The sequence below is a fragment of the Pseudomonas sp. Wu6 genome (genome assembly GCF_019891515.1).
GTDB lineage: Bacteria > Pseudomonadota > Gammaproteobacteria > Pseudomonadales > Pseudomonadaceae > Aquipseudomonas > Aquipseudomonas orientalis_A.
In genome coordinates this window covers 1-57,421 of the sequence record NZ_JAFLXH010000041.1, presented here as the reverse complement: position 1 = coordinate 57,421, position 57,421 = coordinate 1, and the positions used below count along the sequence as shown (strand labels likewise).

General features: G+C 62.4%; 49 protein-coding genes and 3 pseudogenes (1 of these 52 cut by a window edge). 17 read left to right on the top strand and 35 right to left on the bottom strand.

What is annotated here, in order from left to right:
* From J1G34_RS23260 to J1G34_RS23250, 3 genes are all read right to left on the bottom strand, one after another.
* Positions 1–87 carry the 5' end (the start) of a hypothetical protein gene (locus J1G34_RS23260; RefSeq protein ID WP_122560550.1) on the bottom strand. 195 nt of this gene lie to the left of the window's left edge, so only the first 87 of its 282 coding nucleotides appear in the window; the start codon lies at positions 85–87; the stop codon falls past the left edge of the window.
* Between the two features lie 98 nt (positions 88–185).
* On the bottom strand, positions 186–938 hold the full coding sequence (locus tag J1G34_RS23255) for an OBAP family protein (RefSeq protein ID WP_065936323.1): 753 nt from the start codon (positions 936–938) through the stop codon (positions 186–188).
* A gap of 103 nt (positions 939–1,041) precedes the next feature.
* The gene (locus J1G34_RS23250) at positions 1,042–1,344 is read right to left on the bottom strand and encodes a hypothetical protein (protein ID WP_065936324.1); all 303 of its coding nucleotides are present in this window, start codon (positions 1,342–1,344) and stop codon (positions 1,042–1,044) included.
* 243 nt (positions 1,345–1,587) lie between these two features.
* Between J1G34_RS23250 and J1G34_RS23245 the strand changes: the two genes are divergently transcribed.
* Complete coding sequence (locus J1G34_RS23245) at positions 1,588–1,737, top strand: hypothetical protein (protein ID WP_163001565.1); 150 nt, start codon at positions 1,588–1,590, stop codon at positions 1,735–1,737.
* A gap of 119 nt (positions 1,738–1,856) precedes the next feature.
* Here the strand turns inward: J1G34_RS23245 and J1G34_RS23240 are convergent, their stop codons facing one another.
* From J1G34_RS23240 to J1G34_RS23225, 4 genes are all read right to left on the bottom strand, one after another.
* Positions 1,857–3,197, bottom strand: a complete 1,341-nt coding sequence (locus tag J1G34_RS23240) for a c-type cytochrome (protein ID WP_222994690.1) — start codon at positions 3,195–3,197, stop codon at positions 1,857–1,859.
* 16 nt (positions 3,198–3,213) lie between these two features.
* Positions 3,214–5,451: a xanthine dehydrogenase family protein molybdopterin-binding subunit gene (locus J1G34_RS23235; RefSeq protein ID WP_222994689.1), complete on the bottom strand. Its 2,238-nt coding sequence runs from the start codon at positions 5,449–5,451 to the stop codon at positions 3,214–3,216.
* A complete protein-coding gene (locus J1G34_RS23230; protein WP_222994688.1) occupies positions 5,451–5,909 on the bottom strand; it encodes a (2Fe-2S)-binding protein in 459 nt (152 codons plus the stop codon). Before J1G34_RS23230 ends, J1G34_RS23235 begins: the two co-directional genes overlap by 1 nt.
* Before the next feature lie 160 nt (positions 5,910–6,069).
* Positions 6,070–6,975 (bottom strand): LysR family transcriptional regulator, encoded by a 906-nt coding sequence (locus tag J1G34_RS23225; RefSeq protein WP_065895740.1) that lies wholly within the window; start codon positions 6,973–6,975, stop codon positions 6,070–6,072.
* A gap of 107 nt (positions 6,976–7,082) precedes the next feature.
* Between J1G34_RS23225 and J1G34_RS23220 the strand changes: the two genes are divergently transcribed.
* Together J1G34_RS23220 and J1G34_RS23215 are read left to right on the top strand one after the other, a co-directional pair.
* Positions 7,083–8,444, top strand: coding sequence for an MFS transporter (locus J1G34_RS23220; protein WP_065895612.1), 1,362 nt, complete (start codon positions 7,083–7,085; stop codon positions 8,442–8,444).
* Positions 8,441–9,715 (top strand): glucarate dehydratase family protein, encoded by a 1,275-nt coding sequence (locus tag J1G34_RS23215; protein ID WP_065895608.1) that lies wholly within the window; start codon positions 8,441–8,443, stop codon positions 9,713–9,715. The genes J1G34_RS23220 and J1G34_RS23215 overlap by 4 nt, the downstream gene beginning before the upstream one ends.
* Positions 9,716–9,775: 60 nt before the next feature.
* Here the strand turns inward: J1G34_RS23215 and J1G34_RS23210 are convergent, their stop codons facing one another.
* Positions 9,776–10,714 carry a LysR family transcriptional regulator gene (locus J1G34_RS23210; RefSeq protein WP_222994687.1) on the bottom strand — a complete coding sequence of 313 codons (939 nt, stop codon included), beginning with the start codon at positions 10,712–10,714 and terminating at the stop codon, positions 9,776–9,778.
* Positions 10,715–10,822: 108 nt separating this feature from the next.
* Between J1G34_RS23210 and J1G34_RS23205 the strand changes: the two genes are divergently transcribed.
* The gene (locus J1G34_RS23205; protein WP_222994686.1) at positions 10,823–12,322 is read left to right on the top strand and encodes a CoA-acylating methylmalonate-semialdehyde dehydrogenase; all 1,500 of its coding nucleotides are present in this window, start codon (positions 10,823–10,825) and stop codon (positions 12,320–12,322) included.
* 127 nt (positions 12,323–12,449) lie between these two features.
* Here the strand turns inward: J1G34_RS23205 and J1G34_RS23200 are convergent, their stop codons facing one another.
* From J1G34_RS23200 to xylA, 5 genes are all read right to left on the bottom strand, one after another.
* Positions 12,450–12,758, bottom strand: a complete 309-nt coding sequence (locus tag J1G34_RS23200) for a DUF6124 family protein (protein ID WP_122737416.1) — start codon at positions 12,756–12,758, stop codon at positions 12,450–12,452.
* Between the two features lie 581 nt (positions 12,759–13,339).
* Positions 13,340–14,476, bottom strand: a complete 1,137-nt coding sequence (locus J1G34_RS23195) for a sugar ABC transporter permease (RefSeq protein WP_222994685.1) — start codon at positions 14,474–14,476, stop codon at positions 13,340–13,342.
* Entirely contained in the window at positions 14,477–16,021 is a 1,545-nt protein-coding gene (gene xylG / locus J1G34_RS23190) for a D-xylose ABC transporter ATP-binding protein (RefSeq protein ID WP_222994684.1), read from the bottom strand.
* A gap of 162 nt (positions 16,022–16,183) precedes the next feature.
* Positions 16,184–17,185: a D-xylose ABC transporter substrate-binding protein gene (gene xylF, locus J1G34_RS23185; protein ID WP_057721949.1), complete on the bottom strand. Its 1,002-nt coding sequence runs from the start codon at positions 17,183–17,185 to the stop codon at positions 16,184–16,186.
* Between the two features lie 123 nt (positions 17,186–17,308).
* Positions 17,309–18,625, bottom strand: a complete 1,317-nt coding sequence (gene xylA / locus J1G34_RS23180; protein ID WP_065891991.1) for a xylose isomerase — start codon at positions 18,623–18,625, stop codon at positions 17,309–17,311.
* Between the two features lie 138 nt (positions 18,626–18,763).
* Here xylA and J1G34_RS23175 point away from each other — a divergent pair, with 138 nt between their 5' ends.
* Entirely contained in the window at positions 18,764–19,939 is a 1,176-nt protein-coding gene (locus tag J1G34_RS23175; RefSeq protein WP_065883553.1) for a XylR family transcriptional regulator, read from the top strand.
* Here the strand turns inward: J1G34_RS23175 and J1G34_RS23170 are convergent.
* The 4 genes from J1G34_RS23170 to J1G34_RS23155 form a co-directional block, all read right to left on the bottom strand.
* Positions 19,936–21,201, bottom strand: coding sequence for a carbohydrate porin (locus J1G34_RS23170; protein WP_122462820.1), 1,266 nt, complete (start codon positions 21,199–21,201; stop codon positions 19,936–19,938). The two genes, J1G34_RS23175 and J1G34_RS23170, sit on opposite strands and share 4 nt — an antisense overlap.
* A gap of 57 nt (positions 21,202–21,258) precedes the next feature.
* Positions 21,259–23,667 (bottom strand): glucose/quinate/shikimate family membrane-bound PQQ-dependent dehydrogenase, encoded by a 2,409-nt coding sequence (locus J1G34_RS23165; protein WP_122462819.1) that lies wholly within the window; start codon positions 23,665–23,667, stop codon positions 21,259–21,261.
* Between the two features lie 208 nt (positions 23,668–23,875).
* Positions 23,876–24,919 (bottom strand): LLM class flavin-dependent oxidoreductase, encoded by a 1,044-nt coding sequence (locus J1G34_RS23160; RefSeq protein ID WP_065891994.1) that lies wholly within the window; start codon positions 24,917–24,919, stop codon positions 23,876–23,878.
* 56 nt (positions 24,920–24,975) lie between these two features.
* Positions 24,976–25,461 (bottom strand): flavin reductase family protein, encoded by a 486-nt coding sequence (locus J1G34_RS23155; RefSeq protein WP_065891995.1) that lies wholly within the window; start codon positions 25,459–25,461, stop codon positions 24,976–24,978.
* A 319-nt stretch (positions 25,462–25,780) separates the two neighbouring features.
* On the opposite strand from J1G34_RS23155, the gene J1G34_RS23150 reads away from it, so the two are divergent.
* On the top strand, positions 25,781–27,193 hold the full coding sequence (locus J1G34_RS23150) for a purine-cytosine permease family protein (protein ID WP_222994683.1): 1,413 nt from the start codon (positions 25,781–25,783) through the stop codon (positions 27,191–27,193).
* 176 nt (positions 27,194–27,369) lie between these two features.
* On the opposite strand, the gene J1G34_RS23145 is transcribed toward J1G34_RS23150, so the two are convergent.
* The 5 genes from J1G34_RS23145 to ribBA form a co-directional block, all read right to left on the bottom strand.
* Positions 27,370–28,524 carry an ABC transporter ATP-binding protein gene (locus J1G34_RS23145; RefSeq protein ID WP_122462816.1) on the bottom strand — a complete coding sequence of 385 codons (1,155 nt, stop codon included), beginning with the start codon at positions 28,522–28,524 and terminating at the stop codon, positions 27,370–27,372.
* 17 nt (positions 28,525–28,541) lie between these two features.
* Positions 28,542–29,351, bottom strand: a complete 810-nt coding sequence (locus J1G34_RS23140; protein WP_065935432.1) for an ABC transporter permease — start codon at positions 29,349–29,351, stop codon at positions 28,542–28,544.
* Positions 29,352–29,357: 6 nt separating this feature from the next.
* Positions 29,358–30,269, bottom strand: a complete 912-nt coding sequence (locus J1G34_RS23135; RefSeq protein ID WP_222994682.1) for an ABC transporter permease — start codon at positions 30,267–30,269, stop codon at positions 29,358–29,360.
* Positions 30,266–31,291 carry an ABC transporter substrate-binding protein gene (locus J1G34_RS23130; RefSeq protein ID WP_065935308.1) on the bottom strand — a complete coding sequence of 342 codons (1,026 nt, stop codon included), beginning with the start codon at positions 31,289–31,291 and terminating at the stop codon, positions 30,266–30,268. Before J1G34_RS23130 ends, J1G34_RS23135 begins: the two co-directional genes overlap by 4 nt.
* 177 nt (positions 31,292–31,468) lie before the next feature.
* On the bottom strand, positions 31,469–32,575 hold the full coding sequence (gene ribBA / locus J1G34_RS23125; RefSeq protein WP_065898442.1) for a bifunctional 3,4-dihydroxy-2-butanone-4-phosphate synthase/GTP cyclohydrolase II: 1,107 nt from the start codon (positions 32,573–32,575) through the stop codon (positions 31,469–31,471).
* 69 nt (positions 32,576–32,644) lie between these two features.
* On the opposite strand from ribBA, the gene J1G34_RS23120 reads away from it, so the two are divergent.
* Both J1G34_RS23120 and J1G34_RS23115 read left to right on the top strand, forming a co-directional pair.
* On the top strand, positions 32,645–32,938 hold the full coding sequence (locus J1G34_RS23120; protein WP_065898441.1) for a DUF1330 domain-containing protein: 294 nt from the start codon (positions 32,645–32,647) through the stop codon (positions 32,936–32,938).
* Between the two features lie 271 nt (positions 32,939–33,209).
* On the top strand, positions 33,210–34,730 hold the full coding sequence (locus tag J1G34_RS23115) for an MFS transporter (RefSeq protein WP_065892005.1): 1,521 nt from the start codon (positions 33,210–33,212) through the stop codon (positions 34,728–34,730).
* A 96-nt stretch (positions 34,731–34,826) separates the two neighbouring features.
* On the opposite strand, the gene J1G34_RS23110 is transcribed toward J1G34_RS23115, so the two are convergent.
* The 10 genes and pseudogenes from J1G34_RS23110 to J1G34_RS23070 form a co-directional block, all read right to left on the bottom strand.
* Positions 34,827–35,390 (bottom strand): NUDIX domain-containing protein, encoded by a 564-nt coding sequence (locus J1G34_RS23110; protein ID WP_122461831.1) that lies wholly within the window; start codon positions 35,388–35,390, stop codon positions 34,827–34,829.
* Between the two features lie 2 nt (positions 35,391–35,392).
* Complete coding sequence (locus tag J1G34_RS23105) at positions 35,393–36,145, bottom strand: GntR family transcriptional regulator (protein WP_057721964.1); 753 nt, start codon at positions 36,143–36,145, stop codon at positions 35,393–35,395.
* Positions 36,146–36,168: 23 nt separating this feature from the next.
* Positions 36,169–36,558, bottom strand: coding sequence for a carboxymuconolactone decarboxylase family protein (locus tag J1G34_RS23100; RefSeq protein ID WP_065883580.1), 390 nt, complete (start codon positions 36,556–36,558; stop codon positions 36,169–36,171).
* A gap of 13 nt (positions 36,559–36,571) precedes the next feature.
* On the bottom strand, positions 36,572–37,057 hold the full coding sequence (locus J1G34_RS23095; RefSeq protein WP_222994681.1) for a flavin reductase family protein: 486 nt from the start codon (positions 37,055–37,057) through the stop codon (positions 36,572–36,574).
* A 12-nt stretch (positions 37,058–37,069) separates the two neighbouring features.
* Positions 37,070–38,551 (bottom strand): aldehyde dehydrogenase, encoded by a 1,482-nt coding sequence (locus tag J1G34_RS23090; RefSeq protein ID WP_222994680.1) that lies wholly within the window; start codon positions 38,549–38,551, stop codon positions 37,070–37,072.
* Positions 38,548–39,381: an alpha/beta fold hydrolase gene (locus tag J1G34_RS23085; protein WP_122561548.1), complete on the bottom strand. Its 834-nt coding sequence runs from the start codon at positions 39,379–39,381 to the stop codon at positions 38,548–38,550. Before J1G34_RS23085 ends, J1G34_RS23090 begins: the two co-directional genes overlap by 4 nt.
* 39 nt (positions 39,382–39,420) lie before the next feature.
* The gene (locus tag J1G34_RS23080; RefSeq protein ID WP_065883587.1) at positions 39,421–40,011 is read right to left on the bottom strand and encodes an amino acid synthesis family protein; all 591 of its coding nucleotides are present in this window, start codon (positions 40,009–40,011) and stop codon (positions 39,421–39,423) included.
* Between the two features lie 249 nt (positions 40,012–40,260).
* Positions 40,261–40,776: pseudogene (locus tag J1G34_RS27725) on the bottom strand (methyl-accepting chemotaxis protein); the annotation flags it as partial.
* Positions 40,777–41,121: 345 nt separating this feature from the next.
* A pseudogene (locus J1G34_RS27720) lies at positions 41,122–42,204 on the bottom strand (HAMP domain-containing protein); the annotation flags it as partial.
* 141 nt (positions 42,205–42,345) lie between these two features.
* A complete protein-coding gene (locus J1G34_RS23070) occupies positions 42,346–43,236 on the bottom strand; it encodes a bestrophin family protein (protein WP_057721971.1) in 891 nt (296 codons plus the stop codon).
* A 330-nt stretch (positions 43,237–43,566) separates the two neighbouring features.
* Here J1G34_RS23070 and J1G34_RS23065 point away from each other — a divergent pair, with 330 nt between their 5' ends.
* Together J1G34_RS23065 and J1G34_RS23060 are read left to right on the top strand one after the other, a co-directional pair.
* A complete protein-coding gene (locus J1G34_RS23065; protein ID WP_170875999.1) occupies positions 43,567–44,418 on the top strand; it encodes a hypothetical protein in 852 nt (283 codons plus the stop codon).
* Between the two features lie 2 nt (positions 44,419–44,420).
* Entirely contained in the window at positions 44,421–45,446 is a 1,026-nt protein-coding gene (locus J1G34_RS23060; protein ID WP_065892019.1) for a GGDEF domain-containing protein, read from the top strand.
* Positions 45,447–45,463: 17 nt separating this feature from the next.
* On the opposite strand, the gene J1G34_RS23055 is transcribed toward J1G34_RS23060, so the two are convergent.
* Positions 45,464–45,763, bottom strand: coding sequence for an ArsR/SmtB family transcription factor (locus J1G34_RS23055; protein WP_065883595.1), 300 nt, complete (start codon positions 45,761–45,763; stop codon positions 45,464–45,466).
* A gap of 91 nt (positions 45,764–45,854) precedes the next feature.
* Here J1G34_RS23055 and J1G34_RS23050 point away from each other — a divergent pair, with 91 nt between their 5' ends.
* Both J1G34_RS23050 and J1G34_RS23045 read left to right on the top strand, forming a co-directional pair.
* The gene (locus J1G34_RS23050; protein WP_065936152.1) at positions 45,855–46,946 is read left to right on the top strand and encodes an NADH:flavin oxidoreductase/NADH oxidase; all 1,092 of its coding nucleotides are present in this window, start codon (positions 45,855–45,857) and stop codon (positions 46,944–46,946) included.
* 288 nt (positions 46,947–47,234) lie between these two features.
* The gene (locus J1G34_RS23045; protein WP_222994678.1) at positions 47,235–49,361 is read left to right on the top strand and encodes a TonB-dependent siderophore receptor; all 2,127 of its coding nucleotides are present in this window, start codon (positions 47,235–47,237) and stop codon (positions 49,359–49,361) included.
* 133 nt (positions 49,362–49,494) lie between these two features.
* Here J1G34_RS23045 and J1G34_RS23040 read toward each other — a convergent pair whose 3' ends face one another.
* A complete protein-coding gene (locus tag J1G34_RS23040; RefSeq protein WP_065892027.1) occupies positions 49,495–50,217 on the bottom strand; it encodes a FadR/GntR family transcriptional regulator in 723 nt (240 codons plus the stop codon).
* Between the two features lie 48 nt (positions 50,218–50,265).
* Complete coding sequence (locus J1G34_RS23035; RefSeq protein ID WP_003173349.1) at positions 50,266–52,002, bottom strand: IlvD/Edd family dehydratase; 1,737 nt, start codon at positions 52,000–52,002, stop codon at positions 50,266–50,268.
* Positions 52,003–52,195: 193 nt separating this feature from the next.
* Between J1G34_RS23035 and J1G34_RS23030 the strand changes: the two genes are divergently transcribed.
* The 5 genes and pseudogenes from J1G34_RS23030 to J1G34_RS23010 form a co-directional block, all read left to right on the top strand.
* Positions 52,196–53,518, top strand: a complete 1,323-nt coding sequence (locus J1G34_RS23030; RefSeq protein WP_222994677.1) for an MFS transporter — start codon at positions 52,196–52,198, stop codon at positions 53,516–53,518.
* A 15-nt stretch (positions 53,519–53,533) separates the two neighbouring features.
* Positions 53,534–54,523, top strand: a complete 990-nt coding sequence (araD1, locus tag J1G34_RS23025; protein WP_065892031.1) for an AraD1 family protein — start codon at positions 53,534–53,536, stop codon at positions 54,521–54,523.
* Between the two features lie 11 nt (positions 54,524–54,534).
* Entirely contained in the window at positions 54,535–56,115 is a 1,581-nt protein-coding gene (locus J1G34_RS23020) for an aldehyde dehydrogenase (NADP(+)) (protein ID WP_222994676.1), read from the top strand.
* 16 nt (positions 56,116–56,131) lie between these two features.
* A complete protein-coding gene (locus tag J1G34_RS23015) occupies positions 56,132–56,995 on the top strand; it encodes an SMP-30/gluconolactonase/LRE family protein (RefSeq protein WP_222994675.1) in 864 nt (287 codons plus the stop codon).
* A gap of 138 nt (positions 56,996–57,133) precedes the next feature.
* A pseudogene (locus J1G34_RS23010) lies at positions 57,134–57,421 on the top strand (arabinose ABC transporter substrate-binding protein); the annotation flags it as partial.

Genomic DNA, 57,421 nt, shown 5'->3' with positions numbered 1-57,421 from the left:
GTTCTCATTCAGCAGTTCATCATCTTCGGTGCCCAGGTGGCGCGAAGCAGTAATGACGCTGGCGGTGCCTTGATGGTCATAAGACATGGATGGACTCCTTGTGCGAAGGACAACGAACGCGCCCCGATTCTTGTGAGGCAAGCGCCGGCAAATGATCGTTCAATCCAAATGACCGGCTGCTGCCGTCAGTGCTGGTGGGGAGCCTGGGTGGGGTCGACGATCTGGATGATGTTGCCCTCACGCCAGGCGTCCGCACCGGGCGCGATGGGCGGAGCGACGATGTCGGCGCGATCGGTCTTTTTGCGGGCACTGTCGACCCCCATCCGCTGATCCCGCTCGGCGACCATCTTCGCGTCGGCCTGGCCGTCTGCGGTGAACCCCATCATCAGTTGCGGAACACCCAACGGCAGGCGCTTGTGCAGGTCGGTATGCCAGGTGTGCCAGGTCTTGCCGTAGGTGTGCACGAGTTTTTCCATCAATGCGTGTTCGGCCACCTGCGGAATCCCAGGGGCAACCAGTTGGCCGGATTTCACCTCGTGCACATGGCTGTGCCACAGCGCCTTTTCCGCCGCAGGCAGCGTGCTGAACAATTGCTCGCTGATGATGTACTCCACGCCCATCAACTTGGCATCCTTGCGATTGCCGTCGTAAATCACGCACTGGATCACCTCCTCGTTGAGGATGGCGCAGTAGTGATGGGCTTCCATCTGCACGTCGGGATGGCCGTTGTAGAAGTGGAAGCCATCCAGGTAGGCATTCAGCGCGTCGATGGGCGGGCGCGATTGCAACAGCGCGGCGCCGGCGTCGAGGCTGCGCGTAGTGGGTGACTTGGCCTCGCCGGGCGCGACGACATTCGAGGCCGAATCATTGCCGGCGCAGGCGGTCAGCGCGGCAATCGAAATCGCCAGGCACAGTGAATGCAGGCGGGTAATCGTCATTGGGCAGTCCCTCCATGGGCGTTGGTAGAGCACATCTAGAAAGCCTGCCGAGGTGGGTGTTCAACCGGATTGATGCGCCTGCGCGCATTGGCTGCGGCGTGGGTCAGTGATCGATTGCCCCCGGCCGTTGCGGCTGACGTTCAACAGCCAGCACCAGTTCATCTGCACCGGATGCCTGGGCTTCCAGGAGGACGCCATGATAGGTGCGGCCTTCTGCCTTGATCGTAAGCGTATGGGCCTTCGCCAACGTTTCCGGCCAGGGCGACAGGATACGCAACGTGACGCACTCGCCGTGCTGCGTAATCCGGGCCTGGCACTCACAGGAAAGCGGGTTTGCACCGAACAGCGTGTCTTGAAGGTAATCGATCGTGCAGTGTTGCGCTGGTGTGGCAGGGGTATCCGGCATGGGAAGCCTCGCTCTGTTGGTGTCGCTGCATTCAGCCCACGGATGAGAGACGGGATGTTTTTCGGGACACCAGCAGCAGGCCGTAGCGGATCAAGATTAGCGCGAATATTCTCTGCGTAAATGCTGGCAGGTCAACAGCAAACCACTCGTCGTCTCGCCGCCTCTGGGCGGAACGTTTGTCTCCCGGTACTGGCCACATGCACCAAGGGTTGGCGATCTTTCCTTCACTCATCAGGTGATTTTATGAAAAAGTTTTATATGGGCTTGAGCCTTTGCAGCGTGTTCCTGCTGCACGGCTGTTTCGACAATTCCGATAACACCACCAAGGACAACAGCAGCGGCAGCAAATCGTCGGTGCAGATGCAGGAAGGCAAGGCCGACGAGAGCAAGTAAGTGCCTGGAGCAAAATGTGGGAGGGGGCTTGCCCCCGATGGCGGGGTGTCAGGCAATGAAGAGGTGACTGACCGACCGCTATCGGGGGCAAGCCCCCTCCCACATTGGATCGCTGTGCATCAACGCATGTGCAAGATGATCGGGCTGCTGCTCGCCGGGTCGGTATTCCCGCGCAACTTGCCGACCGCCTGCGCGTCGACCGCGCTGCCGTGGTTGCCCCAGGTGCTGCGTACGTAAGTCAGCACCTGAGCAATCTCCTGGTCGGACAACTGCTCGCGGAACGCCGGCATGCGGTAGGCGTCCGGCAGCCCGGCGGCCACCACCCGTTGTGAGCCGTTGAGGGTGATGTTGATCGCCGAGGCGCTTTCCTTGGCCAACGCGGAAGTGGCGCCGGCCAGCGGCGGCATCCACTCCGGCTGGCCCTTGCCGTCCAGGCCATGGCAGGAGGCGCAGCGGGTCGCGTAGGTGTGGGCGCCGGGAATGTCCTGGCGCGTGTCGGCCGCCTGATACTGCCAGGGCGTGCCGTCACGCTGAGGGTCGCCGGGCAGGGACTTGAGGTAGCGGGCGATGGCGGCCAGGTCGTCATCGGCCATGAACTGCGTGGAGTTGTTGAACGCTTCGGTCATCGAACCGTAGACCACCGCATGCTGGTTGCGCCCGGTCTTGAGGAACTGCACGATCTGCGCCTCGCTCCAGCGGCCCAATCCGGTGTTGGGGTCCTGGCGCAGGCTGGGCGCGTACCAGCCGTCGAGCAGGGCGCCTGCGAGGAAGGGCGCGCCGGATTGGTCCAGGGCCTTCTCGTTGAACGCCAGGCCGCGCGGCGTGTGGCAACTGCCGCAGTGGCCGGGGCCCTGGACGATATACGCGCCACGGTTCCACAGCGCGTCCTGGCCGGGGTTGGCCGCGTAGGGCGCTGTGGGGGCAAAGACGCCATTCCACAGGGCGATGGGCCAGCGCATGTTAAGCGGCCAGGGAATATCACTGGGGATATTCGCCTGGTTGGCCGGTTGCACGCCTTTCATGAAGAACGCATACAGCGCTTTCACGTCGTCGTCGCTGAGCTTTACGTAGGACGGGTAGGGCATGGCCGGGTACAGGCGGCGCCCGCCCGGTGCCACGCCGTGGCGCACGGCACGGTCGAAGTCGGCGAGGCTGTAGCGGCCGATGCCATGGTCGCGGTCGGGGGTGATGTTGGTGGCATGGATGGCCCCCAGCGGCGTGGCCATCTCCAGGCCACCGGCAAACGGCGCTTTGCCCGCCAGGCTGTGGCAGGCCACGCAGTCGCTCACACGGGCGACATACTCGCCGCGACTGACCAGTGCCGGGTCCAGGCCGGTGGCGTGTTCCTGTTCGAACGGCGAGGCGGGCTCGCGGGTGACGTACCAGGCCAGCAGGCCTGCGACGATCAGGCAGGGCAGCGCCAGCCAGCCTGCGGTTCTTGCGAATCGGCGGTTGTTCATGGGCGTTCCCTGTGGGTTAACTGAAGGTGTAGCGGCTCAACGGCAAGCTGCGGATGCGCTGGCCGGTCAACCGGGCTACCGCATTGGCGACCGCCGGTGCCACGGCCGGTAACGGCGGTTCGCCGATGCCCCCCATCTTTTCGCCGCTCTCGACGATCTTCACGTGCACCCGCGCCATCCGCGACGGCGGCAGGATCGGATAAAGGTCGTAGTTGCGCGCCCGTGGCATGCCGTCCACGTACACCGCTTCCTCCAGCAAGGTTTGCGACAGGCCCAGGGCCACGGCGCCGTTGACCTGGGCTTCAATGATCGCCGGGTTGACGATGCTGCCGGGGTCGATGGCCTGCCAGATGTCATGCACCTTGACCTGGCCGTGCTCGATCGACACCTCGGCGACCACCGCCGCGTGGGAACCAAAGGGCGAGGCCATCGCCACGCCACGGGCACGGCGGCTGCCGTCCTCGGCAGTGAACGGCCCGCGCTTCCAGCCGCCGGACAATTCGCCCACCGCTTGCAGCAGCGTGGTCAGCCGCGCATTGTCGCGCAGCAGGTGCAGGCGCAGTTCGTACGGGTCATGGCCGCCTTTGTCCGCCAGTTCATCAAGGAACGCTTCGTAGAAGAAGTCGTTCAACGAATTGCCCACCGAACGCCAGTAGCCGAGCATGGCCGGGCCTTTGACGTAGATCTGCGCGATGCGCGTGTTGGGAATCGCATAGCTCTTGCCCGACAGGCCTTCGAGGGCCGTGGGGTCGAGCTTGTCGCCCTGTTTGCCGGCAATCGCTTCGGTGGGGCCTTCGGTGGCGCTGACCGCTTCGATGGCCAGCGGCAGGCCCTTGTCATCCAGCGCGGCACGGAACTTGACCACCGCGACCGGGCGCAGCACATCGCGCAAGAATTCTTCCTCACGGCTCCAGATCAGCTTGATCGGACGACCGACGGCCTTGGTCAGCGCGATGGCCTGCGGATACGGGTTGGCCGACTCATACAGGAAGTGCCGACCGAAAAACCCGCCCAGCAACGGAGAGTGCAGGGTGATTTGTTCAATGGCCAGGCCGGTGCGCTTGGCGATGTCGGCGCGGAACATATCCGGCGCCTGGTTCGGCAGCCACACCTCCAGCGTGCCGTCGGGGTTGTAGCGCGCCAACGCCGAGGGCGGCTCCAGCTGGGCGTGGTTGAGGTATTGATTGTGATAGGTGGCATCGACGCGGGTCTTGGCGCTGGCCAGCGTGGCGGCTACGTCTCCCGTGTTTTCTTCGTCACGGGCCGGGCCTTCTTGAGTGGCGAGAAAGTCACGGTACTTGTCGCTGGAAAAGTCCGCCGGCATCACGCGCACGCTGGAGTCGGCGGCGGCGTCGAGCCAGTCCACCTGGATCGCTTCAACGGCCCGCTTGGCGTGCCACCAGCGTTCGGCCACCACTGCCACGGCGCCGGGCAAGGTGTGCACCGAATGCACGCCCTTCATGGCCTCGACCTGGGCCTGGTTGCGCAGGCTGCCCACGCTCATGCCCAGGCGCGGCGCGTGCTGCACGGCGGCGTGGAGCATGCCGTCGACTTTCAGGTCGATGCTGTATTGCGCCTTGCCGGTGGATTTGTCATAGGCATCCAGGCGTTTGACCGGCTTGCCGATCCAGCGGAACTGGCTCGGGTCGCGCAGGGTAATGCCGGCAGGGTCCGGCACCGGCATGTCCAGGGCGCGCCCGGCCAACTCGCCGTACCCCAGCGAGCGGCCCGACGCGGCGTGCAGCACGCGGCCGGGCTGGGTGGTCAGTTGGGCGACCGGCACATTCAGCTGCTCGGCGGCGGCCTGCAGCAACATGGCCCGGGCGAGGGCGCCGAGGCGGCGCATGGTCGGATAACTCATGCGCACCGACATGCTGCCGCCGGTGATGCGCATGCCATTTTCCATCACCACATAGGCCTCGCCGGGCGGCGCGGCTTCAACGGTGAACGTCGCCGGGTCGGCATCCAACTCCTCGCCGATAATCTGCGCCATGGCGGTGTGCGTGCCTTGGCCGCCTTCCATGAAGGGGCTGAGCAGGCGCACGCTGCCGTCCGGGCGGATCTCCAGGAACGCCGGCACCTGGGTGCCGCGTTCGGCGCCGGCGCCGGTGGCGGCCTGCACCCGGGATGCGCCCAGCGGCAGGCCAAAGCCGATCACCAGTGCACCGACGGCGGTACTCGCCAGGAAGCGCCGACGCGACAGGTTGATCGGTGCATCGAGGGACACGCCCGGAATCAGGTCAGGTGTGTTCATCAAGCGGTCTCCTTCCCGGCGGCCAGGTCATCCATGGCGACATGGATGGCGTTGTAGGTGCCGCAGCGGCACAGGTTGACCATCGCCGCGTCGATCTGCGCCTTCGAGGGCGCCGGGGTGTGCTTGAGCAGCGCGGTGGCCGCCATCACCTGCCCGGACTGGCAATAACCACATTGCGCCACCTGGCGCTCGACCCAGGCCGCGACCACGCGTTTGCCCACCTCATCGGCCTCGATGGCCTCGATGGTGGTGATCTCGCGACCGACCACACCGGCCACCGGCGTGACGCACGAGCGCACCACGTTGCCGTCCACCAGCACCGAACACGCGCCGCACTGGGCCAGGCCGCAGCCGTACTTGGTGCCGGTCAGGCCCAGGTCGTCGCGGATCACCCACAGCAATGGCGTGTCGGCGTCGGCATCGACCTCATAGGCCTGTTGGTTAATACGTAATTGCATGGCGGCTTACCTGCTGATCATCGGTGGGTGGTGCATAAGTTCTTATAAGAGTGGTGCGACCGTACGTCGCCCATCGTCGAACTCTAGACCACCGCGCAAGGGCTATCTATGCAATAGCTTGCAAGTTCAGAGGATCAGGCAAGTATTCAACAGGATTGGGTCAATGCTCGGGAAGGTTCTCGCCCACCGCCTGGCGGATACCCTCGAGCAGCATGGTGAACGCCGGGTTGTCGTTGTGCTCGCGCCAGATCAGGTGCAGTTCGCTCTGTGCGCCTTCGCCCAGGTCGATATCGCGGAACACCACGTTCTTGAACACCACACTGCTGGCGCAACGCGGCACCAGGGCCAGGCCCATGCCGGCGTTGACCAGCGCGAGGATGGTCAGCGACGAGCCCAGCCATTGCACGTACTGCGGCGCGACGCGGGCCGAGCGCAGCAGGCCGGTAAGCAACTCATTGAACGGCGGATAGGCGGAATGGGCGTACATCAGGAACGGTTGCGCATCCAGGTCGTGCACGCTGACCGTCTCTGCCTGGGCCAGTCGATGACTGCTCGGCACCGCCAGCACAAATGGCTCGCGCACCAGGCATTCGGTGGCGTAGCCGGGCTCCAGCAGCGGCGCGCGGACAATGCCCAGATCGATGCGCCGGGCGCGCAAGGCTTCGTACTGCTGGTAGGTGTTCATTTCGGACAGGTCGATCTTGACGTGGGGCTGCTTGAGCCGCGCCTCGGCGATCACCTTGGGCAAAAACTCGTACACCGCACTGCCGACGAAGCTGATGTTGACCGTACCGATATCGCCCTCGGCAAAGCGCCGCGCAGTGACCGCCGCTTGCTGGGCGCGCTCCAGCAGGTACTGCGCCTCGATGAAAAACGCCCGGCCGGCGGCGGTCAGCGCGACGCTGCGGGTGGTTCGGACAAACAGGTCCACGCCCAGATGATGCTCGAGCAACTGAATCTGCCGGCTCAGCGGCGGCTGAGTCATGTTCAGGCGTTCGGCGGCGCGGCGAAAGTTCAGCTCGGTGGCCACGGTGGTGAAGCAGCGCAGTTGCGTCAGTTCGAACATTGATCTAATTCCGGTATCAATCCAATGCCAGGTTAGATTAGACGGGAACAATACCGGGCGTCCATCATCGAGCTGTCCCCAAAAAAAATAATGAAAGGGAGTTGCCCGTGGATACCCTCCAGAATGCGCCAGACCCGAGCGTGCTTGCGAGCGCCGCTGCCAAGGTCAAGCGCCATGTGCTGCCGTTGTTCGTGGTGATGTTCATCGTCAACTACATCGACCGCGTCAATATCGGCTTCGTGCGCAGCCATCTGGAAACCGACCTGGGCATCGGTGCGGCGGCCTATGGCTTGGGCGCAGGGCTGTTCTTCATCGGTTATGCGATCTTCGAAGTACCGTCCAACCTGTTGTTGCAACGCTACGGCGCGCGGGCCTGGTTGACGCGCATCATGTTCACCTGGGGCGCGGCCGCGATGGGCATGGCGTTCGTGCAGGGCGAAACCAGCTTCTACGTGTTGCGCTTTATCCTGGGCGCCGCCGAAGCCGGGTTCTTTCCCGGCATCATCTATTACTTCACCCAGTGGCTGCCGGCCAGCGAGCGCGGCAAGGCCATGGCGATTTTCCTCAGTGGGTCGGCGATTGCCTCGGTGATTTCCGGGCCGGTGTCGGGCGCGTTGCTCAATGTCAGCGGGTTGAGCCTGCATGGCTGGCAATGGATGTTCCTGATCGAAGGCTTCGCCTCCATCGTGCTCTGCGGCTTCGTGTGGTTCTGGTTGCAGTCCCACCCGCACCAGGCCAAGTGGCTCAGCGCTGCGCAAAAACACGCGCTGGTCAGTGCCATAGCACTCGAGCAACAGGCGCGCGAGGCGAGCCGGGGCGTACGGCCGTCGATGTTCAAACTGCTCGCCGATACGCAGATCGCACTGTTCTGCTTTATCTACTTTTCCATCGCCCTGACCATTTACGGCGCCACGTTCTGGCTGCCGAGCATGATCAAGAAAATGGGCGACCTGGGTGACTTCCAGGTGGGCCTGTTCAATTCCATTCCCTGGTTGATTTCCATCGTCGCCATGTACGGCTTCGCCTCGCTGGCCAGCAAGTGGAAGCACCAGCAGGCGTGGGTGTCACTGATGCTGGTGATCGCCGCGTTCGGCATGTTCATGTCCACCATCGGCGGGCCGGTGTTTGCGTTCGTCGCCATCTGTTTTGCCGCCATCGGCTTCAAGGCCGCTTCGGCGCTGTTCTGGCCGATCCCCCAGGGGTACCTGGACGCGCGGGTCGCGGCGGCGGTGATTGCCTTGATCAATTCGGTCGGCAACCTGGGCGGTTTCGTGGCGCCCACCACGTTCGGTTTGCTGGAGCAGACCACGGGGTCCATCGAGGGCGGCCTCTACGGGCTGGCGGCCACTTCACTGGCGGCGGCGGTGTTGGTGTTTTTTGCCCGCACCGCACCGCGCAGCGGTACGCCACCCACTTCATCCACGGCACATCACACAGTGCGTCCAGGTCCACAGGGAGCCGTCTCTTGAAAATTGTCCGCGTCACCGTCACCCCGATTGCCTTTCGCGACCCGCCGCTGCTCAACGCCAGTGGCATCCATGAGCCTTTTGCGCTGCGCTCGATCATCGAGATTGAAAGCGACACCGGTTACATCGGCCTCGGCGAAAGCTATGGTGATGCGCCAGCGCTGGCGATCCAGCAACAGGTTCAGCCACAGCTGATCGGGCTGGACCCGTTCAACCTCAATGGCCTGCGCACTATCGTCCAGGCCACCGTGGCGGCGTATAGACCGCAGAGCATTGCCGGGGCGGAGCTGGCGCCGGGCTCCCATGCCAGCAAAGCCGTAAGCAATGCCTATTCGGCGTTCGAAGTGGCGTTTCTCGACCTGCAGGCGCACGCGCTGAATGTGCCGCTGGTGGACCTGCTCGGCGGTGCGATTCGCGACCGGATTCCGTTCAGCGCCTACCTGTTTTTCAAATACGCCGAACATATCGATTCGCCCTACAAACCCGACAGTTGGGGGGAGGCCCTGACTGAAGCGCAGATCGTCGCCCAGGCCCGCCGCATGCTTGAAACCTACGGCTTCAAAAGCATCAAGCTCAAGGCCGGTGCGCTGGAGCCGGAGCATGAGGTGCGCTGCATCAAGGCGCTTAAACAGGCGTTTCCGGGCGTGCCGCTGCGCATCGACCCGAACGGCAACTGGTCGTTGCACACCTCGATTCGCATGGCCGAACTGCTGGGCGACGACCTGCAATATTACGAAGACCCGACCCCCGGCCTGGACGGCATGGCCGAGCTGCACGCACGTACCGGCTTGCCCCTGGCGACCAATATGGTGGTGACCGACTTCGACGAGTTTCGCCGCAGCGTTGCGTTGAACAGCGTGCAGATCGTGCTCGCCGACCACCATTACTGGGGCGGCCTGCGTGACACCCAAGTGCTGGCGAAAATGTGCCACACCTTTGGCCTGGGCGTGTCGATGCACTCCAACTCACACCTGGGCATCAGCCTGATGGCCATGGCCCATGTAGCGGCCGCGGTGCCCAACCTCGACTATGCCTGTGACACGCACTACCCGTGGCAGGAGCCGGACGAGGAGGTGATCAAGGGCGGCAAGCTGCCTATCGTCGACGGCTGCGTGAGCATCACCCGCGCGCCGGGGCTGGGCCTGGAACTTGACCACGATCAGTTGGGCAAGCTGCATGACCAATACCTCAGTTGCGGTATCCGTCAGCGTGATGACGTGAAACAGATGCAGCGCTATCAACCGGACTGGAAAACGCTCAAGCCGCGTTTCTGAAGCAGGTCGCTTGCTTTGCCCGGTGACGCATCCGCGTGTGTCGCCGGGCTTTTTTTTGCCTCAGCCCGCGAATCGAAACCCGCCGGCCAACTGCGCCTTTAAAAAGCCCACCAACGCACTCACTGACTTCGGCACATGGGGCGAGTACGGCCGAATCAGGTAGATCTCATCGGCAAACGCGCCCTTGAGCGTCCAACCCTTCAAGACCTGCACCAGCTTGCCTTCCGCCAGCGCCGCATGGGCGCTGAAGTCCGGCAGCAGGGCGATGCCCAGGTGGTTGAGCGCCGCGTCGCGCAGGGCTTCGCTGTTGTTGGTGGCGAAGCTGCCGGCGATGGGGATGGTCAGGCGTTCGATGTGTGTGCCGCCGCGTTCGAAGGTCCAGGCCGGCTGGTCGGTGCCGCGTGGGTAGAACAGACAGTTGTGCGTCGACAGCTCGCTCGGCGCGCCGGGTTCGCCATGGCGCTGCAGGTAGTCGCGGGTGGCGACCAGCACCGAGGCGGTGTCGCAGAGTTTCCAGGCCACATGGGTCTCGGGGATCTGGAAACCATGGCGCACGGCCAGGTCGTAGCCTTCTGCGGCCAGTGAACTCAGGGCGTCGGACACGTCCAGCTGGATGCGCACCTGCGGGTATTGCTGCAAAAATTGCGGCAGGTGCGGCACCAGCTGTTGCCGGGCGAACGCCACGGGCGCGGTCAGCCGCACCAGGCCACGGACTTCCCCGGCCTGGTCGCGCACCGAAGAAAAGCTGCGGGCGATGTGTTCATAGGCGCTGCGCACTTCGCGGGTCAACGACAGCCCCGCGTCGGTCAGCCGTACGCTGCGCGTGGTGCGCGTGACCAGGCGGGTGCCGGTGGCCTTTTCCAGGTCGGAAATACGCTGGCTCACCGCCGACTTGCTCACGCCCAGGCGCGCGGCGGCGGCGGTGTAAGTGCCTTGTTCTTCCAGCACCGACAGCCAGTGGATATTGGTCCACAGCCCTTCGATCTCGGCTTTTTCCATGGAGGTATTGTTCGCCAGTGTGCACAATAAGTTCGGGATTCTGCTCTGGTTCGGAACAAAGCGAAAGCCTAAGGTGGGTGCCAACGCCAACTACCTGGAGCGCCTGCCATGTCCACTACCCTTGAGCATTACATCAACGACCAGCGCGTGAGCCGCGATGATCGCTATCAGGACGTCTACAACCCGGCCACCGGCGAAGTCACCGCGCGCGTGGCCCTGGCCAGCCGCCAGACCGTGGCCGAAGCCGTCGCCGCTGCTCAGGCCGCCTTCGCCGGCTGGGCCGACACCCCGCCGATCCGCCGCGCCCGCGTGCTGTTCGAATACCTGCACCTGCTGCGTGAACGCAAGGACGACCTGGCGCGCATCATCGTCGCCGAACACGGCAAGGTCTTTACCGATGCCCAGGGCGAGGTCGACCGTGGCATCGATATTCTCGAATTCGCCTGTGGCATTCCCAACCTGCTCAAGGGCGAACATTCCGACCAGGTCTCCCGTGGCATGGACAACTGGACCCTGCGCCAGCCCCTGGGCGTGGTGGCCGGCGTAACCCCGTTCAACTTCCCGGTGATGGTACCGATGTGGATGTACCCGATTGCCATTGCGGCGGGCAACACCTTCATCCTCAAGCCAAGCCCCACCGACCCGAGCGCTTCGTTGTTCATGGCCGAGCTTTTGCGTGAAGCGGGCTTGCCCAAGGGCGTGTTCAACGTGGTGCAGGGCGACAAGGAAGCGGTGGACGCGCTGATCGAACACCCGGACGTCAAGGCCGTGAGTTTTGTCGGTTCCACGCCGATTGCCCAGTACATCTACGAGAGCGGCGCCCGCCACGGCAAGCGCGTACAAGGCCTGGGCGGGGCGAAAAACCATATGGTGGTGATGCCCGACGCGGATATCGAGCGCACCGTCGATGCGCTGATGGGCGCCGCCTACGGCAGTGCCGGCGAGCGCTGCATGGCGATCTCGGTGGCGGTGCTGGTGGGGGACGTGGGGGATAAAGTCATCGCCGCTTTGAGCGAGCGCGCCAAGACGCTGCGCATCACCGATGGCCGCGATTTGAAAGCCGAAATGGGGCCGATTGTGTCGAAAGTGGCGCTGGAACGCATCCGTGGCTATATCGAGCAGGGCGTACAGGCCGGCGCGCACTTGCTGCTCGATGGCCGTGACTACGTGCCCACCGAACCCGGCCTGGAAAACGGCTTCTGGCTCGGCGCGACCTTGTTCGACCACGTGACCCGGGACATGAGCATCTACCGCGAAGAAATCTTCGGACCGGTGCTGGCCTGTGTGCGCGTCAACGACTTCGCGGAGGCCGTGAAGCTGGTCAACGACCACGAGTTCGGCAACGGCGTCAGTTGCTTCACCCGCGACGGCCACATCGCCCGCGAATTTGCGCGGCGTATTGAAGTGGGCATGGTCGGCATCAACGTGCCGATCCCGGTGCCGATGGCCTGGCATGGGTTTGGCGGCTGGAAGAAGAGCCTGTTTGGCGACATGCATGCGTATGGCACCGAAGGCGTGCGTTTCTACACCAAACAGAAGTCGATCATGCAGCGCTGGTCGGAGAGCATCGAGCAGGGCGCGGAGTTTGCGATGCCGGTGTCGAAGTAGGTCTCGCAGGCACTGTATGCCCGAATGTGGGAGGGGGCTTGCCCCCGATAGCGGTGGGTCAGTTAATAAATCTGTGACTGACCCACCGCCATCGGGGGCAAGCCCCCTCCCACAGTTTTGAGCGCGTTCAGGCAGTGGGTTTTGTGCAGGTCAGGCATTCGATGGAGCGGTCGACCGTGGTCTTGGCAATTTCCAGCAGGTGCCATACCGCCAGGATCTTCGCCCGCTCGGGGCTTTGCAGAAGTTCGCCGCAGTCCAGGGCGGTGGCGGAGGCGCTGTCGAGCAAGCTGGCGGTGTAGAGCAGGGCGTCTTCGAAGCTCAGGTCTTCGTTGACCGAGTGAAAGCCTTGGGTGGGCAGGTAGTGGTCGATGGCGCGGTTGAAGGCGGCGCGGTCTTTTGCGGGATCGAGGGGTGGCTCGGGTAGGGCTTTGTTCATGGTGCAACTCCTTGTGTGGTCAGGTACCGACCCCCGTCGCGACTAAACGATGGGTGGCGGCTGTACGCAGGTTAGTCGACCGGCCACAAGGAAAATCCGGCGCACCCGAAGGTGCCCTGCGCACAGCCACCATAAAACTTGATGGACCATGCTCCTTGTGACATTCCGGGCGACTAAACCCGATCACTGAATTGGCAGTGACGGAGCGCAGACTAGCCAGCGATTCCAGCAGGCACAAGGCGGCAGGGATTGTCTAGGAAACGTCCTGCAATTTAAAGGGACATGCCTTGCTGGCCCTTTAAAAAACATGACCAAATGCCACCAATCCCAATGTTGAAAAATGCAATCAACTGTGGAGGGGGCAAGCCCAGATGCCAGTCAGTTAAGCGTACGCCGCCGTCTGTAGGAGCGAAGGGGCGCCTAGCTCTTGCTCGCGAAAAACGTCAACGATAACGCGTGTTTTCTGAATGAACGCGGTGCCTGCGAGTTTTTCGCGAGCAAGCTCGCTCCTACAAAAAGCCTTCACTGACTGGCATCAAGGCCCCCCCCTCCCACAGTTTTGACCGCGTTCAGCCACTGGGTCAGCGCCGGCCCGCCCGCGTACTCACATCCACCCACACCGCCAGCACCAAAATGCTGCCCTTGACGATCATCTGCCAGTAGCTGTCCACGTCGAGCATCGACATGCCGTTATCCAGGCTGGTAATCACCAGCGCCCCGAGCAACGCGCCATACACCGTGCCCGAGCCGCCGCGCATTGAGGTGCCGCCGATAAAGCACGCGGCAATCGCGTCCAGTTCGCCCATGTTTCCCGCTGACGGTGAACCGGCGGCCAGGCGCGCGGTGTTGACCAGGCCGGCCAGCGCGCACATCACGCCCATGATGCCGAAGATCCACAGTTTCACCGCCTGCACGTTGATACCCGACAGCCGCGTCGCCTCCATATTGCTGCCCACCGCGTACACGCGACGGCCGAACACGGTCTGGCTGGTGACGTAGCTGAACACGCCGAGCAGCATCAACAGCAGCAACACCGGAACCGGGATGCCGTCGTAGCTGTTGAGGGTGGTGACGAACCCGGCCAGCACTGCACCGATCAGCACCACGCGCAGTACGTCGCGCATCAGGGCGTGCGCGGCCAAGCCATGCAGTGCGCGGTTGCGCCGCTGCCTCCAGGTGAGGAACAGGGTCAATGCAAACAGCAGGACACCCAGGCCAATGCCCACCGAATGCGGTAAGTACCCCTGGCCCACGTAGACCAGCGACGGCGATACCGGCGCGATGGTGGTGCCGCCGGTGATCCCCAGCAGGATCCCGCGAAACGCCAGCATCCCGCCCAGGCCGACAATGAACGACGGGATGCGCAGGTAGGCCGTCATATAGCCGTTGGCCAGGCCGATCATCAAGCCGCACAGCGCGACCAGGCTCAGGTTGGCCAGCAGCGGGATGTGATAAACCACGTCCAGGATCGCCGCCAGCCCGCCCAGCAAGCCCAGCAATGAACCCACCGACAAATCGATTTCGCCGCTGATGATCACCAGCACCATGCCGCACGCCAGTATCCCGGTGATGGACATCTGCCGCAGCAGGTTGGACAGGTTGCGCGGCGTGAGGAAGCCGCCGTCGGTCTGCCAGCTGAAAAACAGCCAGATGAACGCGACGGCGATCACCAGGGCGAGCATTTTGTAGCGGGTGAAAAGGTGTTTGACCTGATTCATCTACGCGGTCTTCCGATCATTATTGTTTTGGCTGAGCGCAGCGGCGAGTACCTGTTCCTGAGTGAGCCCCTGATTGATGAAGTCGCCACGCAACTGGCCGTCGCCGATCACCAGCACGCGGTTGGACACGCCGAGCACTTCGGCGAGTTCCGACGACACCATGATGATCGCCACACCTTCGGCCGCCAGCGCGCCCATCAGTTTGTAGATCTCGTACTTGGCGCCCACATCCACCCCGCGCGTGGGCTCATCCAGGATCAGCACCTTGGGCTTGGCCATGAGCATTTTTGCCAGCACGGCCTTTTGCTGGTTGCCGCCGGACAGGCTGGTAATCGGCAGGAACGGGCTGGCGGTTTTCAGGTGCATGCGCGCGATCTGCTGGTCGATGCTGCCCAGTTCGGCCTCGGCGTCGATGCGGGTCAGGTGGGCATAAGTGTCGAGCACCGCCAGGGTGATGTTCTGGCCCACGCCCAGGTCGGGGATGATGCCCTGGCGCTTGCGGTCCTCGGGCACCATGCACAGCCCGGCGCGGATCGACTTGAGCGGCGTGCGCGTGTCGATCATCTGGCCTTCCAGCCACACCTCACCGCTGTAGCGCCCGGGGTAGGCGCCGAACAGCGCCGACACCAACTCCGTGCGCCCGGCGCCCACCAGCCCGGCAATGCCGAGGATTTCGCCACGCCTGAGCACGAAGGAAACATCGTCGACGCGTTTGCGCCTGGGGTTGTCGACGTCGTAGCAGGTAACGTTGCGCGCCTCGAACATCACCTCACCCACCTCATGGGGTTCGGTGGGGTAGAGGTTGCTCATCTCGCGGCCGACCATTTGCGTGATGATCTGCGCGATGTTCATGTCGGCCATGGCGGTGGTTGCGATGTGCTTGCCGTCACGAATCACGGCGATGGTGTCGCACACGGCGGCCACTTCATCGAGCTTGTGCGAGATGTACACGCAGGCCACGCCCTTGGCCTTGAGGTCACGGATGATGTCCAGCAGCACGTCGATTTCCGAGCGGGTCAGGGCCGAAGAGGGCTCGTCGAGGATCAGCAGGCGCGCCTGTTTGTTCAGGGCCTTGGCGATCTCCACCAGTTGCTGGTAGCCGCCGCCATACTGCGACACCGGCAGCGCCACATTCATGTCCGGCACCTTGAGTTCACGCATCAACGCCTCGGCGCGGTGCAGCATCGCCGGGTAATTCATGCGCCCACCGGGCAGGGTCAGTTCGTGGCCCATAAAGATGTTCTCGGCCACCGACAGGTCGGGCACCAGGGTCAGTTCCTGATGGATGATGACGATGCCGGCGGCTTCGGTTTCGCTGATGGACTGGGCTTTGAGCGGCTGCCCGTCCCAGAGGATTTCGCCCTCCCAGGTGCCGTACGGATAGACCGCCGACAGCACCTTCATCAAGGTGGATTTGCCGGCGCCGTTTTCGCCGCACAACCCGACGCACTCGCCGGGCCGCACCTTGATGTCGATGCCATTGAGGGCGTTGACACCACCGAAGCTTTTGACGATGCCGTTCATTTGCAGCAGGTAGTCGGACATGGGAAAGGCTCACACAAATAGGCTGGCCCCACCCCCGTAGGAGCGAGCTTGCTCGCGAAAAACCCGAGAGCGCCGCGTTTATCCAGGAAGCGCGCATTATCGTTGACGTTTTTCGCGAGCAAGCTCGCTCCTACAGGGGGCGAGGTTTTATCGAGGCAGTCATCATTGCCCGGCGATCTGCTCTTTGGTGTAGAACCCGTCCTTCTCCAGCACGTCGATATTGGCCTTGGTCAGCGGCGTCGGGGTGAGCAGGATGGTGTCGACCTGCTTGCTGCCATTGTCGTATTGCGAGCTGTAGGTGGGTTTTTCATTGCGCGCCAACTGCACCGACAGTTTGGCCGCCTCGGTGGCGATCAACTTGAGCGGTTTGTAGACGGTCATGGTCTGGGTGCCGTCGATCACGCGCTTGATCGCCGCGAGGTCCGCGTCCTGGCCGGAAATCGGCACCTTGCCCGCCAGCTTCTGCGCGGCCAGGGCCTGGATCGCACCGCCGGCGGTGGCGTCGTTGGAGGCGACGATAGCGTCGATTTTGTTGTTGTTACGGGTCAGGGCGTTCTCGACGATGCTCAGGGCTTCGGTGGGGTTCCACTCTTTCACCCATTGCTGGCCGACGATCTTGATATCGCCCTTGTCGATGGCCGGTTGCAGCACCTTCATCTGGCCTTCGCGCAGCACCTTGGCGTTGTTGTCGGTCGGCGCGCCGCCGAGCAGAAAGTAATTACCCTTGGGCGCCGCTTGCAGCACGCCGCTGGCCTGCATTTCGCCGACTTTTTCGTTATCGAAAGAGATGTAGGCATCGATGTCCGCATTGAGGATCAGACGGTCATAGGACACCACCTTGATCCCGGCCTTCTTGGCTTCGGCCACCGCATTGGTGAGCACCGTGGCGTTGAACGGCACGATCACGATCACATCGACGCCACGGGAGATGAGGTTTTCGATCTGCGAGATTTGTTTCTGCTCGTTGGCATCGGCGGACTGCACGAATACCTTGGCATCGAGTTTTTCCGCCGCTGCGACGAAGTAGTCACGGTCTCGGGACCAGCGCTCCAGGCGCAGGTCGTCGATGGAAAAACCGATTTTCGGGTGAGCCGAATCGGCCATCACCGGCAGGGCGAGCAGGGCCAGGGCAGTGGCGAGCAGCGTACGTTTGAATGACTTCATGGTGGTGCGTCCTTTTATTGTTGTTGGAAAAGACACAGCGTGGTGCGCCTGAAACTGTAGAGCGTCCTGGGGCGCTCTGTGCATAGATTTGTCGCGCAAATGTCACAGCCCCCGGTATGGGCGTCAGGTGTAGATAAACCGGTTCACGATTCCTTCCAGCATCTCCTGCCGACCACTCACGGCCTGCGGGTCCAGTTCGTTGGCAAACGCATGTTCGGCCAGGGATTGCAGGCTGAACTCGCCCGCCAGTACGGCTTTGCCCAGCGGCTGCTGCCAGCCGGCATAGCGCTGGTCCTTGAACTGTTGCAGCCGATCGTTCTGCACCATGGCGGCCGCGCGCTCCAGGGCCAGGGCCAACACATCCATCGCCGCCACGTGGCCGTGGAACAGGTCCACCTCGTCCAGGCTCTGGCGGCGTACCTTGGAATCGAAATTGTAGCCGCCATTCCTGAACCCGCCGGCCTTGAGGATTTCATAGGTGGCCAGGGTCATTTCCTCGACGCTGTTGGGAAACTGGTCGGTATCCCAGCCGTTCTGCGGGTCGCCACGGTTGGCGTCGATGCTGCCGAAAATTCCCAGGGACACGGCGGTGGCAATCTCATGATGAAAGCTGTGCCCGGCCAACGTCGCATGGTTGGCCTCGATATTGACCTTGATCTCGTGCTCCAGGCCGTACTCATGCAGGAAGCCGAACACCGTGGCGCTGTCGTAATCGTACTGATGCTTGGTCGGCTCCTGGGGCTTGGGCTCGATCAGCAGGTCGCCGGTAAAGCCGATCTTGTGCTTGTGCTCCACCACCATGCGCATGAACCGGCCAAGCTGCTCGCGCTCGCGCTTGAGGTCGGTGTTGAGCAGGGTTTCATAGCCTTCACGGCCGCCCCACAGCACGTAGTTGGAACCCTTGAGGCGCAGCGTGGCGTTCATTGCGCTGAACACTTGGGCGGCGGCGTAGGCGAACACCTCAGGGTCAGGGTTGCTCGCGGCGCCGGCGGCAAAGCGCGGGTTGCTGAAGCAATTGGCGGTGCCCCACAGCAACTTGATGCCGGTCTGTTCCTGATGACGCTCCAGGTGATCGACCATCTGCGCAAAGTGGTTGCGGTACTCCTTGAGCGAACGGCCTTCGGGCGCCACGTCGGTGTCGTGGAAACTGTAGTAGTCGATGCCCAGCTTGGAGAAAAACTCAAAGGCCGCCTCCGCCTTGCCGATGGCCAGCTCCATTGGATCACCGCTGCGCTGCCACGGCCGCTTGAAGGTGCCCACCCCAAACATATCCGCCCCCGGCCACACAAAGGTGTGCCAGTAACAGGCGGCCATGCGCAGGTGCTCGCGCATGGGCTTGCCGAGGATCAGCTTGTTGGCGTCGTAGTGACGAAACGCGAGGGGAGAGTCGCTGGCAGGGCCTTCGAAGCGAACCTGCTCGACACCGGGGAAGTACGGCATGGGGGTTTCCTTATTGTTCTTGGCGGTGTCTGGATACTAGCAACGGCACTGGGGCTGCTGATTATGAAAATCACCAAGGGGTGGTGCGATTTTGTGCAGTCAGGTCTAGTCTGTCTCCACCGGCTCCAGGACAAAACAATGAAAACCCTACCGCCCGTGCACCGCATCGCCTTGCTCTTCAACGGCAGCAAAATCTACGACCGTGGCATCATCGCCGGTATCGGCAATTACCTGAGCAGCACCCGTGCGTCCTGGGATTTGTTCCTGGAGGAGGATTTCCTCTGTCGTCTGCGCGGCATCGAGCGTTGGCAGGGCGATGGGATCATTGCCGATTTCGATGACCCGCTGATTGGTGAGGCGTTGGCCGGGAGTCGGATACCGGTGGTGGCGGTGGGCGGGTCGTATGAGGACGTCAGCCTGTACCCCAAGGGGATTCCCTATGTAGCGACCGATAACCATGCCCTCATGAAGCTGGCCTACGAGCATCTGATCGAGGCCGGGCTGACGCGGTTTGCCTGTTTCAGCCTGCCCGAAGCCCAGGCCAATCGCTGGGCCCAGGAGCGTGAGAAGGCGTTTCGCGGCTTGATGCAGCGCGATGGTTTGCAGGTGGAGATCTATCGCGGCCTGGGGACCAGCGCGCCGTTGTGGGACAGCGCGGTGGAGCAGCAGATTGCCTGGCTGCACAGCCTGCCCAAGCCCATCGGCATTATTGCCGTGACCGACGCCCGTGCCCGGCAACTGTTGCAGGCCTGCCTGACCGCAGGCATTGCAGTGCCGGAGGAAGTGGCGCTGATCGGTATCGACAACGACCCGCTGACCCGCACGCTGACGCGGGTGCCGCTCAGTTCGGTGATCCAGGGCACCGAAACCATGGGCCGCACCGCCGCCGCGCTGCTGCATCAGATGCTGCATGGCAAACCCTGTGCGGGTACGCAGGTGCTGGTGCCGCCGGACGCGATCAACGTGCAGGCCTCCAGCCTGCATCAACCTTTGGGCAATCCCTATGTGATGCAGGCCCTGCTGTTCATTCGTCAATACGCCTGCCAGGGCATCAAGACCGCGCAGGTGGCGGCGTATGTCGGGGTGTCGCGTTCATCGTTGGAGTCGCACTTTCGCAAGGTGCGCGGGTGCAGCGTGCACGACGAGATCCTGCGCTTCAAACTCGCCGCCGCCGCCAGGGGCCTGGAAAACCAGGCGCTGGCGATTGCCGATATTGCGCAGACTTGCGGGTTCACCTCGGCGCAATACCTGCACACCGTGTTTCGCCGCGAGTACGGGTGTACGCCGCGGCAGTACCAGCAGGGCGCGGCTTAGAACACCGCCTTGACCTGCATACCCAGGATCAGCGCATTGTCGATACGCTTCCCGGAAAATGCCCCCGGTTCGATGATGTATTGCACATCCGGACGCAAGGTCAGCCACGGCGTAGCCTGATAGCCATAACTGAGTTCGATCAACTGCTCGGCGCTGTCCAGGGCAGGGTAGGGGTTGCCTGCATTGAAGGCCGCCAGTTCCTGTACATCGCGACTGCGCGGGTTCGGCACGGCGCGGCCATAGCCCAGGGCGACGGTGTCGCGCGGGCGGCCTTCGAACGGTTTGTACAACACCACGCCCGCGCCATACCACTTGCTGAACGGCGAGGCCGCCTCGCTGGCCGCCGAGTATTGACCGAAGGCATGCAGGCTGCGGCCCTGGGACGTTGGCGAGGCCCACACGGCCTGGTCGATCAACAGGTAGTGGCCGCCACGACCGCTGACCTCTTTGTCGCTGCCGATGCGTTTGACATCGGAGCTGTCGTAGTAATAACCGAGCTTGTATTCACCCGGCAGGCTGCCGATGTGTTTGTAGATCAGCTCGATGGGCACCACCGTGCCGGTGGTGTGTTTGGGCCCCAGGTGCCAGGCGCGGCTGGAATTGCCGTTGCTGGACGGGTCGACATTGAACGCGGCCACGCGCAGTTGCCAGTTGGGCGAGAAGTCGTATTTCACTCGCGCACCCAGGTGTGCATTCGGGTAGTTGGCCCAGCCGCTGCCGCCCGACATGTTCAACGGGTGCCCGCAGAACCCGGCGTTCATGAAGTTGCACAGGATGCCGCTGTCCAGGCCGCCGAGGTCATTGCCCATGGCCATGTAGCCGAGCTTGAGGTTAAGTGCCGGGGTGAACAGCGTGCGTTCGTAGCTCAACTCGGTGAGGCGGGTGTAGAGGCCACCGTAGTTCTCCTGGATCGGCAGGCGGTTGCCCACCAGGTCTTCGGAGGCGCTGTTGCCGCGTCGGTCGTTGATGGTCAGTTGGATACGGTCGCCGTTGTTGAGACCGTAGAGTTTGCCCAGGTCGAACTGCACACCGAGCTTGAGATTCTGTGAATAGCGCGCCGAGCGATGCTGGCCGCCGTGGGCGTTGTAGGCGGTCTCGCCGCTGTAGTCGCCGCTGAAGCGCACGCCCTGGTCGTCGAGTTCGCGGCGCAGGCCGCCCCAGTCGCCGGTCAGGGTGGAGTCGTCGGCTTGAACGGGCAGGGCGGCGGCAAAGGCCAGGCCCAGCACCAGGCGTCCAAGGGACGTATGAGAAGTAGGGTTCATGGAGGATTTTCCAGGCACAAAAGCGCGGTGCGGGCGCACCGCGCTAACAAGGGGTTGTTACGGCAAGGCGTAGGCGATCACGTAGTCGCCACGGTCGGTGGACTGGCGTGCACCGCCGGCGGTGACGACGATGTACTGCTTGCCGGTTTTCGGTGACACGTAGGTCATCGGGCCGCCCTGGCTGCCCACCGGCAGGCGGGCTTTCCAGATTTCATCACCGTTTCCGCTGTTGAAGGCGCGCAGGTAGAAGTCCTGGGTGCCGGCGATAAAGATCAGGCCACCCTGGGTCGACAGCGTACCGCCGAGGGTCGGCAGGCCGACTTTGATCGGCAGGTGCATGCGGATGCCCAGGGGGCCGGTGTCTTCAACGGTGCCTACCGGTACTTGCCAGGCGATTTTCTGCGTCTTCATGTCGATCGCGGTCAAGGTGCCGAACGGCGGCGCCTGGCACGGGATGCCGGCCACCGACAGGAAGCGGTTCTTGTTCACCGCGTACGGCGTGCCCTTGAGCGGCACAGCGCCCATACCGGTATTCAGCGCTTCGCCACCGGAGGCGGCCAGGGCCTTGTTCTGCGACGGCACCATCTGGATCCACAGGCCCAGGCGCATGTCGTTGACGAAGATAAAGCCGTGCACCGGGTCGGTGGAAATACTGCCCCAGTTCATGCCGCCCAGGGAGCCCGGGAAGCTCAGGGATTTATCGGTGCCCGGCGCGGTGTACAGGCCGTCGTAGCGCATGCCCTTGAAGTCGATGCGGCACAGCAACTGGTCATACGGCGTGGCGCCCCACATGTCCGATTCGGTCAGGGTCTGTGCGCCGATCTGCGGCATGCCCAGGGACTTGGGCTGGGTAGGGGAGTACGGCTCGTTGGGAATGTTCGCGGCTTTGACCGGCACTTCCTGCACGTCGGTCAACGGCTTGCCGGTGGCGCGGTCGAGTACATAGATCTGTCCGGCCTTGGTGCCGATCACCACGGCGGGCACTGCCTTGTCGCTGCCCGGCGGGGTGAAATCGATCAGGCTGGGTTGCATCGGCAGGTCGAAGTCCCACAGGTCATTGTGGACCGTCTGGTACACCCATTTCTCGGCGCCGGTGGAGGCGTCCAGCGCGAGTACCGAAGCGCCGTATTTATGATTGAGCTGGGTGCGCTCCACGCCATAGATGTCGGTGGACGAGCTGCCCATCGGCAGGAAGACCGTGTTCATCAGCGGGTCGTAGGACATCGGTGCCCAGCTGTTCGGGGTGCTGCGCACGTAGGTGCTGCCAGCGGCTGGTGCGTGTTTGTCTTCAGGGTTGCCGGGGTCGAACGCCCAGCGCATCTGCCCGCTGATTACATCGAAACCACGGATCACGCCGCCCGGCATATCGGTTTGCACGTTATCCGCGACGCGACCACCCACCACCACCGTGGTGCCGGCAATCAGCGGCGCCGAGGACAGTTGGTAGTAGCTGTCCGGGACGTTACCCAGGCCGGCCTTCAGATCTACCTGACCGTGGGTGCCGAAGTCTTCGCAGAATTTGCCGGTGTCGGCGTCCACGGCGATCAGACGTGCATCGATGGTGTTGGTCAGCAGACGACGCTGGCATTGCGCACCGGCGGGCACGCTGGCGGCAATGACCGGCGAGCTGCCTTGTTGGGTGGGCTGGGCAATCGGCGCAGTGGCGTCGAAGTAGGCCATGCCACGGCAACGCTGCCAGACCGCTGATTGGGCATTGATCTCGTTCTTCCACAGCTCCTTGCCGGTGTCGGCGTCGAGCGCGATGAGGTTGTTGTGCGGGGTGCAGATGAACACTTTGTTGCCGATCTGCAGGGGCGTCAGTTGGTCCTCGGCACCGTTGCCGTCGCTGATCGCCACGTCACCGGTGTGGTAGGTCCAGGCGACTTTGAGCTTGTCGATGTTGTCGCGATTGATCTGGTCCAGCGCGGCGAAGCGGCTGCCGCCTTCGGTGTTGCCGTAGTGGGCCCAGTCTTTCTGGGCATCGGCCGCAGCCACCGGGGTGATGCCTGGGCCTGCACCGGTCGGCGCTACGCTTGGATGAGCGACGAACATATTGCCCGCCGCCACTGCCACGCCGAGCGTCAGCACGGCAGCGACGCCGTATGCACCACGCGCCGGTTTGCCGACCAGCAACGGATACACCAGCGCGACCACGATACCGATAACGGCGAACATGAACAGGCGCGAGAACAGCGGCCAGTACACCAGGCCCACATCCGCGACGGCCCAGACGGCCGTGCCGACGAGGAACGCGGCGAACAGCCAGGCACCCGCCGGGTTGCGCCGGGCAATCAGCAGCCCGGCAATGGCCATGGCCACGCCACCGACCAGGAAGTACCAGGAACCTCCCAGGCTGATCAATTTGGCGCCGCCGACGGCGAGCGCAAGGCCAAGCAGGGCGATGATCACGCCCAGGCCAAGGAGTAGGAATCTAGAGACGCCAGCGGCGCGCGATGCTCGTTTCATGTCGAAAGGACTCGAGTGAGAGAGGGCAAGGGCGCGATTTTAGCAAGATAAGTAACTGGTTAGTACATTATGCTCGTGCAATAGACTGTTACAGATGCTGCGATGATGGGCGCAGGGCAAGGAAAGTAGGAAGGGCAAGCTCTAATGCCCGTCACCGCCCTTTGTAGGAGCGAGCAAGCTCGCTCCTACAGATGGCGCCGGCAGTCGGTCAGCGAAACGCCGGCATTACCTGCTCGATAAACAGTGCCAGGGACTTCTTTTTCTCGGCATGGGGCAGGCTGTTGTCGCACCAGAAGCTGAACTCATCCACGCCCAGTTCCTGGTAGTACCGAATGCGCGGGATGATCTCTTCTGCGGTGCCGATCATCGCGGTTTTGTGCAGGCTCTCCAGTTCGAACTCTGGGCGCGCGGCGAACTTCTCTTCCGGGCTTGGCTCGAGGAAACCGTTGACCGGCACGCTCTTGTTGCCGAACCAGGCATCGAAGGTGCGATAGAACTTCGAGATCGCCGTGGCCCCGACTTTCCAGCCCTGGGGGTCATCAGCGGCGTGCACGTGGGTGTGGCGCAGCACCATCAATTGCGGGCGGGGCACACCAGGGTTGTTGTCCAGGGCGGCCTGGAATTTGTTTTTCAGGTCCAGGACTTCTTCGTCGCCTTTCATCAGCGGCGTGACCATCACGTTGCAGCCGTTGGCCACTGCGAAGTTGTGGGAGTCGGGGTCGCGGGCGGCGATCCACATCGGTGGGGTGGGCTGCTGGATCGGCTTGGGCACGCTGGTGGAGGTGGGGAATTTCCAGATGTCGCCGTCATGGGCGTAGTCGCCTTGCCACAGGGCGCGCACCACCGGCACCATTTCGCGCAGGGCCTGGCCGCCGCTCGAGGCGGGCATGCCGCCGGCCATGCGGTCGAATTCAACCTGGTAAGCGCCCCGGGCGAGGCCCACCTCCATGCGTCCGTTGCTGATCACGTCGAGCAACGCGCATTCCCCGGCCACCCGCAGCGGGTGCCAGAACGGCGCGATGATGGTGCCGGCGCCCAGGCGAATCGTGGTGGTCCTGGCCGCAAGGTAAGCCAGCAACGGCATCGGGCTTGGCGATATGGTGTATTCCATCGCGTGGTGTTCGCCAATCCACACGGTGCTGAAGCCACCGGCTTCGGCCATCAGGGTCAGTTCGGTCAAGTCTTCGAACAACTGACGGTGGCTGACGCTTTCATCCCAGCGTTCCATGTGTACGAACAGCGAAAATTTCATGACGCGTACCTCGGATCTATTGTTATTTTTCCGCAAAAAACGGGTTGAGCGGGGTGTCAGGCAGGCACCGGCAGGGTACCCATCTTGCCGTGGCAATACACCAGGGGGTTGTTCGGTTGCGCCGGCACGATCAGGTTCTCGACGGCGCCCACCATGATTGCGTGGTCGCCGCCTTCGTATTCGCGCCACAGTTGGCATTCAATGACCGCCGTGGCGTTGGCCAGGATCGGATTGCCCAGTGCACTCAGGGTCCACTCGATGCCCTGGGCCTTGTCCTTGCCTTTGCGCGCAAAGGCATAGGCTTCGCTTTGCTGCCCGCCGGACAGCACATGAATGGCGAAACGCTTGTTTTTGATCAGCACGGGGTAGGAGTCGGAGCTGTAGTTGGGGCAGAAGAGCACCAGGGCCGGGTCCATGGACAGCGAGCTGAACGCACTGGCGGTGAGGCCGACGATTTGCCCCTCGTCGTCCAGCGTAGTAATCACGGTGACACCGGACGGAAACGAACCCATCACTTGTTTGTAGATGGCGGCATCGATCATGGGATGGTCCTCTGCTATGAAGCGGTTTTTTAAATTTATAGGTCTGATGGTATACCGTAATACAGGAGTTGCAAGGGCTTTTTTGGACAGGCGATAAACGTGTCCGGAGCCCGCCAAAGGCCTTTATTACGGGGATTTATCCCGTGATGGCGGTTGTTCTCGGGGCGCGATTGCCGGATCAGAGGCGGGCTAAAACAGCGGATCAGCCTTGTTAAAATGTTGGAATACCATAATATGGTGTTCGTCTGAGGGGGAGCCATCGAGCTTCCTTCGGATGGCGTCAAACAACTATAAGATCAGACAAGCGCGAGTTATTCCTATGCCTCAGATGTCCCGGCAAGACCCCCTGATCGAGCATCACACGGTCGATTACGTCCCCCTCGCAGAGCGCCACGGGAAGGCCCGCGACCTGTTCACGTTATGGTTCAGTACCAATATCGCGCCGCTGCCCATCGTCACCGGTGCGATGGTGGCCCAGGTGTTCCATCTCAACCTGCTGTGGGGGCTGCTGGCGATTGCCCTCGGGCATCTGCTGGGCGGCGTGGTGATTGCCCTGGCCTCGGCCCAGGGCCCGCGCATGGGCATCCCGCAGATGGTGCAGAGCCGCGGCCAGTTCGGGCGTTATGGCGCGCTGCTGATCGTGTTTTTCGCGGCGCTGATCTACATCGGCTTTTTCATTTCCAATATTGTGCTGGCCGGCAAATCCATCGTCGGCATCGTGCCCTCGGTGCCGGTGCCGGTGCCGGCGAGCATCCTGATCGGCGCGCTCAGCGCCACGGCCATCGGCGTGATCGGCTACCGCTTTATCCATACCTTGAACCGCATCGGCACCTGGGTGATGGGCAGCGCGTTGCTCGCCGGTTTTGTCTACATCTTTGCCCATGACCTGCCGGCCGACTTCCTCACCCGTGGCGGCTTCAACGCCGCCGGCTGGCTGGCCACGGTGTCGCTCGGGATCATCTGGCAGATCAGCTTCTCGCCCTACACCAGTGACTATTCGCGTTACCTGCCGGCGGACATCGGCATCACCCGGCCGTTTATTGCCACCTACCTGGGCGCAACCCTGGGCACCATCCTGTCGTTCGCCTTCGGCCTGGTGGCGGCGCTGGCCACACCGGAAGGCACCGAGGCGATGGTCGCGGTCAAGCAGGCCACCGGCGCGTTGGGGCCGATCCTGATGGTGCTGTTCCTGCTCAATATCATCAGCCACAACGCGCTGAACCTGTACGGCGCGGTGCTTTCGATCATCACCTCGATCCAGACCTTCGCCAGCCACTGGACCCCCAGCATCAAGGTGCGCGTGGTGCTCTCGGGCATCATCCTCGCCGGTTGCTGCGTGGTGGCGCTGGGCGCGTCGGCGGACTTCATCGCGCAATTTATCGGGCTGATCCTCGCGCTGTTGCTGGTGCTGGTGCCGTGGGCCTCGATCAACCTGATCGATTTCTACGTGATCAAGCGCGGCGTGTACGACATCGCCTCGATCTTCCAGGCCGATGGCGGTGTGTATGGCCGATTTAACCTGCATGCGATCGTGGCGTACTTCATCGGGATCATCGTGCAACTGCCGTTTGCCAATACGTCGTTGTATGTGGGGCCCTGGGCCAACCTGGTGGAAGGCGCGGACTTGTCGTGGCTGGTGGGGTTGGCGGTGACGTGTCCGTTGTATTACTGCCTGGCGACGCGCAAGCAAACGCAGAAGGTCCGGGCGGCGAAGCTGGGTTACACCGACTAGGCACTCACTTAGCTCAAGTGCCCGGCCAGTGCCGGGCATTTTCGTTTCTCTGGCAAGCTCGCCACGCCGGGATTTCATGGCGAGCCTCGAACGTTCTAGCGGAGCCAGGTAGCGAAAAAAAAAGGCCGCCACGACCCGACGTCGTGGCGACCCGAAGGTGATGCATTCGTCAGATGTCAGTGCGCCCCGGCCGCCTTGTTCAAATCACTCTCGGCCCACTGCGTATACACGCACGCATCCGCCGTGGCCCAGCGCACCCGCACCGGGTCGCCGGCCTTGAGCGGCATGCCCGCCGCCGAGAGCGCCTTGACCGTCATCGACGTACCGCCCAGGGTCTTCACCGCGCAGGTCTGGCTCTCGCCCAGAAACAGTACCTCCCCGACAATCGCCGAGACTTCATTCCAGCCTGCGGCCAACGGCTGCTCGGCGGCCTGTTCGACGCTCAGCGCCAGGGCCTTTTCCGGACGCACCATCAGCAATATGTCCTGCTCGGTGTGCAGCCCGCTGGTCAGGCGGATCGACAGCGACTGGCCTTCGAACGACGCTGCCGCGTTGCCCTGGGCCTTGAGCTTGAGGAAGTTGGAATTGCCCAGGAACGAGGCGACGAACGCGTTCGGCGGGTTCTGGTACAGGTCGAAACCGCTGCCCAGGCCGACGATTTTACCGTGGCTGAAAATCGCGATGCGCTGGGACAGGCGCATGGCTTCTTCCTGGTCGTGGGTCACGTAGATAATGGTGATGCCCAGGCGCCGGTGCAGCTGGCGCAGCTCGTCCTGCAGGTCTTCACGCAGTTTCTTGTCGAGGGCGCCGAGGGGTTCGTCCATCAGCAGGATACGTGGCTCGTACACCAGCGCGCGGGCGATGGCGACGCGCTGTTGCTGGCCGCCGGAGAGTTGCGAAGGGCGGCGATGGGCAAACGATTCCAGCTGCACCAGCTTGAGCATGGCGTCCACGCGTTTCTCGCGTTCGGCGCTGGCCAGTTTGCGGATGGCCAGGGGGAAGGCGATGTTGTCGCGCACCGACAAGTGCGGAAACAGCGAGTAGCGTTGGAACACCATGCCGATGTCGCGCTTGTGCGGCGGCACGTTGACCAGGGATTGCCCGCTCACCAGGATCTCGCCGCTGCTCGGCGTTTCAAAGCCGGCCAGCATCGACAGGGTGGTGCTCTTGCCCGAGCCGCTGGAGCCGAGGAAGGTGAGGAACTCGCCGTTCTGGATGTCCAGGGAAATGTTGTCCACGGCGGCAAAGTCGCCGTAGTACTTGTTCAGGTTGCGCAGGCTGACCAGGGGTTGGCCGGGGTTCTGCGCGACATCTTGGATCACTGCACTCATGTTCTGCTCCTGGGCGCTTAGGCGCGGGTTTCAGTGCGCCGACGAAGGGCGGCGGCAATCACCATGACCAGTACCGACAGGCCGATCAGCAACGTCGAGGCGACGGCGATCACAGGCGTCAGGTCCTGGCGCAGGGTGGTCCACATTTTCACGGGAAGGGTTTGCAGGGTCGGGCTGGCCATCATCACGCTGAGCACCACTTCGTCCCACGAGACGAGAAAGGCGAACAGCGCACCGGCGACCATCCCTGGGCGAATCGCCGGGAAGGTCACCTTGAACACAGCCTGCAAGCGCGAGGCGCCGCAGATCACCGCCGCGTCTTCAATCGACTGGTCGAACAGCTTCAGCGAGTTGATGATCGAGATGATGGTGAACGGCAGCGCAACGATCACATGGCTGACCACAAACGCGAACATCGTGCCGGTGTAGCCGAGCTTGAGGAACAGCGCGTACACCGCCACGGCGATGATCACCAGGGGCACGATCATCGGCAGGGTGAACAGGCCGTAGAGCAGCTCGCGGCCGGGGAAGCGCCCGCGCACCAGGGCAAACGCCGTCGGCAGTCCCAGGGCAACGGCAAAGAACGTGGTCAGCACCGCCACCTTGAGGCTGGCCATTGCCGCGTTCATCCAGTCGGGGTTGGAGAAGAACTGGCCGTACCATTTGAGTGTCCAGCCCGGTGGCGGGAACACCAGCCATTGCGACGAACCGAACGACAGCAACACGATAAACACGATCGGCAACAGCAGGAACAGGCCAATCAAACCGGTGGTGGTGTAGAGGCCCAGGCGCATCCTGCGGCTCATGGCGTTGGGAGTCAGGAGCATGACGGCTTACCTCGCGTTGCTGGCGCCAACCGGGGATTCCGGCTGGAGCTTCAGGTAGAAGTAGAACAGCACCAGCGTGATCAAAATCAGCAACGCCGCACCGGCACTGGCCAGGCCCCAATTGAGGAACGACTGCACCTGCTGGATGATGAACTCGGGCAGCATCATGTTCTGCGCACCGCCCAGCAGGGCCGGGGTGACGTAGTAACCGAGGGACATCACAAACACCATCAACCCGCCGGAAAACAACCCCGGCCGACACAGCGGCAGGAAGACGCGCAAGAAGTTGGTCCACGGGCTGGCGCCACAGATGGAGCCGGCCTGCAGGATCATCGGGTCGATGGCCTGCATGGTCGCCTGCAGCGGCAACACGATGAACGGAATCATGATGTAGCTCATGCCGATCACCACGCCGGTGAGGTTATGCACCATCTCCAGCGGTTGATCGATGATGCCCATGGCCATCAACGCCTTGTTAATCACCCCCGAGGCTTGCAGCAATACCAGCCAGGAATAGGTGCGGGCGAGCAGGCTGGTCCACATCGACAGCAGCACGATACTCAGGATCCAACGGCCCCAGCCGCGCGGCACCAGGGTAATCGCCCAGGCCAGCGGAAAGCCCAGCAGCAGGCTGAACAGGGTCACCAGGCCGGCCACTGAAAAGGTATTGAGCAACACCCGCGCATACGCCGAGTTGGCAAACAACTGTTCGTAGTTGCCCAGGCCCGGCACCGGCTCCAGCACGCCGCGCAGCAGCAGGCCGATCAGTGGCGCCAGGAAGAACAGGCCAAGGAACAGCAGCGCCGGAATCAGGTTGCTCGATCCGCGCCAACGCTGCGCCAGGGACGGCGCCCCGGCCTTCGCGCCAACGGCACCGCCGAGGGCGCCCCCGGCCTGCGTGGTTGCCGTCATTTTCATTTGACTAGCCATTCATTCCACCGTGTCGCAATGGCCGGACCGTTCTTGGCCCAGTAGGCGAAATCGAGGGTGATCTGGTCCTTGGCGTAGGCGGTCGGCAGGTTGGGCGCCAGGACCGAATCCAGGCGCTGCACGCTGTCGATGTTCACCGGCGCGTAGGCGGTCAGGTTGGAGAAATCCGCCTGGCCCTTGGCGCTGCTGGCATTGGCCAGGAACTTCATCGCCGCCGCTTTGTTTTTCGAGCCTTTGGGCACCACGAGGATGTCGGCCATCACTAGGTTCTGCTTCCAGCTCACGCCCACCGGTGCGCCATCTTCCTGCAAGGCGTGAATGCGACCGTTCCAGAACTGGCCCATGCTGACTTCGCCGGAGGCCAGCAACTGTTGCGACTGCGCGCCGCCGCCCCACCAGACGATGTCTTTCTTGATCGTGTCGAGTTTCTTGAAGGCGCGGTCCAGGTCCAGGGGATAGAGCGTGTCGGCGGGCACGCCGTCGGCCAGCAGCGCCAGTTCGAGCACGCCCGGGCTCGGCCACTTGTAAAGGGCGCGTTTGCCGGGGTAGGTCTTGGTGTCGAACAAGGCGCTCCAGTCCTGCGGTTTGCCGGCGCCGAGCTTGCCTTCGTTGTAGCCGAGCACGAAGGAGAAGAAGAACGAACCGACGCCATGGTCGGAGACGAAGCGCGGGTCGATCTTGTCGCGCTGGATCACCGAGAAGTCGAGGGGCTCGAGCAGGCCTTCGGCGGCGGCGCGCAGGGCGAAGTCGGCTTCGACATCCACCACGTCCCACTGCACATTGCCGCTTTCGACCATGGCCTTGAGTTTGCCGTAGTCGGTGGGGCCGTCCTGGACGACGGTGATGCCGCTGGCCTTGCTGAAAGGATCGGCCCACGCCTGCTTCTGCGCATCCTGGGTGCTGCCGCCCCAGCTGACGAAATTGACGCTTTCGGCTGCCATGGCCGCGTGGGTGGCCACGCTCAACAGTCCCGCGAACAGCGCCGCGGTTGCACCTTTGTTCAACACCATGTTTACGCCCTCATTGTTGTGTTTATGAGCGGGGCTTTGCAGTGCCCGCCTGTCGGGAGCGGTCGGTCCGGACCATCTGATAAAGTCGTCCGGCCTATGGAATATCATATTATGGTATTCCAAACTTTGCGCAAGCACTTTGCCATACCGGCCATCTGCCAACGCTGGTTTCCAGTCTCAGGTGAAGGGAATGCTTTCCACGACTTCCAGGTCGTAACCGGTCAAGCCTGCATATTTCAGCGGTGGGCCGAGGTGGCGCAGTTTGCCTACGCCCAGGTCCTGCAATATCTGCGCGCCGGTACCCACTTCCGAGTAAATCCGCGACTGCGACCGGCTGAACTGACGCGGCGCCTGGGTCAACTGCGGGACGCGTTCGAGCAAGGCCTGGGACGATTCATGGTTGGCCAGCACCACCACCACGCCGCAGCCTTCTGCCGCCACGCGTTGCAGGGCGGCCCACAAGGTCCAGTTGGACGGCCCGCTGTAGTCGGCGCCGACCAGGTCGCGCAGCGGGTCGATCACGTGCACACGTACCAGCGCCGGTTCATCGCGGCGCAGTTGGCCCATGACCATGGCCATGTGCACGCCGCCGTCGATGCGGTCTTCAAAAGTGATCAGGCGAAAAGTGCCGTGCACCGTGGGCAGGTCGCGCTCGCCGATGCGCACCACGGTGCGTTCGGTGCTGAGACGGTAGTGGATCAGGTCGGCGATGGTGCCGATCTTGATCCCGTGCTTGCGGGCAAAGGCTTCCAGCTCGGGGCGGCGGGCCATGGTGCCGTCATCGTTCATCACTTCGACGATCACCGAGGCCGGTGTGTGCCCGGCCAGGCGCGCCAGGTCGCAACCGGCTTCGGTGTGGCCGGCGCGGGTCAGCACACCGCCATCCCTGGCGCGCAGCGGGAAGATATGCCCCGGCTGCACAATGTCGGCGGGGCCGGCGTTGCTGTCCACAGCCGCCGCCACCGTGCGTGCGCGGTCGGCGGCGGAGATGCCGGTGGTCACGCCGGTGGCGGCCTCGATGGACACGGTAAACGCGGTGCTGAACACGCTGCCATTGCTGGCCACCATCTGCTCCAGGCCCAGGCGTTGGCAATGTTCATCGGTGAGAGTCAGGCAGATCAGGCCACGGGCTTCGCGGGCCATGAAGCTGATAGTCTCGGCGGTGCAACACGCTGCAGGCAGCAGCAGGTCGCCTTCGTTTTCCCGGTCCTCGTCGTCCACCAGCAGCACCATCTTGCCCTGGCGGTAGTCTTCGATGATGTCGGCGATGCTGTTGAAGGGCATGGGGAGTGCTCTGCTTGTTGGTAGTATGTATTATGGTATACCACAAATTCCAAACAAGAGGATGTCGCGATGAAGGCCTATTGGATTGCCCATGTGGACGTGTCCGATGCAGAGCAATACACCCAGTACACCCAGCGCGCCCCAGCGGCGTTTGCGAAGTTCGGCGGGCGCTTCCTGGCCAGGGGCGGGCGCAGTGAGGCGCTGGAAGGTGGGCCGGCACGGCAGCGCAATGTGGTGATTGAGTTTGAGAGCTATGAGCAGGCGGTGGCGTGCTATGAGTCTGCCGAATATCAGGCTGCGAAGGGGCACAGAGCGGGGGTGGGGGAGGCGCAGATCATTATTGTGGAAGGGCTGGCGCCCTAGGTCTGCCAGGTGTATGCCGATTCAGAGGCAAGAGGCCCTTGCACAGTAAGAGAGCGAATTGAATTCGCTCAGCCGCTTTTTATGCGCGAGGAGAATTAAGATGGGTAAGTTCTTACAGAAAACTCAGAATTTGTTTTGAATTTATGTGGGTTTGTAACAGCAATACAATGTGAAACAAATACTTGATGGTCTCACCGCCTTACAAATTATAAAAAGCTCAGCAGGCTCCTACAGGGGGACGGTTTTATGATTATTTTATAAGGAGCCGATGATGTCATTGACGGCGGAAGATGTAAGGCAGCAACCACGCTCCAACCGGTGGATAGCGTTAGCGATATTGATGCTACCGGTTCTGCTCGTGACCGTGGATAACACTGTACTCGGTTTTGCCCTGCCGAAAATCGCTCAAGCCTTGCGGCCCAGCGCCAGCCAGCAGCTATGGATGATTGACGCCTATTCGTTGGTGCTGGCGGGATTGCTCATTTCCATGGGTAGCCTGGGTGATCGCAAAGGTCATCGAAAACTGCTGCTGATCGGCTCATTGGGATTTTGCGTAGTGTCCGCCATGACGGCTTACTCCGTTAGTGCCGCGCAATTGATCGCCGGGCGCGCCTGCATGGGGATCTTCGGCGCCATGTTGATGCCTTCAACATTAGCGTTGATCCGCTCACTCTTCGAAGACCGGGAAGAGCGGCGGCTTGCGGTGGCTATTTGGGCAACGACCTTGACGGTCGGTTCTGCACTTGGGCCTTTGATCGGCGGCGTGCTGCTGGAGTTTTTCAGTTGGGGATCGATTTTTCTGCTGGCGGTGCCGGTGCTGGTGCCATTATTGATCCTCGGGCCTTTGCTGTTACCCGAGTCTGAACCGGATGCGTCGGGAGCAATGGATGCCGTAAGTATTGTGCAATCGATGGTGGCCCTCGGTGCGCTGGTTTACAGCATCAAGCACGTCGCCAGTGTTGGTCCGGATGTGTGGGCACTGGTGGCCTTCAGTGTCGCTCTCGTCATCGGCTGGTTATTCGTGCGCAGGCAACTGCGCTTGCCAACACCATTGATGGACCTGGGCCTGTTTCGCAACAAGATGTTCAGTGGGGCGGTGACCATCAACCTGATGAGTCTGGCGTTTCTGATCGGTTTTGTGTTTTTTTCCACTCAGTTTCTGCAAATCGCCCTGCGGATGTCTCCCCTCAGCGCCAGCCTGGCGCTGATACCAGGCCAGGTGATGGCTATCGTCGTGGGCCTGGTGATAGTACCGGTCGCCCAGCGAGTATCGGTCATTGTTTTGATTCCAATTTTGTTGGCTTTTACTGCTGCAGCCTTTTTGCTGGTTGCCGGCATTGGTAGCAGCCTGACGATATTGGTGATGGCATTTGCGTTGTTGAACATCGGAGTTGGCGCCATCGCTACGGTATCTAACGACGTGATTTTATCGGCCGTGCCCTCCACCAAAGCTGGAGCGGCTTCAGCCATCAGCGAGACCGCCTATGAAGTGGGCGTCGTACTCGGTACCACCGTACTCGGCGGCGTTGTCACTGCGACCTACCGCAGCACGCTACAGTTGCCGGACTTCCTGACACCGCTGCAAATGCACCTGGCCAGTGAAACACTGGCAGGTGCCCACGCGATATCGGCAACATTGACTGGAAGTCAAGGCGACGAGGTGATGTACAACGCCACACGAGCATTTGAAGGGGGTATAAGTTTGATGGCCTGGGTAACCTTCAGTTTGGCGTTGCTGGCAATTTTCATCGCCAGGCGCACATTGAAAGTCCCTAAAGCGGCTCCGGTATAGCGTAGGGCGGTGATCTCTTTTTTTGATGCCGTTATCGAAAGCAAAACGAATCGCCGCACCGCCCCTGCCGAGTTGAGACAAGGTTTGGCCCAAAGATCAGCGTATGAAGTGAATCTTGCCGCTGTCATCATTCCCCATGTAAATGCCATACACCCCCGCCTGGCGCTCTTCGATATAGCGCTCCAGAATCTGCCGGATCGCCGGGTAGTAGATGCCGTCCCAGGGGATGTCCTCGGGGGCGAAGAAGGTGTAGGCCAGGGTTTCCGGGCCGAACTGGCCGGTGATCTCCAGCGCGATGGCGCGGAAGATGATGTACACCTCGCTGATCTTCGGCACGCTGAAAATCGAGTAGGGCGACACGATTTCGGCGCGCACGCCGGTCTCTTCCCAGACTTCGCGCAACGCCGCTTCTTCGGTGGTTTCGCCCCCTTCCATGAAGCCCGCCGGCAGCGTCCAGGTGCCGGGGCGCGGGGGGATTGCGCGCTGGCACAGCAGGTATTTGCCGTCCTGCTCGATGATGCAGCCGGCGATGATCTTGGGGTTGATGTAGTGGATGTAGCCGCAGCCCCGGCACATCAGGCGCTCGTGGGTGTCGCCCGGTGGCAGTTGGTGACCGAGGTCATGGCCGCCGCAGGTCGGGCAGAAGCTGGGGCCGGGCACGGTCAGTGACCTATGCGCGGTTCTTTGAGCGCGATGGGCAGGGTGATCTCGGGGAGCTTGCCGGTTTCTTCCTGTTTGCGCTTGAGGTAATCCAGGGCCACGGCTGCCGCGGCACGTACGTGATCGACGCAGGCCTGGTGGGCGGCGAGGGGGTCGCCGCTCTTGATCGCCTGGACCATGCGCTCCATTTCCTGGTTGCTGGCGCCACGCCGGTTCTGCTGGGACACCGACGTCGCGCGCAGATAGCTGATACGCGCCTGCAACTGGCGCAACTGAGTGGCGGCCACGTGGTTGCCGCAGCCTTCGAGCAACACATCGTAGAAGCCCTGCACGGAGTCGATCACTTGCTGCAGTTCGCCTTCCTTGAGGGCCTTGCGGTTTTCCTCCAGGGCTTTTTCCAGGGCCTTGATGTCCTTGGCCTTGGCGCGCAGGGTGAACAGCTGCACGATCAAGCCTTCGAGCACGCAGCGCAGTTCATAGATATCGACGGCATCGGCCAGGGTGATGATTGCCACCTGCGGGCCCTTGGCATCGGCGAATTCCACCAGGCCTTCGGACTCCAGATGGCGCAAGGCTTCGCGCACCGACGTGCGGCTGACGCCAAGGCGGTCGCACAGGTCGCGCTCCACCAGGCGGTCACCGGGCAGCAGCTGGAAATTCATGATGGCGCTGCGCAGTTTCTCCAGCACGATTTCGCGCAGGGTGACCGGGTTGTGATTGACCTTGAAGCTGTCGTCGAGGGGCGCGCGTTTCATGGGGTTTGCTCTGAATGTGGCGGTTAACTGGAGGCCTCGGCATCGGCTTCGGCGAAGGCTTCACGGGCCAGCCTGAAGCTGTCCACGGCGGCGGGAACCCCGCAGTAAATGCCGACCTGAAGCAGAATTTCGCGTATTTGTTCACGACTCAGCCCGTTGCGCAAGGCGCCGCGCACGTGCAGCTTGAGTTCGTGAGGCCGATTGAGGGCCGAAATCATTGCCAAGTTTATCATGCTGCGTTCTTTAAGCGACAAACCCTCCCGGCCCCACACATGGCCCCAGCAGTACTCGGTGACCATCTCCTGCAGCGGTCGCGTGAAGTCGTCGGCGTTGTCGATTGAACGCTGTACGTAGGCTTCACCCAAGACTTGCGTACGGATTTTCAGGCCTTGTTCATACTTGTCGTTGCTCATGGTTCAGTGCTCCTCAGGCCAGGGTCGGCAGCGCGCCGAGCTTGCCTTTGTGATAGATCATCGGCGTGACCGGCTGTGTGGGCAGGACCAGGTTCTTCACCGCGCCGACAATGATCGCGTGGTCACCGCCGTCGTATTCGCGCCACAACTCGCACTCGATGATGGCCGTGGCGTTGGCCAGCAGCGGGTTGCCCAAGTCGCTGAGGTGCCACTCGATGCCCTTGGCCTTTTCCTTGCCTTTGCTGGCGAAGGCATAGGCTTCGGCGGTCTGGCCGGCGGACAGCAGGTGGATCGCAAAGCGTTTGCTGTCGCGCAGGATCGGGTAGGTGTCCGACGCGTAGTTGGGGCAGAACAGCACCAGGGCCGGGTCGATCGACAGCGCACTGAATGCGCTGGCGGTAATGCCGACGATGCCGCCGTCCGGGTCGAGGGTGGTGACCACCGTGACGCCCGAAGGAAACGAGCTCATGACGTCTTTGTAAATGCCGGGTTCGATCATGGGTGTGGCCTCTTAACGCATCACAAAGGGATCAGGCATTGGCGCCTGGGACAGGTTGATCCACACCGTCTTCAGCTCGGTATAGGCCAGCACCGAATCGATGCCGCTTTCGCGTCCGTAGCCGCTGTTCTTGAAGCCGCCGATGGGCGCCATGGCCGAGACGGCGCGGTAGGTGTTGACCCAGATAATCCCCGAGCGCACGTCGCGGGCCAGTCGATGGGCGCGGCCCAGGTCGCGGGTCCAGATGCCGGCGGCGAGGCCGAACTGGGAGTCGTTGGCAATCGCCAGCGCTTGGGCTTCGTCCTTGAAACGGATCACCGAAGCCACCGGGCCGAACACTTCTTCCTGCATGATTTTCATTGAGTTGGCGTCGCACTCGAACAGCGTCGGCTCATAGAACCAGCCTTCACCGAGGTGCTGCGGGCGCTTGCCACCGGTGCGCAGGCGAGCGCCTTCGGCGATGGCATCCGCCACCAGGCCTTCGACCACGGCCAGTTGCTGGGCGGTGGCCATGGGGCCCATTTCGCTGGCATCGTCCAGGGGGTTGCCGATGCGGATGCGTTCGGCGCGCTGCACCAGGCGCTCGACAAATTCGTCGTAGATGTCGTCCTGCACCAGCAGGCGCGAACCGGACACGCAGCTCTGGCCGGAAGCGGCAAAAATACCGGCAATCGCACCGTTGATGGCGCTGTCGAGGTCGGCATCGGCAAAAATGATATTCGGTGACTTGCCGCCCAGTTCCAGCGACAGTTTGGCGAAGTTCTCCGCACTGCTGCGCACCACATGCCGTGCGGTGGCCGCGCCGCCGGTGAAGGCGATTTTGCGCACCAGTGGGTGACGGGTGAGGGCGGCGCCGGTACTTGGGCCGTAGCCGGTCACCACGTTGACCACGCCTGGCGGAATGCCGGCTTCGAGGGCCAGGCGCGCCAGGTCCAGGACAGTCGCCGAAGCGTGTTCCGAGGGCTTGATCACGATGGTATTGCCTGCCGCGAGGGCCGGCGCGAGCTTGATTGCGGTCAGGTACAGCGGGCTGTTCCACGGAATGATCGCGGCGACCACGCCCATGGCTTCGTGGACCGTGTAGGCGAACAGGTCCGGCTTGTCCAGCGGCAAGGTGCCGCCTTCGAGCTTGTCGGCCAGGCCTGCGGTGTAGTGGAAGAACTCCGGCAGGTAGCTGACCTGGCCGCGGGTCTCGCGGATCAGCTTGCCGTTGTCGCGGCTTTCCAACTGCGCCAGTTGTTCGGTGTTCTGGGCGATCAAGTCACCCAGGCGGCGCAGCAGTTTGCCCCGTGCGGTGGCGCTGAGGCCACGCCAGGCCGGGCTCTCAAAAGCCGTTTGTGCGGCCTGTACGGCGCGGTCCACGTCGGCTTCATCGGCATCGGGCAATTGCGCCCAGGGCTCGGCCAGGGCCGGGTTGAGGCTGTCGAAAGTCTTGCCGGACAGGGCATCGACCCATTCACCGCCGATGCACATCTGGAAGCGTGCGAGTGTCATGCAACGATCCCCTTTATTGGATTATTTTGGGTGTACACGGTGTCGAGGAACCCCAGCAGCAGGCTGTTGACCAGGCGCGGTGATTCGACCGGCATCATATGCCGTTGCTCGGCCAGCACCGCAACCGTGGCACCGGGAATACAGTCGGCCAGTTGCCGGGCCATTTCCGGCGTCGAGCCGGGGTCCAGTTCGCCGGTGGCGACCAGGGTGGGCACGCGCAGGCCCTTGAGGTCGTCGGCGCGGTACATGTCCTGGGTCGCAAACAGCTCGTAGGTGGTGAGGTAGCCCTGGGGATCGTTGCCCGCCAGGGTCTGGCGCAGCGCGGCGATCTGCGCCGGGTTGGCCGCCTGGTATTCAGGGCTGAACCAGCGCGACAGCGCCGCTTGCGCATTCGCATCCGGCCCGTGCTCGGCGGCCTGGGCCGTGCGCGCGATGACGCCGGCACGCTGCTCGGGGCTGCGGTTGAACACACTGTTGAGCACCACCAGGCTTTTGAGGCGGTCGGGGTAGTGCAGGGCAAACGCCCGTGCGACCAGCCCGCCCATGGAAAACCCGATCACCGTGGCCTGGGGCACTTGCAGGTGGTCGAGCAGCTCCAGCAACTGGTCCGCATAGCCGAGCAACGGCGTGCCGGCGGCCGGGCGCGGGCTGGCGCCATGGCCGAGCATGTCATAGCTGATCACTTGGTATTTCGTGGCCAGGCCAACGACTTGCCCGCCCCACATTTCTTTGTTCAGGCCCACGCCGTGGATCAAAACCACAGGCTGGCCTTGGCCGGTCGCCAGGTAACTGGTGCCGGCCGGGGTGCGTTCAGCGGTGAGCCGAATCATGGAGCGCTCCTGCATGCTTTTTGTCATGGCCGGTGTTGCTTACTGGGCTTGTTCAGCCGCCAGCTCTTCCAGGTCGATGTAACGGTTGCCGATCCGTGGGTGCAGGCGACCGCCATCGGCGCAGCCCAGCACGACGACGATTTCGTCGGCGCGCGGCGCGTCTTCGATCTGCATTTCCAGGGTGATGTAATGCGAGCGCAGGCCTTCGTCGTCCTTGTGCATCATCGGAATCTGGATCGAGGTGCCCGGGCCGCCGCGCTTGTTGGTGAAGCTCAGGTAGCTCTTGGCCTTGACCGCTTCACGGTAGTGGTTGCCGAAGCGCAGGGTATGGATGATCGCGCTCGCGTGTTCGATCTCGCCATCGGCACCCACCACGGCCGCTTTGCCGTAGGCCTCGATGTTCTCGGCGCCGCCGATGATGGCGACCAGGCGCTCGACCATCAGCGCGCCGAGGTCGGAGCAGTTGGCACGAATTTCCGGCTTCAGGTCTTCGACGAAACCACGACCCAGCCAGGGGTTTTTCAGCACCACGGCCAGTCCGACCATTTTCACGGGCGTGTCGGAGGCTTTGCCGCCCTCGATAAAGGTCTCTTCTACATAACTGACGATCTTGCGGATTTCGAAACTCATGGGCTGCTCCGTCTAAGTGAGGGTCTGCGTATGATGGTATACCATAATACGAGAAGCGCAATAGCTGTAGGAGCGAGCGTGCTCGCGAAAAACTCACAGGCGCCGCGTTCATTCAGGAAGCACGCGTTATCGTTGAAGTTTTTCGCGAGCAAGCTCGCTCCTACAGTTGCCCGCTGGCAGTGCTTGAGGGGGGGAAGGGGTGCAGCGATCAGGCGGTGAAGGGCTCACCGCCTGCTTTGGGAGAGGACGTCAGAACTTGAAGCGGCCCACCAGACCGTTGAGCTGACCGGAAATGTCGGTCAAACGCCCCGAGCCGGTCTGCGCCGTATGCGCAAACTCTTCAACCAGCTGCGCATCGGCATGGATCTGCGCGATGTGCCGGTTGATCTCTTCGGCCACCTGGTGCTGTTCTTCGGCGGCCGTGGCGATCTGGGTGTTCTGGTCGCGAATCGAGTCCACCGAGCCACGGATCTTTTCGAAGCTGTCGCGGGCCTGCTGGATACGCTCCACGCTGGTGTGCGACACCAGCAAACTGCCTTGCATCTGTTGGGTGACTTCCTGGGTGCGGCGGGCAAGATTGCCCAGCAGGCTGTCGATCTCGCCGGTGGAGTCGGCGGTGCGTCGAGCCAGGGCGCGGACTTCGTCGGCCACTACCGCGAAACCACGGCCCTGGTCGCCGGCGCGAGCCGCCTCGATCGCGGCGTTGAGCGCCAACAGGTTGGTCTGTTCGGCAATCGAACGGATGGTGTCGAGGATGGTGTTGATGTTCTGGCTGTCCTGCTCCAGCAACTGCATGGTCTGGGTCGACTTCTGCAAGTCTTCGCTGAGCTTGAGCACGCTGCCGGTGGCTTCGCCGATGTGCTGCTGGCCGTTGTGTACGTCGCGATAGCCTTCGTCGGCACTCACCGCAGCGGCGCTGCAGGAACGGGCCACTTCATTGGCGGTTGCCACCATCTCGTTGAAGGCGGTGCTCACCAGTTCCACCGCTTCGCGTTGGCGACCGGCGGCCTGGTTCATGTTACTGGCCACTTCGCTGGTGTCGGCGGCGGCGGTTTGCAGGTCCGAGGACGCGTTGCCGATGCGTTGCACCAGTTGGGCAATCATGCCCAGGAACTGGTTGAACCAGCCGGCGAGGATGGCGGTTTCGTCCTTGCCTTGCACCTTGAGCTGGCGCGTAAGGTCGCCTTCACCTTCGGCGATTTCCTGCAGGCCATCGGCCACGCCGCTAATCGGGCGCACGATCACGCGGGCGAAACTGGCGCCGACAATGGCGAACACGACGGCCAATACCGCGGCGATGGCCGCGATCAACCAGGTCAGGCGGGTGGCACCGGCCATTACTTCATCGCGCTTGATCAGGCCGATAAAGCGCCAGCCCAGGTCTTTGGAGCTGACCACGTTGGCCATGTAGGCCACGCCGTCGATGTCGACCTGAGTCACGCCGTCGCCGCCCTTGGCCAGTTCGGCGTAGTTGGGGCCCAGGTCGGCCAGGGGCTTGAAGTTGTGCTTGGCATCGCTGGGGTCTACCAGCACGTTGCCGTTGTCTTCCACCAGCATCAAGTAGCCGCTGTCGCCCAGCTTGATGGTGCGTACCAGTTCAGTGAGTTGCTTGAGCGACACGTCCAGGCCGACCACGCCGAGGATATTGCCCGTGGCATCGGCGACGGCGCGCACGGTACCGATCAGCACCACATCGTCCGGCGCCCAGTAGTAGGCACCGGTGCGCACGGTCTTGCCCGGGGCAGCGACGCCGGCCTGGTACCAGGGGCGCACGCGTGGGTCGTAGTTGTTCAGCTTGGTGTCGTCCGGCCAGCTGGCGTAGCCGCCATCGCGCAGGCCCAGGGACAGGTAGGCGGTGCTGGGATGGCTTTTGGCGAACTGGTCGAATATCGCCAGCAGCTCGATATTGGTCGGTGTCAGGGGGACTTTCGCCCCATCCGCGCCGGCGTAGCTTTTCAGGTCCTTGGCCGCAACAACGCGCGGGTCCTTGGCCACGAATTCGACGTTCTGGCTGATGCCGTCGAAAAACTGCTTCATGCCATTGTCGATCTGGCGGATCTCGCGACCGCTGCTGTCGAGAAAGTTGGCAAGGGCGCCTTCGCGCACATTCAACACCACAATAACGGCGACCAGGATGACCGGCACGCACGCGATGGCCGCAAACGCCCATGTCAGCTTCTGCTTGATATTCATGACTTCACCCGCGGGTATTTATAGTTTTGGCAAGGGGGAAACGGTCGTGCTAAGCGTCGCATGCGTTGTTATGGGGCCGAGGCCATGCGTACCCTCGGTTTATCGACCGAGGGCGCCGGCACTTGAGGGGGAAGGGGGGGCTCAGCCGATTTGATCGCCGGCCAGGGCATCACGGCGCATGGACTGCAGGTTTTTCTCGATGGTTTCGCAGATGGCTTCCATTTGGATCTGATGTTCGCTGGAGCGAAACGGGCTTTGCAGGTCGGTGCCGATGCGTTCGATTGCCAGCAGCATGAAGCCCACCACCGTAGAGGCCAACGGGGTGAACCAGCCGAGGGATTCCACCAGGCCCACCGGTACGATCAGGCAGAACAGCGAAATGAACAGCCGGGGGAAATACACGTAGGGGTAGGGCAGCGGCGTGTTGGCGATGCGCTCCATGCCGCCCTGGGCATTGGACAGGTCCACCAGGGTCGACTCCAGCCGCGCCAGGCGGATGCTGTCCAGGTGACCGGCCTTGTATTCCCGGGCGAGCAAGGCGGCCGAGCCGGTCAGGATATCGTTGGCAAAGTTGTTGGTGGCGCCATTGCGTGCGAATTCCTCGTCTGGGATGAACGCGCGCACTTCCTCCGGGCAGGGCTCGCCCTTGAGGTGCGCGGCCAGGCAATTCACATAGGCCACATGACGGCGCAGCAGGGTCGATTTGATCGGGTTCACTTCGCTGTCGGGGTCGTCCAGCAGGGTCAGCACCTGGCGCGCGAAACTGCGCGAGTTGTTGACCATCGAGCCCCATAAAGTGCGCGCTTCCCACCAGCGGTTGTAGGCGCTGCTGTTACGGAAGCTGATCAGCACCACCAGCGCCGAACCCAGCAAGGTCAGGGGCATCAGCGGCAGGTTGATCTTGGAGTTGAGGAACAGCATGAAATCCACCGTGACGGCGATATCCCACAACAACAGCCAGAACAGGGCCCAGCCCACATAGCCCATGGTCTTGATGATCAGGCGGTATTTCTTGAGAAGGGCAGCTTTCAAACGAGAACCTCGCGCGTGCGTTTGGCGACAATGCCAGGTTACGACGCCGCAGGCGGATGAAGGTTCGCCCAACGAGACCTGGTTGGATGTTTTAGCGCGACGCCAGGGTGGATGTAACAGGAAGTGTCTTCGAACTGCCGATGGCAGGGGGCACCGGGGAAACTGGAACAACTTTGGTACTGATGACGTCTTGCGCAGCAATCGCTGTACATTGCGTTCGAGGCAAAAAGCCATTAACCGCAGGGTTTACCACGTGATTTGTTTTGGGGCCGGGCTGCAGGGATTTCGTAGCTGAGATCAGGAATCAAGTTGGATGATCAGGGCTCTTTCATGCATGTCAGTTCGTTGAAGTCGGCTATGTGGAGTACCGCGCAAGCAATCGAACGTCATAAGGATTTTGAATCGTGCTTGAGAGCGCATTACCACGTGCTGCTCGTGCCCTATTCCAGACGACCGTTTTTCTATAAGAGTGCACTTAAATACAGTCGTCTGATGGTGTCGTTTGCGTTATTGAGTGAGTACTTCGCCACACCGTTACCGTTGTTGTCCGAAGTTAAAACCCTGTGCGTGACGCGCAGGTATTGTTCAAAAAACAGCCTGGAATCAATGTTTCTGTTATTACGGGCGCTGGGCTTTATGGAGGTGGCGCCGCACCCGGAAGACAGTCGTTTCCGAGTGTATGCGCCCTCGGATGAAGCCTGCCGTGAAGCACGCTTGATGTTGAACTCGCTTACCGAGTCGTTGGCGCGGCTGTACCCTGACCGGGCGATATTCCGGAAAATGCGCGAGCTGGATGATCGCGGCTTCCTGGCCCTCTACTTCAGGGGCTTTGCCATCATTCTCGACGCCGACCTGACGGTCGATGTATTGCTGCCCGAGTGTTACTGGCTGGTGAAAAGAGACGCCGGGCACCTGTTGATGCTGGCCATTTATAACGACGCCTTTGCGCCGGAAAATGATCGGGCAACGTTCAGGTCATCGTCTTATCTTGCCTTGGCCAAGCAACTTTCGGTGTCCAAGACCCACATTATCCGAATGGTTCAGGAGGGCGTTGAAAAGGGCTATTTCAAAGCGCACTCCAAGACCCGCCTGGAAGTGCTGCCACCCTTCGTCAGCCTGGTAAAGCGGTTCATGGCCTTTTCATTTGCGGTGGGCCTGCATGCTATTGAAATGGGAGCGTAAGGATGCCGGCTCACTTGAAGTTAAGACCCAGGATGCGCAGGTTGTTGTCGCCTGCGGTCACGCAAGCCGAATGGATAGGCATCATTGCCTGGACAGGTATCGGTTGGATGCAGGCAACGCTGTTGGACCTGTATATGTTGAGTGTCACCCTTGCCCTGTTGCTTGTTTGCCGTGTTCATTCGCTGACGACTAATTTTCTACTGTGGCGCTTTCTGGGGGTGACCTACATCGTGCTGTTGTCAGTGGGGTTTGCCTATGTGATTCACTTGAATCCGCAATTGCGTATCTATGGCTTGCCCTTGGCGGTCACGCTGGTGGTCGGCAGCGCCATCCTGTTTATCAGCGTTCAGGACTATCTGGTCGGCGCGCTGTCGGTGTGGCTCATCCTGTGGTCGCCCATGCAGGCCGAGCTGTATGCCGCAACCCAAGGCTATCTGTTGATATTTTGCGCCTCGTCGGTGTCGATCGGTTTTATCCTCAGCTACTCGTACCTGAAGAACCTGCGTTCGGTGTTGCTGGTGGAAAGTGAGTTTCGCGCCTTGGCCGAGACCGATTACCTGACGTCTATCCTCAACCGGCGCGCGTTCATGCAGAGCTTCGAAAAGCTGCTCGACAGCGGCCACGGTGGCTATTTCATCATGCTCGATATCGACAGTTTCAAGGCGATGAACGACCGGTATGGCCACGACGTTGGGGACAAGATTCTGCGCGCCATGGCGCTCTGCCTGAAAAACGCCAAAGGCAGCTTCAGCTTTGGAAGGATCGGCGGGGAAGAGTTCGGCGTGCTGTTGCAGGGCGATGACCCGGCGTTTGCCTGCGAGTTTGTGCTGGATTTGCTGCAGGCGATCCGTTGCAGCGTCGCGGCCCCGCACAACTATACGTGCAGTGCCGGCATGGCGCGCTTTGCCTCAGGTGACGAACTGTCGATGGTACTCAAGATCGCCGACAAGAACCTGTATGGCGCCAAGCGCAATGGCAAGGACTGTGTGCATCTGGATGGCGCGCCGCTGCGGCCCGTCGCGGCCTGAAGCGCAGCCGGCGTGATTCAGCGCTGGGCCAGTACGCTGGCCAGCAACCCGGGGAAACGCTCCTCGAGTTCATCACGGCGCAATGAGTTCATGTGGGTGGTGCCCACATTGCGCGTGTTCACCAGGCCGGCGTCGCGCAATACCCTGAAGTGGTGGGACACGCTGGATTTGGGTCGCCCACCGTCCAGTTCACCACAGGTGGCTTCGGGCACGTCGGCCAGGCAGCGCACGATTTCCAGGCGTACGGGGTCGCTGAGGGCGTAAAGCAGACGCTCCAGCGTGAGTTCTTGCAGGGTAGGGTGTTTGAATGCGCGCATGGAGCGAATCATAACAGGGGGGTAGCACTGAACACCATAGTTCGATTACCATCGAACTATCGAATCAACCACCTTTCCCTCGGAGTATCTGATGTCCGCATTATTCGAACCGTTCAAACTCAAAGACGTTACCCTGCGCAATCGCATCGCCATCCCACCGATGTGCCAATACAGGGCCGACGACGGCATGGTCAATGACTGGCACCACGTGCACCTGGCCAGCATGGCCCGCGGCGGTGCCGGCCTGCTGGTGGTCGAGGCCACCGCCGTCTCGCCTGAGGGGCGTATCACCCCAGGCTGCGCCGGTATCTGGAGCGATGCCCATGCCCAGGCATTCGTGCCCATGGTCAAGGCCATCAAGGCGGCGGGCTCCGTACCGGGTATCCAGATCGCCCACGCCGGTCGCAAAGCCAGCGCCAACCGTCCATGGGAAGGCGACGACCACATCCCTGCGTCCGATGCCCGTAGCTGGGAAACCATCGCCCCTTCGGCGATTGCGTTCGGCGAGAACCTGCCCAAGGTGCCGCGTGCCATGACCCTGGACGATATCGCCCGGGTCCGGCAGGATTTCGTCGACGCCGCCCGTCGCGCCCGTGATGCCGGTTTTGAGTGGATCGAACTGCACTTCGCCCATGGCTACCTGGGCCAGAGCTTTTTTTCCGAACACACCAACCAGCGCACCGACGCCTACGGTGGCAGCTTCGACAACCGCAGCCGCTTCCTCCTGGAAACCCTGGCCGCCGTGCGCGAAGTCTGGCCGGAAAACCTGCCGCTTACCGCACGCTTCGGTGTGATCGAATACGACGGTCGCGATGAGCAGACCCTCACCGAGTCCATCGAACTGGCGCGCCGTTTCAAGGCCGGTGGTCTGGACCTGCTGAGCGTCAGCGTCGGGTTCACCATTCCCGACACCAACATCCCGTGGGGCCCGGCCTTCCTGGGCCCGATCGCCGAGCGTGTGCGCCGCGAAGCGGGTATTCCGGTGACATCGGCGTGGGGCTTTGGTACGCCGCAACTGGCCGAAGGCGCGCTGCAGGCCGGGCAACTTGACCTGGTGTCGGTGGGCCGTGCACACCTGGCCGATCCGCATTGGGCGTACTTTGCGGCCAAGGAGCTGGGCGTGGACAACGCCTCCTGGACCCTGCCGGCGCCTTATGCGCACTGGTTGGAGCGCTATCGCTGAGGCCAGTAAAAAGCGTTTTTGCGCATATCTAAATGTGGGAGGGGGCTTGCCCCCGGTAGCAGTGGCTCAGTCTCAATATTTTTGACTGATACACCGCCATCGGGGGCAAGCCCCCTCCCACATTTGTTTTTCATCCACCAGACAATCCGCGCCACTTCGTACAAAGCTGATACACGAAAAATAACAAATGAGAACGGATATCAAACGAGAATGCATTGATATATGATGCGCGGCGAATTCTTGGCAGGTTTGCCGCCCCATCTGGCTCATTCACTAGGTTCAACATCCATGCGTCGTACCCTGATTTCCATCTGTGTGCTGCAGGCGTTTTCCCCGTTCAGTTGGGCAGATAGTGCCCCCACCGAAAAAACCAGCCTTGAGTTGCAGGCGACCACTGTGACCGGCACGGCGGATTTCGAGACGGCTCAAGGACCGGTCAAGGGCTACCACGCCACACGTTCAGCCAGTGCGACGCGTACCGATACATCCATCCATGAAACACCGCAGTCCATCACCGTGGTCTCCAAAGACGTGGTCGAGGACATCGGTGCGACGCGTCTGCAAGATGCGCTCGATTACGCGGGCGGGGTGGGCCGGGCGAATAACTTCGGCGGCCAGGGCCTCACCAATTTCACCGTGCGCGGTTTTACCACTGCAGAGTTCTATCGCAACGGTTTCCCCGTGAACCGCGGCTACCCGGCCATGCCCGACGCCAACACGATCGAACGTCTTGAAGTGTTGCGTGGCCCGGCGACCATGCTCTACGGCCGGGGCGATCCCGGCGGCACCTTCAACGTGGTGTCCAAGCAGCCGTTGGCCGAGCGCACGGTCACACTGGGCAGCCAACTGGATGATCAAGGCATGAAGCGCGGCACCCTGGATGCGTCCGGCCCGCTGGATGAAGAAGGCCGCCTGGCCTATCGCCTGAATGTGGTGGGCGAGGGCGGCGATACGTTCCGCGACCATGTCTCCACCGAACGCTACGGCGTGGCCCCGGTGCTGACCTGGCAAGCGACCGATGAGACCAAGGTGATCTTCGAAGGCGACTTCATACGCAACAACCACCCGCTGGATCGCGGCCTGACCCGCTTTGCCAACCAGCGCGGCACGCCGTCGCGCGACACCTTCTGGGGTGAAAAGTACGCCGGTGACCTGCACAACGATAACAACACGGCCCAGTTGCGCTTCGAGCATCTGCTCAACGACAACTGGACCCTGGGCGGTGGGTTCCAGTGGCTGGACGGCACGATGAAGGGCGATGGCGTGGAGGCCAATAACGCGAGCAGCCTCGGCGCTGACGGCCGCACCCTGCAGCGCAACTTCAACTACCGCAAGCTGGAATGGACCGACAAGGATTATCAGCTCAACCTTACCGGGCACTTCGCCACTGGCGGTTTCGAGCACACCTTGTTGACTGGCATCGAGTACGAGGATTACGACTACAAGTCGATCATCCAACGTTCCAGCGCTGCTTTCCCGATCGATATCTTCAACCCGGTCTATGGCCAGCCACGTCCGGCGCTGACCCGCACGCCGACCCACGATAAAGAAAACCTCAAGACCTATGCGGTCTTCGTCCAGGACCAGGTGGCGCTGACCGAACGTTTGAAAGTCCTCGCCGGCGCACGCCTTGAGCGCTTCGAGCACCAGTACGAATCCTACGTGTCGGGCGTCAAACCCTGGAACGCAGCCGACAACGCCGTCACCCCGCGCGTCGGCGTGATGTATGACCTCACCGACACCGTCGCGCTCTACGCCGATGCCGCCCGCTCCTTCAAGCCGAACACCGGTGCCAGCCGTCAAGGTGGCGGGTTCGAGCCGGAGAAAGGCAAGTCCTATGAGATGGGCGTGAAATGGGAAGCGCTGGATAAACAGCTGAGCGTCGACGCGGCGATCTACCAGATCGAAAAGAAGAACGTCCAGGGTGTCGACCCGCTCAACGCCGATTTCAAGGTCGCGACCGGCGAGGTGCGCAGCCGTGGTTTCGACCTGAACGTGGCCGGCAACCTGACGCCTGAATGGCGGATGATCGGCGGCTATGCCTATGTGGATGCCGCCGTTACCAAGGACACGACGGTGCGTACCGGAACGCGTCAGGCCAACATCCCGCGCAACAGTTTCAGCCTGCTCAACGTGTACGAGTTCCAGGATGGCGCACTCAAGGGCCTGGGCCTTGGCGCCGGTGGCAAATACGTGGCTGATCGTGCCGGGCAGACCGCCAATTCCACCTTCACCATGGACGCTTACACGGTGGTCGACCTGCTCGGTTACTACAAGGTCAACGAGAACGTGCGGCTCAACCTGGATGTGAAGAACCTGTTCAACCGTGAATACGAAGAGGGCTCGTTCCTGAACTTCTACGCCTACCCGGGCGAGCCGCGCACGGTGCAGGTGGGCATCGCCTACACCCTCTGACGCTGTACACAGTCCAAATGTGGGAGGGGGCTTGCCCCCGATGCGGTATGTCAGCCAGCTCTGTTGTCGCTGACCCACCGCCATCGGGGGCAAGCCCCCTCCCACATTTGATTCCATTTATCCCTTGGGCGATCTACAACGGCGTCAACACATTCATCACCGTATCCAGCGCCACGCGGGTGTCATCCAGTTGCACCAGCGAGGCATGCCGCGCGCCCAGCGCGTCACGGTTTTTTATCGCGGTCAGAATCGCCTTGTGCCGGGGCAGGCTCAACCCCTGGATATCCGGGCGGCGGTTGGTGATGTTGATCGATTCACGCAACGGCAGCGAAAGCATGTTGCACATGTAGGCGAGCAGGTCGTTGCGCGTGGCGTCGGCAATCGCACGGTGAAAATCCAGGTCGGCCTGCAACAGTTCTTCGTGGGTCTTGGCGGTTTCCATGCCCTGGTAGGCGTGTTCGATGATGGCGATATCTTCATCGGTGGCGGTGGTCGCTGCCATGGCGGCGATTTCCGGTTCGAGAATGCGCCGCACCCCGGCCAGGGTATTGAAGAATTCACTGTGGGGCGTGGACTGCATCAACCAGGACAGCACGTCCGGGTCGAGCAGGTGCCATTTCAAGCGTGGCCGCACCACCGCGCCCACGCGCGGCTTGGAATACACCAGGCCCTTGGCGCTGAGCACCCGCGTCGCCTCGCGCAACACCGAACGGCTGACCTTGTATTCCTCGCAGAGCGTGGCCTCCATGGGCAGACGTTCTTCGGGCTTGAAGCGGCCGGAAACGATGTGCATGCCCAGGTCTTGAACGATCTGGGCATGCTGGCTCTTGCGCGGCTTGGGCGGCTGGTGATCCATAACGACGGGCAGGCTCTGACTTAGATTCGCGGCATCATAGCATCCCAATTAGTGGGAATGCCGTGGGACTTCAGCCCCTCGGCAACCCACCAGGAAGTCGAAGTCGCAGCCCTGGTCAGCCTGCAGCACATGGTCGATGTACAGCTGGCGATAGCCGCCGACGATGAGTTTTTCAGGTGGCGCCAGGTCGGCCATGCGCGCTGCCAGCTCTGCGTCGGGGATGTCCAGGTGCAGGCGGCCGTTGGCGCAGTCGAGCTCAATCCAGTCGCCTTCCTTCACCGCAGCCAACGGCCCGCCGGCCGCCGCTTCCGGCGCCACGTGCAACACCACCGTGCCGTACGCCGTGCCGCTCATGCGCGCATCGGAAATGCGCACCATGTCGGTCACGCCCTGGGCCAGCAACTTGGCCGGCAGGCCCATGTTGCCCACTTCAGCCATGCCCGGGTAACCCTTGGGCCCGCAGTTTTTCATGACCAGGATCGAGTTGGCGTCCACGTCCAGCTCCGGGTCGTTGATGCGTGCCTTGTACATGTCGAAGTTTTCGAACACCACCGCGCGGCCACGGTGCTGCATCAGCTCGGCACTGGCGGCCGATGGCTTGAGCACCGCACCGAGTGGCGCCAGGTTGCCGCGCAGTACGCAAATGCCGCCGTCGGCGCGGATCGGGTTGTCGAGGGTGCGGATCACCTCATCCTGGCCGTAGATCGGCGAGTCCTTGGTGTTTTCGCCCAACGACTTGCCGTTGACGGTCAAGGCATTCGGGTGCGGGATCAGGTTGGCTTCACCGAGACGGCGCAACACGGCGGGCAGGCCACCGGCGTAGTAGAACTCCTCCATCAGGAAGCGCCCCGACGGCTGCAAATCGACAATGGTCGGCATGCCACGGCCGATGCGCGTCCAGTCATCCAGGTCGAGCTCGACGCCGATGCGCCCGGCGATGGCTTTGAGGTGAATCACCGCGTTGGTCGAGCCGCCGATGGCCGCGTTGACGCGAATCGCGTTTTCAAACGCTTCTTTGGTGAGAATCTTCGACAGTTTCAAATCTTCGCGCACCATCTCCACCGCGCGCATGCCGGACATATGCGCCAGCACATAACGCCGCGCATCCACCGCCGGAATCGCCGCGTTGTGCGGCAGGGAGGTGCCCAGCGCTTCGGCCATGCAGGCCATGGTCGACGCGGTGCCCATGGTGTTGCAGGTACCCGCCGAGCGCGACATGCCGCCTTCGGCCGCAAGGAAATCATCCAGGGTGATGGTGCCGGCCTTGACCTGTTCGCTGAGCTGCCACACCACCGTGCCCGAGCCGATGTCCTGGCCCTTGTGTTTGCCGTTGAGCATCGGCCCGCCGGTGACGACGATGGCCGGCACATCACAACTGGCGGCGCCCATCAGCAGCGCCGGAGTGGTTTTGTCGCAGCCGGTCAGCAGCACCACGCCATCGATCGGGTTGCCGCGAATCGCTTCTTCCACATCCATGCTCGCCAGGTTACGCGTGAGCATGGCGGTAGGGCGCAGGTTCGATTCGCCGTTGGAGAACACCGGAAATTCCACCGGAAAGCCACCGGCTTCGATCACGCCGCGTTTGACGTGCTCGGCGATCTGGCGGAAATGCGCGTTGCACGGGGTCAGCTCCGACCAGGTGTTGCAGATGCCGATGATCGGCTTGCCATGGAACTGATGGTCGGCAATGCCCTGGTTCTTCATCCAACTGCGGTACATGAAGCCGTTCTTGTCGGCAGTACCAAACCACTGGGCGGAGCGTAGGCCGGGCTTTTTATCAGACATGATCGATTCTCTTATTGTATGACTATATGTTCTAACCGTAGCTAAACATAAGCGCAAAAACCAAGCTTTGGAAGAGTTGTTTTGTAAATAGTCCTACTATATAGTCTTTCTCAACTGAGGTATGACCCTGGCGGATTTTCGCGAGAGGCGTCCCCCGAGCTTCTATAAAAACAACAATCGGAGATCGACCCCCATGAGCCAGGAACTGCGGCTTATTCGGCGCATCACGCTGAAACTGATTCCCTTCCTGATCCTGCTGTACCTGATTGCCTATGTGGACCGCTCCGCCGTTGGCTTCGCCAAGCTGCACATGGGCGCCGACGTCGGCATCGGCGATGCGGCCTATGGCCTGGGCGCCGGGTTGTTCTTCATTGGCTACTTCCTGTTCGAGATTCCCAGCAACCTGATGCTCGACCGCTTCGGCGCGCGGCGCTGGTTTGCGCGCATCATGATCACCTGGGGCACCATCACCATCGGCATGGCCTTTGTGCAGGGGCCGCACAGCTTCTACGTGATGCGCTTTCTGCTCGGCGCGGCCGAGGCGGGGTTCTTCCCGGGCGTGCTGTACTACATCACCCAATGGTTCCCGGTGCGCCATCGCGGCAAGATCCTCGGGCTGTTCATTCTGTCCCAACCCATCGCCATGATGATCACCGGCCCGGTGTCGGGCGGCCTGCTGGGCATGGATGGCCTGCTCGGCCTGCACGGCTGGCAGTGGCTGTTTATCGTGATCGGCACCCCGGCGATCCTGCTGACCTGGCCGGTGCTGCGCTACCTGCCGGACGGCCCCAAGCAGGTCAAGTGGATGAGCGAGGAAGAAAAGGCCTGGCTCACGGGTGAGTTGAACAAAGACCTGCAAGCCTACGGCCAGACCCGTCACGGCAACCCGTTGCATGCGTTGAAAGACAAGCGCGTGTTGCTGCTGGCGCTGTTCTACCTGCCGGTGACCCTGAGCATCTACGGCCTTGGCCTGTGGCTGCCGACCTTGATCAAACAGTTCGGCGGCAGTGACCTCACCACCGGCTTCATCTCCGCCGTGCCTTACCTCTTCGGCATCATCGGTCTGCTGATCATCCCGCGCAGTTCCGACCGCCTGAATGACCGTTACGGCCACCTCGCCGTGCTCTATGTACTGGGCGCCATCGGCCTGTTTTCAAGCGCCTGGCTGAGTGCGCCCGTGCTGCAGATGGCGGCGCTGTGCCTGGCCGCATTCGCCCTGTTTTCCTGCACCGCGGTGTTCTGGACCTTGCCGGGGCGGTTCTTCGCCGGCGCCAGTGCGGCGGCGGGTATTGCGTTGATCAACTCGGTGGGCAACCTCGGCGGGTACATCGGCCCGTTCGTGATCGGTGCGCTCAAGGAATACACCGGCAACCTGGCTTCGGGCCTGTACTTCCTGTCGGCGGTGATGGTGTTCGGGCTGGTGTTGACCGGCGTGGTCTACCGTGTGCTGGAGCGCAAGCATGTGCTGCCCTTCGACCAATTCGCCGCCAGCGCCCGTGGCGCCACACGACCTTAATCTGGGAGAAAATTCATGCGTTTAGTTCAGTTCGAGTCAAGCAACGGCGAACGCCGCGTCGGCGTCGTCGAGGGCAGCCAACTGCGTGAGGTGCGCAGCGCGTGCAGCGTGCGCGAGTTGGCCCTGGCCGCCATCGAAGCGGGCGTGGGCCTGGAACAACAGGTGAACAGCCTCGGCCTGGGCGACAGCCACGACTATGCAAGCCTGCTGGCCGACCTGAAGGTCCTGCCGCCGCTGGATCATCCGGACCCTGCACACATGCTCATCAGCGGCACCGGCCTGACCCACCTGGGCAGCGCTTCGGCGCGGGACAAGATGCACCAGGCCGGCGACGAGACCGCCTTGACCGACACCATGCGCATCTTCAAATGGGGCGTGGAGGGCGGCAAGCCGGCGGCCGGCCAGGCGGGCGTGCAACCGGAGTGGTTCTACAAGGGCGACGGCAGCACCGTCGTGCGCCCGGGCGCTGCCTTCCCGGTACCACCGTTTGCCGAAGATGCCGGTGAAGAGCCGGAAATCGGCGGCCTCTACGTGATCGGCCCGGACAGCAAGCCCTATCGTGTGGGCTTTGCGGTGGGCAACGAATTCTCCGACCACATCATGGAACGCAAGAACTACCTGTACCTGGCCCATTCCAAACTGCGCAGTTGCAGCTATGGCCCGGAAGTGCGTGTCGGCGAGTTGCCCCAGCACCTGGCGGGCACCAGCCGTATCCTGCGCAACGGCGAGGAAATCTGGCGGAACGAATTCCTCAGCGGCGAGGCCAATATGTGCCACAGCCTGGAAAACCTCGAGTACCACCACTTCAAATACCGCCAGTTCCTCAAGCCCGGCGATGTGCATATTCACTTCTTCGGCACCGCCACGCTGTCATTTGCCGACGGTATACGTACCCAGGCCGGCGATGTGTTCGAGATCAGCCAGGCTGAGTTCGGCGCACCGCTGGTCAACAGCGTCGGCAGCAGCGACGCGGTATTCGAACCCGGTAACGTCATCACCCTTTAAAGGAGAGCCCCATGACCCAGTTCCTCGGCCACAACTACATCGGCGGCCAGCGCAGCGCCAACGGCAGCGTCAAGCTGCAAAGCGTCGACGCGACCACAGGCCAGGCCTTGCCCCAGGACTTCTATCAGGCCACCCCGGAGGAAGTCGACGCCGCCGCCACGGCCGCCGCCCAGGCGTATCCAGCCTACCGCGCCTTGAGTGCGGCGCGGCGCGCGCAGTTCCTGGATGCGATCGCCGACGAACTGGATGCCCTGAGCGATAACTTCGTTGAGTTGGTGTGCCGCGAAACCGCCTTGCCGGCTGCGCGTATCAAGGGCGAGCGTGGGCGCACCAGTGGCCAGATGCGCCTGTTCGCCAACGTGTTGCGCCGTGGTGATTTCTACGGTGCGCGCATCGACAAGGCACTGCCGGATCGCCAGCCGCTGCCGCGTCCGGACCTGCGCCAATACCGCATCGGCCTCGGCCCGGTCGCCGTGTTCGGCGCCAGCAACTTCCCCCTGGCTTTTTCCACGGCCGGTGGCGATACCGCGGCGGCGTTGGCGGCAGGCTGCCCGGTGGTGTTCAAGGCCCACAGCGGTCATATGGCGACGGCTGAACAGGTCGCCGATGCAATCATTCGTGCCGCGCAAGCGACCGAGATGCCCGCCGGTGTATTCAACATGATTTTCGGTGGCGGCGTCGGCGAAGCGCTGGTCAAGCATCCGGCGATCCAGGCCGTGGGCTTTACCGGCTCGCTCAAGGGCGGCCGTGCCCTGTGCGACATGGCCGCAGCCCGCCCGCAACCGATCCCGGTATTTGCCGAGATGTCGAGCATCAACCCGGTGATTGTATTGCCCCAGGCCCTCAAGGCACGGGCCGAAAGCGTGGCCCGCGACCTGACCGCTTCGGTGGTGCAAGGCTGCGGTCAGTTCTGCACCAACCCAGGCCTGGTGATCGGCATCGCTTCGCCCGAATTCAGCGCATTCACCCAACAAGTGGCGCAGCTGATCGGCGAGCAACCGGCGCAGACCATGCTCAACGCCGGCACCCTGGGCAGCTATGGCAAGGGCCTGGAAAAACTCCTGTCCCACCCTGGCATTGAACACCTGGCCGGCAACGCGCAATCGGGCAACCAGGCGCAGCCGCAACTGTTCAAAGCCGATGTACGCCTGTTGATCGACGGCGACGAAGTGCTGCAGGAAGAAGTCTTCGGCCCCACCACGGTGTTTGTCGAAGTCGCCGACCAGGCCCAGCTCAGCACCGCCTTGCACGGCCTGCACGGGCAGTTGACGGCGACGATCATTGGCGAGCCGGGCGACCTGCAACAGTTCGCCGAACTGACGCCGCTGCTGGAGCAGAAAGTCGGGCGCATCCTGCTCAACGGATACCCCACCGGCGTGGAAGTCTGCGATTCGATGGTGCACGGCGGGCCGTACCCGGCCACCTCGGATGCCCGTGGCACCTCGGTCGGCACCTTGGCCATCGATCGTTTCCTGCGCCCGGTGTGCTTCCAGAACTACCCTGACAGCTTGCTGCCCGACGCGCTGAAGAACGCCAATCCGCTGCGTATCCAGCGGCTGGTGGATGGCGCGCCGTCTCGCGAATCGCTGTAAGTCACCCGGAGGCTTCATGACATTGAGCGCAGTCACCTCACACCGTGCCCGGTTGGGCGAAGGGCCGTTCTGGGATGTGCGGTCCCAGGCCCTTTATTGGGTGGATATCGCCGCCCGGCAGGCGCTGCGCCTGATGGGCGGGCAGTTGCGGGTCTGGCAATTACCCGAGCACGTCTCGGCGTTCATTCCCTGTGAAAGCGGCGATGCACTGGTGACCCTGAGCAGCGGTGTGTACCGGCTGGACTTGAACACCGAAGCCTTGACCCTGCTGTGCGTGGCCGACCCGCAAGCGGGCAACCGTGGCAATGAAGCGCGCTGCGATGCCCAGGGCCGACTGTGGCTGGGCACCATGCAGAACAATATTGGCGAGCAGGGTGAAGACCTGCCGATCACGCGACGCTCCGGCGGGCTGTTTCGCATCGATGCCGATGCGACGGTCACGCCGTTGCTCAGCGGGCTGGGCATTCCCAATACCTTGCTGTGGAACGAGGAGGGTAGCCAGGTGCACTTTGGCGACAGCCTGGATGGCACGCTCTATCAGCATTCGATCCACGCCGATGGCCGGCTGGCACCCGCACAGGTGTGGTTCGGCCCGCACGAACGCGGCGGGCCGGACGGCTCGGCCATGGACACTGAAGGCTATATCTGGAATGCGCGCTGGGACGGCAGTTGCCTGCTGCGCCTGGCGCCTGACGGTGAGGTGGACCGCATCATCGAACTGCCGGTCAGCCGTCCCACCAGTTGCGTGTTCGGTGGAGCGGATCTCACCACCCTGTATATCACCAGCGCCGCGAGCCCCTTGGGTCACCCCCTGGACGGTGCGATGCTGGCCATAGACGTTGATGTCCCTGGAAAACCTTGCACTCGCTTTGCCGGATAAACCCTGTAGGCGCGAGCTTGCTCGCGAAAAACGTCAACGATAACGCGTTCATCCTGGATGAACGCGGTGCTCTCAGGTTTTTCGCGAGCAAGCTCGCTCCTACACAAAAACACAAAACAACAACAAGGAGTCACCCGTATGAATCGTCGTCGTGGTTTGCGTTCCCTGTGCTGCGCCGCTGTGGCGGTCTCGGCCATGAGCTTGAGCGGGCTGTTGCTGGCCGCTGAAGAAGTGAAGATCGGCTTCCTGGTCAAACAGGCCGAAGAACCCTGGTTCCAGACCGAATGGGCCTTCGCCGAAAAAGCCGGCAAGGAGCACGGTTTCACCGTGATCAAGATCGCCGTGCCGGATGGCGAGAAAACCCTGTCGGCCATCGACAGCCTGGCCGCCAACGGCGCCAAGGGCTTTGTGATCTGCCCGCCGGAT

Coding starts and splice junctions, on each gene's coding strand:
- J1G34_RS23255 (WP_065936323.1), bottom strand. CDS start 938: ATGACGATTACCCGCCTGCATTCACTGTGCCTGGCGATTTCGATTGCC.
- J1G34_RS23250 (WP_065936324.1), bottom strand. CDS start 1,344: ATGCCGGATACCCCTGCCACACCAGCGCAACACTGCACGATCGATTAC.
- J1G34_RS23245 (WP_163001565.1), top strand. CDS start 1,588: ATGAAAAAGTTTTATATGGGCTTGAGCCTTTGCAGCGTGTTCCTGCTG.
- J1G34_RS23240 (WP_222994690.1), bottom strand. CDS start 3,197: ATGAACAACCGCCGATTCGCAAGAACCGCAGGCTGGCTGGCGCTGCCC.
- J1G34_RS23235 (WP_222994689.1), bottom strand. CDS start 5,451: ATGAACACACCTGACCTGATTCCGGGCGTGTCCCTCGATGCACCGATC.
- J1G34_RS23230 (WP_222994688.1), bottom strand. CDS start 5,909: ATGCAATTACGTATTAACCAACAGGCCTATGAGGTCGATGCCGACGCC.
- J1G34_RS23225 (WP_065895740.1), bottom strand. CDS start 6,975: ATGTTCGAACTGACGCAACTGCGCTGCTTCACCACCGTGGCCACCGAG.
- J1G34_RS23210 (WP_222994687.1), bottom strand. CDS start 10,714: ATGGAAAAAGCCGAGATCGAAGGGCTGTGGACCAATATCCACTGGCTG.
- J1G34_RS23205 (WP_222994686.1), top strand. CDS start 10,823: ATGTCCACTACCCTTGAGCATTACATCAACGACCAGCGCGTGAGCCGC.
- J1G34_RS23200 (WP_122737416.1), bottom strand. CDS start 12,758: ATGAACAAAGCCCTACCCGAGCCACCCCTCGATCCCGCAAAAGACCGC.
- J1G34_RS23195 (WP_222994685.1), bottom strand. CDS start 14,476: ATGAATCAGGTCAAACACCTTTTCACCCGCTACAAAATGCTCGCCCTG.
- xylG (WP_222994684.1), bottom strand. CDS start 16,021: ATGTCCGACTACCTGCTGCAAATGAACGGCATCGTCAAAAGCTTCGGT.
- xylF (WP_057721949.1), bottom strand. CDS start 17,185: ATGAAGTCATTCAAACGTACGCTGCTCGCCACTGCCCTGGCCCTGCTC.
- xylA (WP_065891991.1), bottom strand. CDS start 18,625: ATGCCGTACTTCCCCGGTGTCGAGCAGGTTCGCTTCGAAGGCCCTGCC.
- J1G34_RS23175 (WP_065883553.1), top strand. CDS start 18,764: ATGAAAACCCTACCGCCCGTGCACCGCATCGCCTTGCTCTTCAACGGC.
- J1G34_RS23170 (WP_122462820.1), bottom strand. CDS start 21,201: ATGAACCCTACTTCTCATACGTCCCTTGGACGCCTGGTGCTGGGCCTG.
- J1G34_RS23165 (WP_122462819.1), bottom strand. CDS start 23,667: ATGAAACGAGCATCGCGCGCCGCTGGCGTCTCTAGATTCCTACTCCTT.
- J1G34_RS23160 (WP_065891994.1), bottom strand. CDS start 24,919: ATGAAATTTTCGCTGTTCGTACACATGGAACGCTGGGATGAAAGCGTC.
- J1G34_RS23155 (WP_065891995.1), bottom strand. CDS start 25,461: ATGATCGATGCCGCCATCTACAAACAAGTGATGGGTTCGTTTCCGTCC.
- J1G34_RS23150 (WP_222994683.1), top strand. CDS start 25,781: ATGCCTCAGATGTCCCGGCAAGACCCCCTGATCGAGCATCACACGGTC.
- J1G34_RS23145 (WP_122462816.1), bottom strand. CDS start 28,524: ATGAGTGCAGTGATCCAAGATGTCGCGCAGAACCCCGGCCAACCCCTG.
- J1G34_RS23140 (WP_065935432.1), bottom strand. CDS start 29,351: ATGCTCCTGACTCCCAACGCCATGAGCCGCAGGATGCGCCTGGGCCTC.
- J1G34_RS23135 (WP_222994682.1), bottom strand. CDS start 30,269: ATGAAAATGACGGCAACCACGCAGGCCGGGGGCGCCCTCGGCGGTGCC.
- J1G34_RS23130 (WP_065935308.1), bottom strand. CDS start 31,291: ATGGTGTTGAACAAAGGTGCAACCGCGGCGCTGTTCGCGGGACTGTTG.
- ribBA (WP_065898442.1), bottom strand. CDS start 32,575: ATGCCCTTCAACAGCATCGCCGACATCATCGAAGACTACCGCCAGGGC.
- J1G34_RS23120 (WP_065898441.1), top strand. CDS start 32,645: ATGAAGGCCTATTGGATTGCCCATGTGGACGTGTCCGATGCAGAGCAA.
- J1G34_RS23115 (WP_065892005.1), top strand. CDS start 33,210: ATGTCATTGACGGCGGAAGATGTAAGGCAGCAACCACGCTCCAACCGG.
- J1G34_RS23105 (WP_057721964.1), bottom strand. CDS start 36,145: ATGAAACGCGCGCCCCTCGACGACAGCTTCAAGGTCAATCACAACCCG.
- J1G34_RS23100 (WP_065883580.1), bottom strand. CDS start 36,558: ATGAGCAACGACAAGTATGAACAAGGCCTGAAAATCCGTACGCAAGTC.
- J1G34_RS23095 (WP_222994681.1), bottom strand. CDS start 37,057: ATGATCGAACCCGGCATTTACAAAGACGTCATGAGCTCGTTTCCTTCG.
- J1G34_RS23090 (WP_222994680.1), bottom strand. CDS start 38,551: ATGACACTCGCACGCTTCCAGATGTGCATCGGCGGTGAATGGGTCGAT.
- J1G34_RS23085 (WP_122561548.1), bottom strand. CDS start 39,381: ATGATTCGGCTCACCGCTGAACGCACCCCGGCCGGCACCAGTTACCTG.
- J1G34_RS23080 (WP_065883587.1), bottom strand. CDS start 40,011: ATGAGTTTCGAAATCCGCAAGATCGTCAGTTATGTAGAAGAGACCTTT.
- J1G34_RS23065 (WP_170875999.1), top strand. CDS start 43,567: ATGCATGTCAGTTCGTTGAAGTCGGCTATGTGGAGTACCGCGCAAGCA.
- J1G34_RS23060 (WP_065892019.1), top strand. CDS start 44,421: ATGCCGGCTCACTTGAAGTTAAGACCCAGGATGCGCAGGTTGTTGTCG.
- J1G34_RS23055 (WP_065883595.1), bottom strand. CDS start 45,763: ATGCGCGCATTCAAACACCCTACCCTGCAAGAACTCACGCTGGAGCGT.
- J1G34_RS23050 (WP_065936152.1), top strand. CDS start 45,855: ATGTCCGCATTATTCGAACCGTTCAAACTCAAAGACGTTACCCTGCGC.
- J1G34_RS23045 (WP_222994678.1), top strand. CDS start 47,235: ATGCGTCGTACCCTGATTTCCATCTGTGTGCTGCAGGCGTTTTCCCCG.
- J1G34_RS23040 (WP_065892027.1), bottom strand. CDS start 50,217: ATGGATCACCAGCCGCCCAAGCCGCGCAAGAGCCAGCATGCCCAGATC.
- J1G34_RS23035 (WP_003173349.1), bottom strand. CDS start 52,002: ATGTCTGATAAAAAGCCCGGCCTACGCTCCGCCCAGTGGTTTGGTACT.
- J1G34_RS23030 (WP_222994677.1), top strand. CDS start 52,196: ATGAGCCAGGAACTGCGGCTTATTCGGCGCATCACGCTGAAACTGATT.
- araD1 (WP_065892031.1), top strand. CDS start 53,534: ATGCGTTTAGTTCAGTTCGAGTCAAGCAACGGCGAACGCCGCGTCGGC.
- J1G34_RS23020 (WP_222994676.1), top strand. CDS start 54,535: ATGACCCAGTTCCTCGGCCACAACTACATCGGCGGCCAGCGCAGCGCC.
- J1G34_RS23015 (WP_222994675.1), top strand. CDS start 56,132: ATGACATTGAGCGCAGTCACCTCACACCGTGCCCGGTTGGGCGAAGGG.